Source organism: Clostridioides sp. ZZV15-6597 (genome assembly GCF_020657815.1).
Taxonomy (GTDB): Bacteria; Bacillota; Clostridia; order Peptostreptococcales; family Peptostreptococcaceae; genus Clostridioides.
Genome location: NZ_JAGWCT010000018.1, coordinates 1 through 54,630, shown reverse-complemented (window position 1 = coordinate 54,630; position 54,630 = coordinate 1). Strand labels below are relative to the sequence as shown.

Here is a 54,630-nt window from a genome sequence, read left to right as displayed (position 1 = left end):
AGATTTGTATAAGAGACAGGAATATATCTCAATACTTTAATATAATTAAGTGTATGCTATTAAAAAATATACAGGAAAAAGAAGAAAGAAGGGGTACTTTTGTCAAAATTAAAGAAATTTGTTATACTACTGGCTTTTTTGGTAGTAATATTCCCTATAAGCGTCTATGGATATTTTTATTATAAATTATCTACCATTCATGACTCGAGCATAAATAGTGATTTATTAAATAATAATGACCATAAAAATGAAAATGGAATAACTAACATACTACTTATGGGAACAGATGCTAGACCAGATGAAGATTCTTCAAGGTCAGATGCTATGATGATATTAACTATTGATAACAAACATAATGATATCAAACTTACATCATTAGCTCGTGATAGCTATGTAGACATCCCTGGTCATGGTAAACAAAAACTTACTCATGCCTATGCTTATGGACAAGCTGATTTGTTAATACAAACAATTGAAGAGAACTTTAATGTTGATATTCAAAATTATGCTTGTGTTAATTTCGAATCATTTATGTATATAATTGATGCTATTGGTGGCGTTGAAGTTACAATTGAAAAAGGAGAAATAAGTGAATTAAATAAATTTATTCCTGAAACTTATGGTTGGAATAAAAGTGATGATAAAGGTAGCATACAATATATTAGGAAATCTGGAGTACAAACTTTAAATGGATATCAAGCATTATCTTTTGCACGTATCAGACATAATGATACTGCCTTTGCAAGAGATGGAAGACAAAGAGAGATTATACAAGCTATAATCAAGAAAACAGAAACTTTACCTGTTACTAAATATCCAAGTTTATTAGATGCTGTTCTTCCATATGTTAAAACTAATATGAAGCCTAATGCAATACTTTCTCTAGGAGCTCAAGTTTTAAAAATGGGCGACTTAAATATTAAACAATTTGAATTCCCTATTGATGATGAAATTCATAGTACAGGTGGTATATATGGAAAAGCTGGTTGGGTTCTTAGATTTGACCCAGATACTTTAGATATATTACATGATTTTATATTTAATGATATAGAATTTAAACAATAATAACACTAAAAAACATTTAACGCAAATATTGTTATAAAATATAAGATTAAATATATAAAAAGAACTATATTACATAATTATTTTCAAGTTATTATACATACTTGATTATAAAATGTATATAGTTCTTTTTTTACTTTCTACTTTAATTTAATACTTTTTAATTTAACATTTTCCAATTTGATACTTTTATTTTAATTTGCCTTTATAGCATTTATAATATAGTATCTTTATTAAATTCTTACTATTGAACTAGGTTTAATAAACTGTTTAATGCAGTTTGATTTATTCCATCTCCAGCTTCATATACTAGGCTTGTCTTTTTAGGCTCTAGAGCAGTTTTCTGAGCAGATGTTACACTATTTCCAAGCATAACTACTGGTGATTTTAATTTTGCTGCTAAAGGTCCTGATGTTAATGCATCTACTAACTGATTACTCTTACTTACAAATATTGATGAATATTCAGCATTTGGATAGAATTTCTGTATTACTTTTCCATTTGTTTCTTCTCTATTTTCTCCAGCTATTCTATTTTTAGATACATCATTTGTAATAACTTTATCTAATTTATTTATTACTGAATCAGATATACTTAAATTACCACCTATAAAGTATGCATCTTTTACATTTAAGTCTGATACCCAATTATAGATTTCATCACTTACATTATCTTTTGATACTAATACGATTGGCTGTTTTTCTTCTCCTGCTTTTGAAGCTATAGAAAGAGAATCTGCTTCACCTGTACCACTTGTTATATATAGTTTGTCTACTGGATTAGTCTTTGCTAATTCTTTTGCTATTAAAAGAGATGTGCTATATCTATCTGAGCCACCCACTCTGTTTATTGATACATTTGATAATGTATCTTTTATCTCACTTTCAACTTTATCTCCAATAGAATTATTTCCTCCTATTAAGATAACTTTACTTGGATTAAGTCTTTTTATTTCATTTTTAGTAGATGTTGGTATATCACCCTTATTTACTAATAATATAGGTGCATCATTTGCAGTAGCAAGTGGAGTTGATGTTATACCATCGACTATAGAATATCCATTTACTAATACTACTGTATCTGAATTTGTAGCCCATCCTTTTTTACTTATTGCAACTGCTGTATCATATCTTTCAGCACCTCTTAATTTTTCCACCTTGACATTAGATGGTGGAGTCACTGGCTGTTCATTACTGTCAGAGTACAAGCTCTTTAAATCATTTTGTATAGATGTACTATTTGCTATATCTTTAGCTGAAAAATACATACTACCCTTTATTTCACTATATTTTCTATTTAATGTTACTTGCTTCACTATTTCTTTTGCTATGTTTTGCCCATTATAACTTGATTGCCCTTGTTTATATATACCTTGTCCTATGTATAAGTCTACATTTGTTCCTTTTACTTCATTTGCCCACCATGAAACTAATTTAGAGTAGTCTGCGGCTTTAAGACCAATTGGCCAGTAAAGTTGTGGAACTACATAATCAACTAATCCTTGTTTTATCCATGCTCTTGTATCTGCATATGTACCTACATAACTTTCATTACCTGATGTATCTGAACCTGTTGGGTCACTACTCTTGTTTCTCCATATTCCAGCTGGACTCACACCAAATACAACTTCAGGCTTTATACTCTTTATAGATGCCTTTACATCTCTAAGTAGAGTATTTACATTTTCTCTTCTCCAATTGTCTTTGTTTTGTCCTTGTCCATATTTTTGATATGTAGCAGTATCGTTAAAACTTACTCCTGGATAGAAATAATCATCAAAATGAACACCATCTATATCATAATTTTGAACTACCTCTGCTATACTATCAACTATGTACTTTCTAACTTCTGGTAAACCTGGGTCATAGTAATACTTATTTCCATGTTTAACTACCCAACTTGGATTTTTCTTTGCTGGATGGTTTGCTGGCAATTTATCTATGCTCTCATCTGCCATAGTTATTCTGTATGGATTAAACCATGCATGGAATTCCATTCCTCTTTTATGTGCTTCTTCTATTAAAAATGGTAATGGGTCATATCCAGGGTCTTTACCTTGAGTACCTGTAAGATATTCAGACCATGTGTTTATCTTTGATTTATATAAAGCATCTGATTTTGGTCTTACTTGAACCACTGCTGTGTTTATTCCTGCACTTTTTAATTTGTCTAATAAGTCTGTGTATTCCTTTTTTTGCTTGGCTTCATTATTTTTAGTCTTAGGCCAATCTAAGTTATAAACTGTAGATATCCAAGCAGCTCTCATTTCCTTATCATTTGACGAATCAGCAAATGAACTTACACTACACATTGTAAGTGTCATTACCAACGATAATAGTAATATACTTATCTTTTTCATTTCATCCCCCTTAATTTCTTAAATTTATTTTTTTCTACAATATACTCCTTACTAAGTATATCTAAAGTTCATATTATCTGTCAAATATTGAATAATATAGTTAATATTTATATTTAATATTTGATTATAATATGAAATAATTTATTATAAAAAAAACAGCAAAGAAATTTATATTCTTTGCTGTTTTTATAACGTTCATCACTATTTTAATATTAATTAATACTTCACTTTCTATGTAAAACATTAAACATAACTATATTTAATGTTAATATTCAATCCTATGTAAATTAAATCTATTATTATTGTAAAACACGTGTAGCAGTTATAAGTCTTCTAGCATAATTAGTTCCTGGAGCCATACTAGTAACTTTTACTACATCTCCTGTTTGTGGTGAATGTATAAATTTAGAATCTCCTATATACAACCCAACATGATTTATTGAACCACCTGAACCAAAGAAAACTAAATCTCCTGCTTTTAATTCTGCTCTAGATACTTTCTTTCCTACTGTTGCTTGTGATCTTGATACTCTTGGTAAATTAACTCCTGCTCCATTTTTGTAAACATACGAAGTGAACCCAGAACAATCAAAAGAGTTTGGTCCAGTTGCTCCCCATCTATATGGTTTACCTTGTTGCTTAAATGCTAAGTTTAAAACATTTTGTACCTTTGCGTCTACATTTCCACCTTCAATAGTTAAATAATCTCCATTTACCCATCCTGTAACATTGTCAACTGTTCTTATTTTTATCCATCCATTTGAATGTAGTTCTAAAACTTCAACTTTGTCACCTGTGTTTATCTTTCCTACTATTGCATCATTTGCACTAGCTCCACTTCTCATGTTTAAGAAATCACATTGATCTACTGTCGCAGTCATAGGTGAATTAGATAACTCTGCTGCACTAGCTGTTATTGCTCCTGCCTCTACTGTAACAACTCCTGCTATTAACACCATCGCTATAAATTTTTTCAATATATGTTTTTTATTTTTAATATTCATCATAATCTCAAATACCTAATCCTTTCGAAAATTTAACATTTTGTTCCTTCGTTTCCAATTCCTAATTAACATTCTAACTTACATCAAAATAAATTGCAACCTTTTTTGTAATCTTTTTGTAATCTTTTTGTAATCTTTTGTTTCTTTTTAGTATATATTTGTTTCTTTTTGCTCCCCCTGGTTACAAATTAGAAATATATTCTACTTCTCTCGAGTTGTTGCAATTTCTTTGATATTAGCATCTTCTGGTTTAATGTAAGTTGGTACTAATTTTCTCATGACACCATCTATTTTTTCAGTCTCTTCATTGTTTGTAATTTCTTTTAAAAGTTTTAAGTATTTTGTTATTTTTTCTCTATCAACATCTATTGGCCTACCAATAAAAATCTTTTTATGCTCTGTATCTAACAGACCTTCTTCTGACATAAGAAGTTCTTCATACAATTTTTCTCCTGGTCTAAGACCAGAAAATTCAATTTTTATATCAACATCTGGTTCAAGCCCACTAAATTTTATTAAATTTTTTGCTAAATCCAATATTTTTACAGGCTCTCCCATATCAAGTACAAATACTTCTCCACCTTTAGCCATAGCTCCAGCCTGTATAACAAGCCCTACAGCCTCTGGTATTGTCATAAAATATCTAATAATATCTGGATGTGTAACAGTTACTGGTCCACCATCTTCAATTTGCTTCTTAAAAAGGGGAATTACACTTCCATTACTTCCAAGTACATTTCCAAATCTAACTGCAACAAACTCAGTCTGACTTTCATCATTCATTGTCTGTATAATCATCTCGGCAGCTCTTTTAGTAGCTCCCATTATATTTGTCGGATTTACAGCTTTGTCTGTAGATATAAGGACAAACTTCTTAGCTCTATATTTTGAAGATAAACCTGCTATATTTAAAGTTCCAAATATATTATTCTTTATAGCTTCACCTGGGCTTGACTCCATAAGAGGAACATGTTTATGAGCTGCTGCATGGAATACCACTTCTGGCTTATATTTATTAAATATTTCATCCATTCTTTTTTCTTCTCTTATTGAAGCTATTATTGCTTTTAAATCCAACTTGTTTTTATATTTTCTAAGCAATTCTTGTTGTATTGCATAAGCATTATTTTCATAATTATCAACTATAATAAGCTCTTTAGGATTAAACCCTGCAATCTGCCTGCAAAGCTCTGAACCAATTGAGCCTCCTCCTCCAGTTACAAGGATTACTTTTCCTTCAATATAGTTACTTATCTCTTTTAAATTTGTTCTTATAGGCTCTCTACCCAATAAGTCTTCTATTTCTACCTCTCTAATCTGTTTTATATCAACTTTTCCATCTATAATTTCATAAATTCCTGGTATTGTCTTTATTTTACAATTAGTATTCTTACACATATCAATAATTTCTTTTTTTCTGTGTTTTTCTATGTTGGCAATAGAAAAAATTATTTCATCTACTTTATATTCTTCAACTATATCATTTATCTTTGAAGTTGTTCCTACAATCTTTACATTATGAATTATTCTTCCGATTTTATTTTTATCATCATCGATTATAGCTACTGCTACTTTTTTAAGTTCTGGATTTCGCTTTAATTCTTGTATAACCATCTCTCCAGCATCTCCTGCTCCAATTATAAGAATGTTAGAAACCTTCCCTCTAGAGTATGTCTTATTCATGACTATTCTTATAGCCCTGTAGCCTATTCTCACTCCACTTGTAAACATTATAATAAATATCGTATTTAATACATAAAGCATTATAGGATAATCGAGTCCCAATATTCTATTTATCACATAAGCTGGAATTAGATAAGCTAAAGTTGCAATAAAAATCGAAATAATTTCTTCTTCTCCTGCATATCTCCATAATGTATTGTAACACTTAAACAATCTAAATGACACTATATGGAGTCCAATATATATACAAACTGAAATTATTACATTATTAACATTGAATACATCTAAATTGCCTGTCAAACTCAAAGACATTCGAAATGCTACTAGCACGCTACAAATATCTAGAATTAATAATGATAGTTGTCTAAATTTATATTTTTTTAAAAGCTTATTAAAAAAGCTTTCTTTCTCTAAATCTATACTTTCTCGCATAACTAGAAGCCCTCCATTAAACAGCAAAAGCTACGCACCTAAGCATAGCCAACAACATCTATCTTTTGCTGTATTTTTCAATTCTTATTTTTTATATTTATCTAATATAGAGTCGTATATTTTTTCTATATCATTAAAATTTAAATTAACTTCATAATTTTCTCTAACAAACTTACGCCCTTTTTTACCCATATTAAGTCTAAGCTCATCATTTTCCATTAGTTTTATTATAGCATTTTTTATTTCTTCTGGTTGCTTTGGCTCTACAATTAGCCCCGTTTCATTTTCCAATACAGATTCTGGATGCCCACCTACATTTGTAACAATGACAGGAACTTCACAAGACTCTGATTCTATTGCAGCTACACCAAAACCCTCTCTCAAAGAAGGAAATACAGTTACATCAAAAGAATTAAAAGTCTTACTGACATCCTCTGGAGATATTCTACCTAAAAATTGAACATCATCTTCCACGCCTAATTCCTTAGTCAGATTCACTAAGTTATCCATTTGACTTCCAGAACCACCTATTTTTAAAATTATTTTCTTTTCTTTATATTCATCTTTCAACATCTTAAATGCTTGTACTAAATATTCAATTCCATATTTTTTTTCCAAACTCTTTATAATTCCTATTACAAAAGCATCTTCTTTTTCTACTTCCATAGGTTTAAATCTATCCATATCTACTCCGAAAAAGGTTACATCTACATGCTTGGCTGTATATTTATTAGCTTCTTTAGCCATGTCTCTACTATTTGAAAATATATAATCTGCTTTTCTAAAGTTATGTTTTATAATTTGTTTTTGTATAAAACCATTGTTTGGGAAATCATAAATATCAGTACCCCAAACAGAAATAATATATGGATGATACCCAAGTAAACTACCTATAAATCCATAACTACTTGCATATTGTGCATGAAGTATATCTGGCTTTATTTCATTTACTAGTTTATTTATTTGTTTTATTGAACCTAAGTATCCTGTTTTTTTAGAAATATTTTCATTTTTCAGTTCTTCTACATTAGAACCAAAGTCATAAATTTTAATTCCCTCCATGTGACCTCCATTTAAAGAGATAACATGAATGTCGTATCCTTTATTTTTAAAAAAACTACACCATTTCAAAGTATGAGGATTTGACCCATCAGCCAAATAACAAACAGTCTTCATAATATTTACCTTCCTATCGAATAATACTCAATACCTAGTTCTTTCATATCTTCAAGCTTGTAACAATTTCTTCCATCTAGAACTAAAGGATTTTTCATCTTTTCCTTATACTTATGTATATCATAATTTAAGACATCTTTCCACTCTGTCATTATAAAACATATCTCTGCATCTTCTATTGTATCATCTATAGATTTAGCATAAAGTATAGAATCCCCAAATATTTTCTTAGTATTTTCAACTCCTATTGGGTCAAATGCAGTAACTTTTGCTCCTCTTTCAAGTAAATATTTTATATTTGGAATAGATGGGGCTTCTCTTATATCATCAGTATCTGGCTTAAATGTTAATCCTAAAACAGCAACTTTCATATCTTGAAAGCTCTCTACTAGTTTAGATGCCTTTCTAACTAATTTAAGTTTTTGACTTTCATTCACTTCTATAGCAGCCTTTACTGTTTTTAATTCATAACCGTTGTGCTCAGACAGCCAATGAAGGGCTTTTGTATCTTTTGGGAAACAAGAACCTCCATAACCTATACCTGCTTTTAAGAATTTACTTCCTATTCTATCATCATAACTCATTCCTAAAGCGACATCTTCCACATTAGCACCTGCTATCTCACAAAGATTTGCAATATCATTCATAAAAGATATCTTAAGTGCTAAAAAGTTATTTGATGCATATTTTATCATTTCAGCACTATTTCTATTAGTTACTATTATAGGTTGATTAAAAGGTTTATAAATTTCTTCCAGTATTCCTCTTGCCCACTCACTTTCCACTCCTATAACAATTCTTGAAGCATGTAAAGTATCTCTTACTGCACTACCTTGTGATAAAAACTCTGGATTAGATGCAAGTTCAACTTTTACATCATTTTTTAAGTTTTTATTTATATAATCTTCTATTTCTTCATTTGTTCCAATTGGTACTGTAGATTTTATTACTACTAAAGTATCTTTTGTTACAGTTTCAGCTATTTGCTTTGCAACTGCCTTTATATAATCTAAATTAGCTGAACCATCACTTCTTTCTGGAGTTCCTACAGCTATTAGTATTATATCTACATCTTCATAAGCTTTTTTATAATCTGTAGTATAATCTATTCTTCCTTTTTCATAATTTCTAACCATAAGTTCTTCTAGGCCTTCTTCATATATAGGTGCTATCCCAAGTTGCATTGATTTAACTTTATGTTCATCTATATCAACACAAATTACATTTTCATTGCCTACCTCTGCTAGACAAACACCTGTTACTAGCCCTACATATCCAGTCCCAGCTATAGCTATTTTCATTTTTTTACCTCCAAGTATATAAAACTTATACTCTTTTTTTAATGGCATTAAAAACATAGAAACAAAATACATATAGGCTTTTTGGTAAACTTAAATTTTCAACATTTCTATAGGTATTCCAAGTTCGTTTTAATGCTTTTATCTTATTGCTTGATATAGAATTTCCAACTAGCCTATAATTCACTAAATCTTCTTGAATTCCATATGCATATTTTTCCTTTTTAAGTAATTGTAACCAAGTTGCAGTATCTTGTCCTCTTCTTACTAAAGGCATACTAAATTCACCTATGACATCCCTATCGATGACTACAGTAGAACACCCTATAATAGTATTTCTAAGTAATCCTTCATAGTCAATCTTTTTAGGTGCTCTTGCAACTTTACTCGTTTTTGTTCCATCTTGTCTCATATATCTATAAGATGTAAAAGAAAACCCGATATTTTCTTTTAACATATATCCTATCTGAATTTCTAACTTTTTACTATCCCATAAATCATCACTATCTACAAATGCAATAAATCGCCCTTCCGCATTTTCAATACCAACATTCCTAGATACTGCAGCTCCAGAATTTTTTTCAAGCTTTATATATTTTATTCTAGCATCTTCTTTTTGAAAACTTTTTATAATTTCACTTGAATTGTCCTTAGAACAATCATCCACTAATAAAAGCTGCCAATTTTTATAAGTTTGATTTTGGATTGACTTTATTGTCTCTGATAAAAACTCTTCTGAATTATATACAGGAGTAATTATCGATACTAAAGGCTCATTCATATTTTTACTCTCCTTATATAGCAACTAGCAGTACTATACCAACAAGTTTACTTAGATACTAACTTTCTTTGTCCAATATATTTGTAATATCCTAATGGGAACAACACTAAATACAATAATTTATCAGATATTTTTTTGATTTCGCCAAAATAATGACTGTCAGATAACAATGAGTATCTAGCTAAATTTATGTAATTCTTTATCCACATATATGGATATCTACCTAAAGGATATGTATTTTGATTTATTAAATATAAAAACTCTAATGCTCTACCTTTTAATGCATTTTTATTTAATATATTCTTAGTCAAACCATCATCCAAATAATCTCTTATTATCATAGGTTTGTTTACACATTTAACTTTATAGTATTTAGACATTTCATTCCATACTACACTTTCTGGTAAAAATCTCACTTCTTTTCTTTCTGGAAAAGGAAATTTTATAAGCTCATCAGTTACAAATACAATGCTTTTATCTCCCTTAACACCATATTTAAAATATAGGTCTGCAAAGTGACATATTTTTTTATCCTCAGGCATTTCTGTGCCTATTAAATCTCCGCTTGGGTATACACAAAGTCCAACAACCCCACTAAATCCTTCTTTATTTTCTACAGAATTCCATTCATCATTAGCAATTTCAAGAGAATCTTTAATTAAACCATCATCACTATCTACAATGAAAAATAGTTCTCCATCTGCATTTTTCACACCTAAATTTATTGCAGTATGTTTTCCTCCATTTTCTTTGTATATATATCTTATATTTAATTTATCTTCTGATATAAATTTTTCAACTAATTCTTTAGTACCGTCGCTACTTCCATCATCGACAATCAACCATTCAAAGTCGTTGAAATCATATGTTTGAGCTTTTAAATCATTGTACAAATTTTCAAGTAAATGAGCTCTATTGTATGTTGGAGTAAATACAGTAAATTTATATTTATACATTAATTAAATCTTCCTCTCTATCTAACTTTTTTTAATTCCATTTATTCCATAATTAATAAAGTAGTATATAGCTTTGTATAGAGGTATTTTTTCTATATTTCTATATATATTCCAAGTCCACATAGCAGCCTTTATCTTATTACCACTAAGGGAGTTACTAGATTTTCTATATAATGCTAAAACTTCATTTATTCCATGAGCGATATGTCCTCTTTTCAATATAGATAACCACAAGACATAATCTTCATGTCTTACACCACTCATCTTAATTTCAAAATCCAGTTTAGACTTATCAATTACAACAGTAAGACATCCCAAAATATTTCCCTTTAATAACCTTCTGTAATCCACATTAGGTGGCACTTTTATTACTTTATTTAACTTTTTATCATTTTCGTCCATCAGTTCATATGAAGTAAATGAGATTACATAGTCATTTTCTAACATAAAGTTTACTTGTTTTTCTAACTTACTACTATTCCACTGGTCATCACTATCTAAAAAAGCTATAAATTGTCCTGTCGCATTACTTAATGCTAGATTTCTAGCATTAGAGACACCCTTATTAGTCTCAGTCTTTATGCATTTTATTCTACTATCCTGTTGCATATAAGATTTGACTATATTAGGACTATTATCTGTTGAGCAATCATCAATAATTAACATTTCCCATTCTTGATAAGTTTGGTTTAATACTGATTTTATGGTTGCTTCAATAAATTTTTCAGAATTATACATGGGAGTAATTATAGATACTAAATTCTTCTTCATATTACCTTCCTCATCATTTATAAAATATTTATTTAATTTTACTTAATACACAATCATATATCCTCTTGCAGTTCTTATTGTCATTATATCTGAAAAACTTATTTCTTTCATTTTTTTGGTTATCCATAACCTCAAAATTATTTTCAATAATATCAATAAGTTTATTCACAGCTTCATCATTATTATAAGCCAAAGACCCAAACATTTCGCTTTTTAAATCTATATACGAATCAACTTTTTCCATATATTCATCTAAATCAAATTGATAAAATAAAATAGGTCTGTTCATATATAGAAAGTCTATGGCAACACTTGAATAATCAGTTATGTTTACAGCTGATTTTCTTATTTCATTTGCTAGAGTTACCCCTTTATCTAAAAATACAATTCGTTTACCAGTTATGTTTTCTTTTATGTCATCTATAAACTCATGCATAAGATGATGCATATAAATTTTTACATTTATATCTTTCTCATCTAATATTTTATTTAATTTATCATCATTCAAGAAATTCATTATATTTTTAAAATAATCTGTATCTGTAAATTTTCCTGAACTAAATTTTATCCAGTCTCTCCATGTAGGAGTATATAATATATCTCGTGTTTGTGCAACTTCATTTGTTGGTAAATTGTCATATCTTGCATTTCCAATTATATAAACTGAGTCATCTAACATTCCCCAATCATTTACCATGACATTTCTTTCAAACTCAGAACTTGCTGTAACTATATTATAGCTTTTATATAGGTTATCTATAATATTTTTGAACTTTTTATTCATTGGTTTTCTCTTTTTAAAACTTATAGTTCCATGATTTAAGAACACTTTTATCGTCTTTTTATGAAAATAATTAAGAACAGGTACAGCAAAGTTATAAGGTGCTATATCTGCTGATGGCGCATGTGAAAATACTATAGCTTTTGAATTGTAATAATATAGATAGTTTTTTACACTTCCTCTTATTAATTTTTTGCCTGGAATTTTATCAAATACTTTACTGTCTTTATTTACTACCCAATAAGTTTCTACATCATTATGCTCTTTCAACATATACTCATAAAAGAACTTGGAATTATCATTGTATATATCTCCTGAATGTCCACCTATAAGCCAGATATTTCTACCATTAAACTTATGCTTACTAAATGGATACATAAAAAAAGCCAAAAGCATATTTATTAAAAATTTAACCTTGTCCATAAACACCATCCTCATTATAACTTATACTGTCTAAATCCATTAATTCTTCCTTTTATAGTGGCACTATGATAATCTCTGTTGGAACTCAATATAAGACCGCCTATATTTCTTACAAGTTTTGATGCCATAACCTTTACAAACTTATAATTCTTTCTATAGACTATTTCTTTTTTGCAAATGGCTCCAAAACCTCTTCCATAGTTATAATCTTTTTGATACTTTTCTTTAGATTTAGAATGTTTTTTTGCAGGATGGTAAATTATATCATTCCCAAAATATTTTCCTTTAAATCCTAAACTCAATAAGTTTAAAACATAATCTATCTCTTCACCAGCACCAAAATCTCCACCAACACCTAATTTTTCATCAAATCTTGTATATTCTTTCTCTCCATAATCAACAAAAAAAGTTATGGATGTTATAGTATTTAAAACGTTGGAACTTGTGATATCACAAGTTCCATCATACATTTTCTTAAATGCATCAATTTTATTTGCATCCATAGTTTTACAACTGTATATTTTATAATCTTTATTTTTATTAAAGAAATTTATAACTTTTTCTAATGTATCATTTTCGTAGACACAGTCATCATCAGGAAAACCTATAATTTGCCCTTTAGCATTGTCTATTCCTACATTTCTATTATAACTTAATCCCATCTTATCGCTTTTTATATACTTTATATCTAACTTATCAACGTATTTATCAACTATCTCCTTAACTTTGCTATTATCGTTTTGATCTACTACTATAAGTTCAAAGTTTTTGTAAGTTTGATTTTCTAGGCTGTCCATAAGTAAATATATATCATCATATCTATTTAATGTTGGCATTATTAATGATATTAACATTACTACCTCCTACTTTTCACTTTCCACAAATCTACCTCTCTTTTATCGTTTAATATTACTTCTTTTATTAGTAATACTATTGTAAAACTAAATGAAGCTTCCAATAATAAATTTTCGGCAAAAGAATATAGTAAAAATATGAATAAAGCTACTAAATACTCTTTTTTATCTTTTTCTATAAAACTTTCTATACCTTTATACATCAAATACATAAATAATATGCAAGCAACTACTCCTAGTACACTAATTATATATATATAAGAACTATCTAGTGGATTAGTTGCTTTTATAGCAGCGCTATATGAATTTCCAAAAGGTTTCATAAAATTTCCCTCTTGAGATAGGTATACATTCCAAAACTTAGGTCTACTCGCTAATAATCTATTTAGTACACTACTTTTAGAAAACATTATACCAATAAGTACACTAGATAAAGTGAGTATTATCGGTGATGTCTTTATAAGCATTGGTAGTCCTTTTACTTTTTTTAGGTCTATCAACCTTATTATTTCTACAAATATTAATCCTGCTAATATAGTAAAAAAACCAGTTCTACTATATGTAGTTTGATAAACAAAAAATGCAGATCCAAATAAAATTATTCTATCCCATTTATTATAGTTTTTATATCTTAAGAATATATATGCTGCATATATAGTAACCATATGATAAAATACCCCATTTGGATTACCAAGTCCAAAATCCATTCTTGTAACAAGCGTATCTAATTTTCCTATATATCTATAGTGGACTTCCTGATTAAATACTAATGAAGGAAATAAATTAAATAATAATATAGCTCCTATTAAAAAACATGCAGATATTATTAAATAACTTTTAACTATATATTTATCATCTATTTGTTTAGCTGATACAGCTAGCAAAACAATTAATAATATAGCCCCTTCTCTATTTAATATATAAAGTAATACACAGGCTCCAACTAGCACCATTTCTGTTATACTTTTTCTCTTATCAAATAAAAAAAGTAGCATTAGTATTCCTATTGAAGAATAAAATAACGCTGATTTAATCATCCCTATACTCATATCTGGGTCAATAAATGATATCATATACTTTCTAAGTAATATGATAAACAAAACAAATATATAAAGATATTTTTTAATCATAATATTTCTATCATCGTTTAAAGTCTTCATTTCACTTTCTCCCTTTTAGCTTCGTAAAGTATTACTTGCAAATATTTTACAACACTTCCATATCTTATTTACACCTGTTAAGTGCTTGCTTTCTAAGAAATAATTTCTTTTCTTAGCCCAACTTTTTCCCCACCAATGTATTCCATAAGTATTTTCTGTAATACATTCTGGTGTAAAGTCTTCTTTAAATCCAAAAGGATAAAAATATTCTTTATCATAGACACGGATACCTTCTTCATAGTTATTTTGGTCAATCTTTTTATAATTTTTTTCCATAAGATAAGTCATAACCTTTGGTATTGTAAACAATGAAGAAGTCAGGATTTCTTTTTCATAGTACTCTAATAAGTCTTTAAAAAAAGGATGTCCTTTTTCTACACCTACTATGGCTGCATTCATGTATTCTCCATCATCTTCATATCCACATATAAGCCTATTATTTTCTAAAAGAGGAGTTATATCCTTTAATATTTGCATATCTGTATCCATATAAACTCCACCTTGTTCATAGAGTACTCTTATTCTTGTATAATCTGATATGAATGCCCAAAGCTTTCTTTTATAACATTCTTCCAAAAACTTATTTCCTTTTATTTCTTTCTCTATATCAAAGTTTTTTTCATTCCACTCTACTATCTCATATTCTGGAAGTTTCTCTTTCCAGGAATTTATACATATATTTTCTATATTTCCTTTTGGTCCACCAAACCATACATAATGTATTTTTTTAGGAATCAAATTAACACCTCCTACATATATTCTTGTCTATCTTCTTCTTTTAATTGCTCTACTATCTTTTTGACATCTTGAGCTTTATCTTTTCTACAAACCATAACTGCATCATTTGTAGATACTACTATTAAATCACTAATACCTATTGTCGATATTAATTTGTCATCTGAATATATAATTGAGTTTTTAGTATCTATAGTAATATTTTCACCTCTTTTGATGTTACCTTCATCATCAGTTGGATATATTGCACCTAGAGAGTCCCAAGAACCAACGTCATTCCACCCAAAATCACCAGGAACTACTATAACATCATTACTTCTTTCCATAATACCATAATCTATAGAAATTGATTGTATTGTTGGATATATTTCTTTTATTTTTCCTATTTCATCTTCTGTTCCTAAGTAATTACTGATTTCCTCTAATTTTTCATATACTTTTGGTAAGTATCTCTTAAAATCTTCCAATATCTTAGATACTTTCCATACGAACATTCCACTATTCCATACATATTTTTTAGAGTTTACATATTCTTTAGCAATTTCATAGTTTGGCTTTTCTACGAACTCCACTACCTCATATGCAACATTTTCTATTGTGTTTTCTCTATTAAAATTTATGTATCCATATCCTGTTGATGGAAATGTAGGAGTTATCCCAATAGTTACTAGTTTATCATTATTTTCTGCTATATAGATAGCTTTTTCTAAAATAGATTTAAATTCTTTTTCATCTTTTATATAATGGTCAGCTGGATATACACACATAACACCATCACCATATTTTTTCATTATGTTAAAGGCTGCAAAACCTATAGCTGCTGCCGTATTTCTGGCACATGGTTCTGGCAAGATATTGCTATCTAAACATTTATCTTTTACTGTATCCTTTAAAGCTTCCAATTGCTTCTCATTAGTTACTATAAATAAATCCTCTTTTTTTGCTAGAGAATCTATTCTATTTATAGTTTCATTTATTAAAGCATCTTCTCCACTTAAATTTATAAGCTGTTTAGGTACTTCTTGTCTACTAAGTGGCCAGAAACGAGTCCCTCCTCCACCAGCCATTATGACATTGTATGCTTTCATTATTTATCTCCCCTTAGCTCTTTATATAGAATCCACCACATTTAATATATAAGATATTAAATTATTCAACTTAGATTCTACATCTTCTTGGTTGTCTGAATTTGCTCCAAAGTAAAATTTAATTTTAGGTTCTGTACCTGAAGGTCTTATAGCTATCCAAGAACCATCTTCAAGTAAAAATTTAAGTACATCTGATTTAGGTAAATCATCGACTCCATCTTTATAATCTAAAATGTTATCTACTTTTACATCAGCCACATTATCTATTTTAACACTTCTAAAGTAAAGCATCATCTCTTTTATTTTTTTTATTCCATCTATGCCTTTTAAAGTCACTGACTTTAAGTCCTCTTTGTAGTATCCAAATTTATTATATGTATCTATCAAAGCTTCATACAAATTCATACCTTTTGAAAAATAATATGCTGCCATTTCACATATCATAAGTGAAGATACAACACCATCTTTGTCTCTAGCATGAGTTCCAATTAAGTAACCATAGCTTTCCTCATATCCCATTATAAAGCTTCTATCATTACTTTCTTCAAACGCTTTTATTTTTTCTCCAATAAATTTGAATCCTGTTAAAGTATTTAAACAATCTACATTATAAGCCTTTGCTATTTTTGCACCTAATTCTGATGTAACTATAGTTTTTATTATTGTAGGATTGTTTTTAGGGAGTTTATTTTCTTCAACTAAACTCTCTAATATATATCTAACTAAAAGTGAGCCAACTTGATTTCCATTTAATACTACATACTCACCACTAGAATCTTTTACAACAACACCCACTCTGTCACAATCAGGGTCTGTTCCTATTATCAAATCAGTACCATTACTCTTTGCCATTTCAATAGCTATATTAAATACTGACTTTTCTTCAGGATTAGGATACTTAACTGTTGAAAAATTAGAATCTGGCAATTCTTGCTCCTTAACCACCATTACATTTTCAAAGCCACATTCATTTAAGACTCTTCTTACTGGTTTATTTCCAGTTCCATGAATAGGTGTATATATTATTTTTAATTTTTTTCCATATTCATCTATTGTATTTTGTCTTAAAACTTGCTTCTTAACAGCCTTTATAAACTCATCATCTACTTCATTATCTAATATAGTTATTAAATTTTTAGATAAAGCTTCTTCAAAATCTACACTTTTAATAATACTGTAATCATCAATCTTATTAACTTCTGCAATTATATCATTTGCCATATCTATACAGATTTGACCACCATCTGAGTCATATACCTTATATCCATTGTACTCTTTAGGATTATGACTTGCTGTTATTACTATTCCCATAGCACACTTTAAATATCTAACAGCAAAAGAAAGTTCTGGTGTAGGTTTTAATTCTTCAAAAATATAAGCCTTTACACCATATGCACTTAAAGTTTTAGCTACTTCTATACAAAACTCTCTTGACATGTATCTACTATCATGTGCTATAATAATTCCTTTTTGCTTTCCTTCTTCACCTTGTGTCTTCATAATATAATTTAAAATTCCAAGTGTTGCACGTCTAACAGTATAAATATTTATTCTATTAGTTCCCGCTCCTATTATACCCCTTAGACCACCTGTCCCAAATTCTAAATTTTTATAGAATCTATCTTGTATTTCTTTTTCATCATCCTTTATATTTAATAGCTCTTCTTTGGTTTGTTCATCAAAATAAGGAGAATTTAACCACATCTCATAATTGTTTTTATAATCCATATTTTCATCCTTTCTGACTCTATTTTAATTTTTTAAGGTAAATGTCTATCTTTTAAGTAGTTTTTGTTTTCCTTTTCTCAAAAACTCAAAAGCTAAATCCATCTCTTCTACCTTAAATAAAACTATCAATATTGTATATACAGAAGCTCCACCTAATACCCCAGCTCCAACTGATATAATTTCTTTAATTGTTCCTGCACCTATAAATGCATATAGATTGTTATATATCAATAAAGTGACTACTGCCATCACACCTGATGCTACCAAACTTTTAAGACCAGTCTTTATGATTTTATCTCCTCCAAAATATCCATTTTTCTTTTTAAGAGATATAAACAATAATATAACTGTAATTATATTAGATGTACTAGTTGATATAGCAATACCTGCATGACCAAGTGGTCTTATCAATATTAAATTAAGAACTATATTTATTATTAAGGCTATACTTCCATTTATCATTGGTGTCTTTGTATCTGAAAGAGAATAGAAGGCTCTATATAAGACATCTCTTACCCCACAAGCCAATAAGCCTAGCGAATATAATCTAAGAGCTATAGATGTAAGGTCTGTTGATAAGGCGTCAAACTTACCTCTTTGGAATAATATTCTAACAAGAGGTTCTGCCAATATAATAGCTCCTATAGATATCGGAAGCACCACCAATATAATACAATTTGATGATTTTACAATAGTGCTTATAAATCCTTCTTTATTATCTTTACCTGACATTTTTGCCAGCTTAGGATATATAACGGTTATTATAGATGTAACAAATAATGCCATAACAAACTCATTCAGTCTATTTGCATAGTTAAGAGCGGACAACTTCCCATCTCCTAAAGTAGTTGCCAATAACCTGTCAACAAATATATTTAACTGTCCAACAGCTACACCTATTAACATAGGCAAGACTAGATTCACTAGTTCTTTTATGGACTCATCCTTTAAATTTATATATGGTTTATACTTGTAGGATTTCTTAAATGCAAATGGAAGTTGAAACAATAGCTGACTTGCCATAGCAACCAGTGCTCCTGCTGGTAGTATCCATATATTTTTTCCTGCACTTAGTGCTATTGCTGCTATTATTATGATATTATATGGAATTCCTATAAGTCCAGGAATTACAAAACTGTCATTCACCTGTAAAAATGAACTAAATATTTTACTTCCACTCAAGAACAAAACTCCTGAAATCATTATTTTAGTAAATAATATTGCTGCTTGAAACTTAGCAGGGTCACTTCTAAATCCTGCTGCAAATACTGTAACAAATTGCTCTGTAAATAAAAGCCCAAAAATAGCTATTATTATAGCCATTATATAGCATATATTTAAAACATTATTAGTAAATTTTAAGGCACCTTCATCTCCGAGTCTTTTCTTCGTCTCAAAGTACATAGGTATATAAGTTGTAGCAATTGCAGAACCTATGACTGCTATGATTAAACCAGGTATATTTAGTGTTAATACAAATACATCTGCATACATACCTGTTCCATAGAAATTTGCAAGTACAAGTTCTCTAAGGAAACCTAATACTTTTGAAAACATAGTGGCGGCCATAATCCACAATGCTGCTTTAGCTGTTTTTGACATTTTATTTCTCCTTATCTAATTTAAACTCTAAAAGTAGAACTTTTAAAACTGCTTATAAACATTATTCTAATTAAGTAAATTTAACCTATGAAAAGCTTCCTTATAAATTAAATACTATATTGACTCATATCTAAGTGCCCTAAATGTAATCAATAGTAATAATAGTATTAATATTATACAAGATAAGAATGTTAGATTAAATATACTCTTAAGTAAACTATAATTACCTACTGTATACCCAACTTCAATTACATCACTTATGTTGTTATCTTTCAAGAATTTATCTTGTGCACGACTTAAATTATCACTACAAATCAGTATTGGCATATTTTCTTTAGCCGATACTACTCCCAAAGAAATATATTCGTTTACATCAGCTCTACTTCCAAAGTCTAATCTAGCAGTATAGATTTTATTTATATCTTTTACATCATAAAACTTCTTTATTAAATCGATATTTGTCGCTGACTTATTTATTTGCTTTATACCTTCTATATTCTTTAAGCTAGAATCAATATCTGCAATAAACTCTTTTGAATCACCTAAGGCATATATTTTTTCAAGGTTTTTACCTTTTAAGAAATCAATTTGTTCTTCAAAACCTTCATCTTGAGCCCATATTATTGGCATTCCACTTTTAGCTGCATAAGAATACACAGATATGGCATTTTCTAATCCTGTAGTTGAGCTAAGTAAAAATGCTTTATCGAATCCTACTGTTCTGTACATTTCTCTAGCTATCTTTAAAGATGTATCATATCTGTCTTTTCCTCTTATTCTTTCTACTTTCATTCCCATTTTTTCTATATTACGTTCAGCATCTTTAGATACTGCCTTTAAACCACCTATTATCGTAACCTTCTCTGGACCTAGTTCTTTTAGATAATTTCTTGTTACTCTACCAAGATTTTTACTCTTAGTTACAACTATTGGAGCATTTTTTGCATATGCTAAAGGTGTTGCACTTATACTGTCTACAATTGACTCTTCATTTACAAGAATTACTTCTTTAGAATTCTTAAATGCTCTTTTATTTAATTCTGTTGAAATCTCTGGTATACTACCTTCTATCAACTCTTTTTTAGGATTTGCATCTGCAAATACTCCTATCGTACTAGAAATAGAGATTAGCAAAACTAACGATAATATAGTAGAAAATTTTTTAATCATAAGTTCTCATTCCTTTTCTTTTTTGTATTTTTTGACAATAAAAAAGCTCTTTTTAAAGAGCTTTTTCATTGATTAGTAATCTAATATTTTAAAATTATCTAGCTCCGTCTCCTGTCAATACTACTTTAACAGTTTTAAAGAGTATCTTAAAGTCAAGTAATATACTCCTATTTTTTATATAGTAAATATCTTCTTTAAGTTTTTCTTCAGGAGTGATTTCGTATCCACCATTTACTTGTGCCCAACCTGTAAGTCCAGGTTTTATAGCAAGCCTGTTGATAAATCCAGGTATTTCCTCATTAAATTGAACAGTAAAGTTTGGTCTCTCTGGTCTAGGGCCTATTAAACCCATGTCCCCCTTTAATATATTAAACAGCTGTGGAATCTCATCAATTCTAGTTTTCCTAATAAACTTTCCAACCTTAGTTATTCTAGGATCATCTTTTTCAGCCCATTGTGCGCCAAATTTTTCTGCGTCTGTTCTCATAGATCTCAATTTATATATATAGAATCTTCTCCCGCATTTTCCTAGTCTTTCTTGCTTATAAGTTATTGGTCCTTTGTCCTCTATTTTAATAAGAATTCCAAATATTGCTATTAAAGGTAAACCTACTACAAGCCCTAATATCGATAAAACTAAATCCATAACTCTTTGGTACAAGTCAAATAAAACTGTCCCTTTTACTATGCTATAGTCAATCTCACTTGCAATTTCTTTATCTGCCCCTGGATAGCTTGTAACTTTAGGTATTTCACATTCATCATTAGTATATCCAGACATAGCTACCTCCATATTGGAATAAAAAATTTTTAAATTCTTAATTTCAACGTATTTCTATCTTATTTTTGACTTATTTCTATATTATACTCAATAATGAGCAGTTTATCAATACAATAAACGTCATTGTAAATAATTTGATTCTTTGCAAAAATATATCATCTCTTGCTATATTTTATATTATAACAGGAGATGATATATTTTGCTTTAATATTTTTTATTTTATTTTACTGTATCTTCTATTCCTATTCCAATTTGAGTTCCCATTGTTTTTACTTTTTCTGCTGTATTTAATTTATCCATATCGCTCTTATTGTCTATAAATGCACACTCTACAAGTATTGCAGGATATTTATTGTTTCTTAATACATATAGGTAATCATTTCCATTTGCAAGTGTTCTTGTCTTGATTCCTCTATTTTTCATATTAAATTTCTCTAATATTCTTTTTAAGATATTTGATGCAGCAGTCTTAGTTGTTCCACCATTTTTATCTTTTACTTTGTAAAAAATTTCCACACCATTACCTGCTCCATTAGATGCATTGTAATGTATACTTGTAAATAAATCTGGCTTTATAGTATTTGATAATGTTGTTCTTTCTCCTAAAGCCATCGTTTTATCTGTATCTCTTGTCATAACAACATTTATACCTTTTGAACGTAAGTATTCAGTAGTTGCTAAAGCTGTATTAAGAGTATATTTCTTTTCTTGAGCTCCACCATTTAGTCCACTAGTTGCACCTGAATCAGAACCCCCATGACCTGGGTCTATCACTACAGTCTTTCCTGCTGCTGAACCAGAATTATCTGGTTCTGTTGGTGCATTGTGTTTTGATAAACTAGATGCTATAGAGCTTATAACACTCTCTTTCATTCCATCACCAATTTGATATACTGTTCCTGCTGTTTTTTCTGATAAGTTTGTACTATGATATGCAGAAACGTAAGTTTTTGGAGTTATAAGTATTGGAGATTTCAACTTAGCTGCTAAAGGTCCTGCTGTTATTGAGTCAACTATTATGTCAGATTTTGCAACTAACATTGCACTCAACTCTTTATCTGGATAGAAAGTCTTAATTACCTTTGCATTAGTTTCATGTCTATCAGCTCCAGACACTCTGTTTTTTGAAGTTGCATTTTTTGCTATCTTAGATATTTGGTCTATAATTTTTGATGATAAACTTTGGTCTCCACCTATGTAGTAAGCTTCTTCTAAACCTTGTGAAGATAACCAATTATATGTACTTTCTGGTACAGAATCTTTATTAGCTAATATTATAGGTTGTTGGTCTTCACCTGCTTTTGATGAAATATTAAGAGCATCATACTCACCAGCATATCCATTTGCTATATATATCTTATTAACATCATGATACTTATCGATTTCTTTTGCTATAAGTAAAGATGTTTCATGTCTATCAACTCCACCAATACGAGTTACATTTACATCTACAGCAGATTTAATTTGAGATACTGCCTTCTGTGAAACTGAACCATCATCACCTATGATTATTACATCACTTGGATTTAGACGTTTTAATTCTGCCTTTGTGCTTTCTGGTATATCATCTTTGTTTGCAAGTAATATTGGTGCATCATATGTAGAAGCAAGTGGAGTAGCTGTTATTCCATCTGCTGCTAGTTCTCCATTAACTATTACAACCTTACTAGCTCCATCTTTCCATCCTTGTTTACTTATCTCAACAGCTGTCTCAAATCTAGTAGCTCCTGCAAGTTTTTTTACTGGTGCAGAAGTTTTTCTCATATATTCATTTACTGCTTTTGTCGAGTTAGCATCACTTATTATAAATTCTTGTGTAACATCATAATCTTTAAGATTTAATCCCATAGATTCTAAGTCTTCTTTGTTTAAAACTTTCTGTTCATCTTTACCATTTACTTTTATGCTTTGAAGTTCCCATACATTTAAATATTCTGGGTCTTTATTGTAATTTATTACACCTTCATATGCATCTGTCTTTTCATTGTAATTTAAAGTAGCTTCAAGTGGCATATCATAACACATAAAATTTAATGTTATTGAATCAGCGTTTAATTTTTCCTTAAATTTTACACTTGCATTCGATTTACTTCCTAACACTACACTTTTTCTTTGTAAATTTATATTAATATCTGAATTAGATTCTGTATTTGCAGTAGTATTTTCTGCTGCTAAAGCCACGTTTGGTGCCACCATTGCTATAGACAACATTCCTGTTGCTAATAATTTTGTTCTTTTTCTCATTGTATCCCCCCTAGATTTTTAGATCTTTAAATCTTATTTAATTCTTCTTGAACTTGTTTTATATTACATAAATTCAATATTATGTAAATCTTTTTTCATTATAGCACAAAAGATTACAAATTGTAATCTTTTTGTAATCTTTTATGGCATGTTTTTTTAATTTTCGCTAGGGAAAAACCGGATTATTCCTGAGAATTTCTGCATATTTGAACAAATTAAAGAAATATTTTTTTAAACAAAATACTACATTAAATTTTAATAAATATTTTCTTTTTATACATAAACGACATTATTATAACCCAAAACAATACATACAAGAGAGAAAATACAAGAGAATCCCACGTTGTACCTGCCCAAGGTGTTATAAGTTCATATGTAGTCCATTCCACCAAGGTAGTGGGATAATCTACTTTATCAGTAAGTTTTGGTAAATTCCAAAACACATGACTCAATATCTCAAGACACATATATGTAAAAATAGGGCTACTTCCAAGTGCTATTATTGGAGTAAATATTTTGCTTTTATTTTTGATGTCACATATAAAGTAAAATATTGCCAATAAAATACCATAACTTCCAGCCATTAAAAGTACAAATGAGCTTGACCATAATCTCTTATTAAATGGAAAATATTGATTAAAAGCAAAAGCACATATAAGTAAAATGATACTCATAATTAATATTTTAAAGAATTTTTTATACTCTCCTATATTTTCTTTTAGAAGTACACATCCCATAGTACAGCCCAACATTCCTGAGGAAATAGCTACTATACTTGTTAAAAATCCGTCTGGTTCAAACTCTGGCTTGTACAAATGTCCTTTAAAAAAATGGAAATCCACTAATTGTGCAAGAGAACCTTCTAATTCAAATCCATAAGGTTTTGCAACTATGTAATACCCCACTATAATAAATGCAGATATACACAAGAAAGTAATTATAGTTGCAGTGCTTCCTACATTTAGCTTTTTTAGTAGTAAATACACTAAACTAGTTACAAGATACACTAGCCCCATACGTTGAAGCACTCCAAGTATTCTCACAGTACTTAAGTCATGATTTCCTAGGTAATTTAAGAAAAATCCAAACAACATTAGTAAAATACTTCTCTTAAATATACTTAGTATTATTCGTATTGTAGACTTATTATTCTTTAGTTTACTGTTTATTGATATTGGAATTGTAACACCTAAAGATATAACAAAGAAAGGGAATGCAAAATCTGCAAGTGTTACACCATGCCATATAGCATGTCTTAGTTGTGGATACATTCTCATCCAAGTCCCAGGATTATTGCAAACTATCATGAGGGCTATTGATAGCCCTCTTATTATATCTATTGATTTAACTCTACTTTTTATAGTTTTTGTATTTAATTTACCTTCAAATCCACTCTCCATATTACCTCCCCCAAGATTTAACTTTATATTTAGCTTTAGCTATGATTCTATCTAACTATATATCTTCATACATAAGTCTAAAATATAGTTCTCTTAAATATACATCTTTTTAGTTAAGAAATTTCTTTAGAAATCCAAGTTTATCTAGTATGTCTTGTATTTTATTGACTTTCTGGCTTATAGAATCTATAGCTTTTTCAATAGAATCAACCTTAGCCTCTAAATCCTCAACCTGATTTACTTTTTTGTCTATAGTACCATGATTAGTTATATCACTATTAGATGAATTATCTATAAGTTTTCCTATATATCCATCATTAATCAATTTTGTATCATTAGCAGATGCTAATATCATCAACGTATCTATATCTGAACTTCTAGTATTTTCTATAACTCTACCATTTTTGTCGCGAACTGACAATATAGATATTGTATCATGATTATTAAATCCACCTTCACCAATATTTCTCACTATAACATTTACTAAAGTAGCATAGTTATTTACCTCACCATTAGGCATATCAACAGTGATAGTCTTTGAACAATCCCCTTTTATATTCACAGTTATTGGTTTATTTGTTACCATTCTAAAAGCTTCATTTACAGTATCCTCTTTTGGATTAAAGTTAATAATGTCATTAGGACTTGCAATATTTATCATATTAGTTAATTCTTCAACAGTTTTAGCTTCAAAGATAGTCTTATCTTGTAAAGTCTTAATCTCATTAAAAGCTTCTTCATTTCCATTTCCACCAACTTGTGTTACAGTACTTAATTTTTTAGTACTAAGTACATCCCTTTGCTTTGTATTTAGTTTATCACCGACCAAAACAACAGGTGATTCATTTTTTGCTGCCAATACTCCAACTGCCAATGAATCAATAAGTTGATTTTCATTTTTACTTCCATCTTTGGTTACATATAGATTATTTAAATCTACATCAGAATAAAACTTTTCTATAACCTTGGCATTAGTTTCATTTCTATCCTTTCCACTCAATCTTTCTGCATTTGGAAGGCTCTTTTCTACAGCTCTTGAAACAGAATTTGTACCTCCAACTACATATGCCTTTATAACTTTCTCATCTTTTATAAATTTTTCAAATGGTTCTACTCCATTCTTTGGACTAGATAAAACTACAGGCATATTATTTTGAGCAGATGGTGCTCCAACACTTACAGCATCACTTAGCCCTTTTTCCCCATTCACAACAGCTATCTCCTTAACATCTTTAATATCTTTTAGTTTATTTGCTAAAAGTAATGAAGTCTCATATCTATCATTACCACTAATTCTTTCCACATTTAATCCATCATTTTTTAATTGATTCTCTATATCCTTATTTAACACAGCAGTCCCACCAATTAAATAAATATCCTTAGCTCCCAAACGCTTTAGCTCTGTTTTAGTTCTATCATCCAGTTTATTACTTTCTGTTAAGAGTATTGGAGCTCCTTTAGCTTTTGCAAATGGTGTAGCTGAAAGAGCATCAGCTAAAGAGCTATCATTGACTAATACAGCATTGTTACTAGAACTATATGCTTTTTGACTTATCTTTACAGCAGTTTCATATCTCCCTTCACCTATTAATTTTTCTTCTGTAAGTGCATATGATGAAGTTATAGAAATCCCACTTAAAGTAAGCGCTATTGTCAATATTGTTAAAATAGTTTTTGGTGCTTTCATTTTATTACCCCCTTATTTCGTTTAAAATCTTACTATCTTATATTATAGAGTATCTTTACACTATTTTACAGTTTAAAATTATTACATTTTTCTCTATAGAAAATTTCTCAAGAAATAAGCCCCAACCATATTAACGGTTAGGGCTTATTTCTTTTATATATCTTTAAAGCTATATTAAATATTTTTTAAATTACAAAATATCTAACATTATTATTTTCCTAAAAGAGTATTTAATTCATTAAAAGCACTTTCATTTCCATTTCCACCAACTCTAATTGGAGTTTCAATCTTCTTAGATTTAAGTACAGTCTTTTGACTTTCATCTAATTTATTTCCAACCAAAACAACTGGAGAATCTGTCTTAGCACCCAATGCTCCTACTGCTAGTCCATCTATTAAGTCACCTTGACTTTTTGAACCATCTTTAACAACAAAAGCATATTTTAAATCTGAATTAGTATAGAACTTATCTATTATCTTAGCATTAGTTTCATTTCTATTACTTCCTGCAAGTCTTGTTGGATTTGAAAGCTTACTTTCTAAGTTTGATGATAAAGTAGCTGTACCACCAATTATATAAGTCTTACTTATTTTTGATGAATTTAAAAACTCATCAGCACCTTGTAACTCACTCTTTTCATTAGTAAGTATTATTGGCATATTGTTGTCAGCTGCTGCTGCACCAACACTTATTGCATCCGCAAGTCCATTGACACCATTTGCCACTGCAACTTGTGAAACTGATTTTATACTATTTAGCTTTTGAGCTAGTGATATACTAGTCTTGTATCTATCACTACCACTAATTCTCTCTATTGATATACCCATATTGCTAAGTTGAGTTTGTATATTCTTGCTTAAAGAGTTTTCTCCACCTATTAGATAAACTTTTTTAGTTCCTAATCTTTGTAATTCAGCTTTAGTTTTTGAATCTAAGTTATCTTTTCCTGTTAAAAGAATTGGAGAATCAATTGCTGCCGTAAATGGTGTAGCTGTTAAAGCATCCACTATAGCATTTCCATTTACTAGTACTGCATTTTGTGAAGAAGTCCATCCTTTTTGACTAACTTTAACTGCTGTTTCATATCTATCTGCTCCAGTTAAAGATTCTCCTGAAGTAGCTTGTCCAGAAGATGTTTTTGTTATAGCTTTTATAACAAAGTTACAAGGAGAGAACTCACTGTATGTATTTATATCTTCAAATTTGTTGTTTTGAAGTATGTAACTTTCACCTAAGTTTGCTTTAGCTTCATATAGATAGTATCCATCTATGTTAGTTTCATATGCTAAAGTTGATTTTTCTTTATTAGGATTTGCTGTGTTGTCTATAACTACTACTATAGCTCCTTTACCTTTTGGAAGGCTATAAGAGTTAGTAGGTACATTTATGTATCCAGAATACGATACTGTTCCATTTGCAAGTTTTGTCATTGAGTTATTTTGAGGAACTCCATTTACTACTGGTGCATAGTATACTTCATATTTTGCTCCTACAGAGTCTGTTTCAAACATAACTGAGTCAAGTTTTTCAGAATCTCTACTAAAATCAAATACATTTGCTGCTGTTATCTTATTTGACATTATTTTACTAAGACCAGCGTATTCAAGTTGGTACATTTTTTTGTCACTATCTGGTTTTGATACTGATTTCATTGCATAGTTATCTGTATCTGTAAGTAAAGTTTTATCTTCATAGGAAATCCAGAAAAATCCTTTCATAGAATTGAATTCTCCCCAGCTACTTTTTACTAACCATGCTCCATTTGATTCTGGTCTAGCACTTGGCTTGAACTTATCTTTTGAATAATTATCATCCCATCCTACAATTGAAACAGAATGATTTAAAGGTTCACTTCTATCATTACAATTATATGAATTTTCATCATCACTTAAGTAAGCTGAATAGTGTGCATATCCTGATGTCACTGCACCATATTGCATTATTGCATTTTTAACAGAAGTTTTATCTTTACTAACTCTTACGACATCTGTTACATTAAATTGTGTAGGTGCAGTATCCATATTTTGAGGTTTAGTTGCTCCTTCATCTTCTGATTTAAAATTATATGGAATATCTTTTTCTAACTTAGGACCTGACCAGGCTGTAAGATATCCAATTGCTGTTACATTCGAACTACCTGTCATATCAGTTAAGTCCCATCCATGTATTCCTCCAGTTGACCACCATCTAAAATGCTCTTCTGAAAGATCATAGGTTCCATAACCTTTTAATTTCAAGTATGCTTCTAGTGTTGACATTCCAGAAAAAGCCCAACATGTATTAAGTTTGCCTTGGTCTTTTGCTGGTGTAGTTAAATCTAATTTTCTTGGATCATATGATACACTTGATTTATATGATGCTGGAAGACTGCTTCTTCCTTTAGTCTGAAGTGTTGTTCCTTCCATTTCATAAGGAGTTGGTATTACTCCATTATATTTTGCTGTATCTCCATTTTTTACATCTTCTAAATATCGAAGATAGCTTTCAGAATACTCTGCAGTTTCTACTCCATTTAGAGTTTTATTGTTTTCTGCTGAGACAGGTATTGTTGACACTATTAAAAAGCAAACTGTAAACAATGCCAGCAGCTTTGACAATTTTTTTGATTTGTACTTTCTCATATTTACCCCCTTATATGTATTTAATTTTTATTATATCAGATTTCTAAATCTAGGTCATATTTTATTTTGATAAAATATGAATTATAATTATATATATTATAAAATACTATTTTATGCTGCACATTGATTGATTAATATATGGTATACTAATTAGATAAATAATATATATTAAGTAATGGAGGAAATCTTTTTGATATTAAAAAGACATATAGGAACAATATTATATCTTTTTTTTGGTGCTTTAACAGTTTTGATAAATATTATTACTTATCTATTTTTTACAAGAATTATTAATTTTACTTTTTTAGTATCAAACTCTCTAGCTTGGTCTATAGCAGTTTTGTTTTCGTACATAACAAATAAATTTTTTGTATTTAAAAGCGAAAAAACTGAGATTTTTTTTCTATTAAAAGAATTTATATCCTTTTTATCTTGTCGTTTATTTTCTGGCTTTATAGAAATATTACTTATGTATTTAATGATTGATTTACTCTCTTTAAATGATATATTAGTAAAAGTAATCACTAATACCATTGTTATAATTTTAAACTTTGTCTTCAGCAAGATAGTAGTTTTCAATCATAAAAACTAACCTTATCATATTTATCTTTATACAGAATAAGGAATTGTCTAAAAAAGACAACTCCTTATTAATTTTAAGAAATAATTTCTATTTTATCTGTAACTCCCCATCTTTCAACTTTATTATTTTCTCCTGATGCTAATTCTACATAAAATCCATTTACCTTGTTTCCTTCTAAAATTATATCACTATTAGAACTACTTTTCCAACTGGAGTCTATTTCATCTCCTACATTCATAGCCTCTGGTTTTGTAGTCTTTATTCTATAGTAAACTTTATTACCATTGTATCCAGTTACACTAATAGTTACTTTAGAATCTTCATCAATAGAAATACTTGACTTTATTCCACTTGCTACCACTTTAAAGCCATCATCTGTTGTCCCAGCTCTCCCCCATCTTGAAACTTTTTTTCTTGAATAATCAATTTCAATAACTTCTATATAGGATCCATTTTTAGCATTTACTTTAAACGGATCAGTATTTTCAACCAAATCCCAATCATTTATATTAATCCTATCACCGACCCTCATAGCTGATGGTTTATATGACAATACTCTATAATAAATTTTATAATTTGAATTTTTAGGTTTTTGAGGTACATTTAACATAATTTGATTATTTTCAATAGGAAAACATTCAGTTATACTTGGAGATAATCCTGCTGCTGTATCACTATCATCATCTTTATCTGTATTATTAGTGTTAGGCTTATTGCCACTTATTCCTGGTTCTTTATTTCCACTAACAGTATCAATTTTTCCTGAATTTCTTATATTAGTACTTGAAGAATCATTATCTACCTTCGTTATAGTTCCATCATTTCTTATATTTACATCTTTTGCAGAACTAAATATTGTCACAAGCCATATTTGTCCATCATTTTCATTTTCAATCTTACAACCATTATCATCAGAAATATCCATTTGGTTTATATAACCTGAGTTAGTTAAAGTTCCATCTTTTATATCTTTAAGTATCAATGTTTTACTTATATCACCTGTATTATTCAATTCTCCGTTTGGCATATTTATAGTTATCGATTGACTATATTCTCCAGAAAAATCAACCTTTATAGCTTTTTCAGTCTCTAATTTAAAAGATTCACTTATCTTTTTTTCAGGTCTAAACTTTATAATATCATTAGCATCAACTTTCTTTAAAGCAGAATTCAATTCTTCAATTGTTTCAACTGTATATTTAGTTTCTTCTTGCATATCCAATATATCTTTGTAAGCATTTTCATTTCCTATCCCACCAACTTGAGTAACTGTGCTAAATATCTTAGTATTTAGTACATCTTTCTGAACAGAATCAATTTTATTACCTACTAATACCACTGGAGAATTGTTTTTTGCTGCTAACACTCCAACTGATAGTGAATCTATTAAATCACTCTGTTTCTTCATTCCATCCTTAGTTATATATGCATTTCTTAAATCTGTTTCTTTATAAAATTCCTTTATAACATTTGCATTTGTTTCATTTCTATTATTACCTGATATTCTTTTAGCATTGGGTAAGCTTTTTTCTATTTCACTAGAAATAGAATTTAATCCTCCAATGATATAAGAATTTTTTATATTTTGAGACTTTATAAATTTATTAGCTACCTCAACTCCACTATTTGAATTTGAAAGTATAATTGGCATATAGTTTTGAGCTGCTATTGAACCAACACTTACAGCATCTGCCAGACCTTTTTCTCCATTTACTACAATTACATCAGAAATATCTTTTTCTTTATCCAATTTCTCAGCGAGTTTTACAGATGTTTCATATCTATCATTTCCAGAAATTCTTTCAACTGTTATTTTCTCTGATTTCAATTGATTTTCAATATTTGTACCTAATGCATTTGAACCACCCACTAAAAATACATTTTTTACTCCAAGCCTTTTCAATTCTGACTTTGTTCTTTCATCTAATTCTTTATTTCCAGAAAGTAAAATAGGTGCATCTTTCAATTTAGCAAATGGAGTTGCAGATAATGCATCAGCTATTGAATTATCATTTACTAGTATAGCATTGTCAGTCCTTGACCATCCATTTTGACTTATTTTTATTGCTGTCTCCCATCTCCCTGAACCTATTAAATTCTCTTTATTAGATGCATTTACAATATTGCTAGATAAAGCTATTGATAAAAATGATACTGTTAACAAAGGTATTATTTTTTTTGATATTTTCATTAATTATTTCCTCCTAATTTAAATATAATTTTATGGAGCATGAACATACTGTATTTTATTTAATTCTAAGTCATCAAAATGAGATTTTACAGAATGATATCCTATAGCATAATGATTATTTTCAGGATTCCATTTTTTATATGCATTCATTGCACTTAATAACTTCTCTTCTTGACTAGGTAATACCTCCCATACCTCTACATTTGGATTAACTTTTTTGAAATCATTATAATCATATGGCTCTACATAAAATCTTAAATCTTTTATTTTACCTTCTTTGTATAGTTCTAAAGCTGCTTCACCTAATGCTCTATGGTCTTCATGTATTCCACTAGCTTTAAATGGAGTAACAGTCTTTACTTTCGCATCTGGATATTCTTTTAAGTACTTAAGAATTATTTCCCTTGCTTTTTCCTTATTTAATTCTCCATCATGAGCTCTATTATCTTCTATATGTATATTACTTTCTTTTACACCCATTGCTTCGCAACTATCCTTAAACTCTTCATCTCTATCTTTTGAAAATTCACTTTCTGATAAAGAATACTTATGCACATCTTTAATATGATAAGAACATGACCCTCCATCATCTAAGACTTTTCTTATTATTGATTTACTACCATCTGTACACAATATTACATGTGTATCACTTTTTTCAACATGCTCAATTATAGCACTACCCATACTTAAAGTTTCATCATCTTGATGTGGTGTAAAAAATAAAGTTGCATCTACCACTACTATATCCTCCTATTTCATAAAATGTTATAATTTACAATAAATAGCATAACTATAGAAAAAGATTCCTCTGTTTATTAAGGAATCTTCTCCACAGTATAAGTTATTACCAACCTAGTATCTTAGCTATCTTTTGTATTACTGTCAATTCAACTCCATTACCTATTTGAGTTACTTCTGCACCAAGATTTAATTTTTTACCAATGGCATTCTTTTGTGAGTCTGTTATATCAGTTTTAGCTAGAAGTATTGGACCTTTACCTGCTGCTAGAGGTCCTGCTGCCAATGCATCTACTAGCATACCATTATTTCCATATCCATCTTTTGCTATATATAGTTTATCTAATTTATCATAATATGTTTCTATGACTTTAGCATTAGTATCATGTCTTGTTTCTCCTTCAACTCTTTGAACTTTTCTATCTTTATCAATATCAACAAGTTGATTTTCAATTTGGCTAGATACATTATTAGAACCACCAACTATGCCAATCTCTTTTCCATCCATCAACTTGATGGCTTCTGCTGAGAGATCATTCCAACCATTTACTATTATAGGAGCCTTAAGTTCAGCAGCTTTAGCAGCTATACTCATAGCATCAGCTTCTCCTTTTGCACCTACTACAAATGCATCTTTAAAAGAACCCATAGCTTTTGCTACTGCTACTGAAGTTGTATGTCTATCATCTCCAGCTAGTCTTTCAATATTCTTAGTTATTGATTCTAATTGCTTTTTAGCTGTATTTGATACTGCTGACTCTCCACCTACTATATATATCTTAGCAGATGGGCTTTTCTTAATTATATCTTTTATATAATCTAAAGTTACTTTTGGTATTTCACTATCAGATGACAACAATATAGGTGCTTTTTTAGATTGAGCTAGTGGTGTAGCTGCTAACCCATCAACTAATTTATTTGAATTAACTATAACTACATTATCAGTATATTTTGTTTGTTTTGCTATAGCTACTGCAGTTGCATATCTATCGTCTCCAGCTATTAATTTAACTTTTGAATTTCCTTCCAATGCTGATTTAGCATCTTTTAACTCTTTTTCGTTAGTACTTTCTACAGTAAGTTCTATCGCATTTCCAGATGCATCAGTATATTTAACAGTAAATTTATACTTTCCTGTTTCTGAATCTTTTGCTGAAATATCACTAAGTGATTTTGATGTACCATTTACTACCATATTACCTTGGACAGTTAATCTATATCCATCATATAAATCTTGTGGTGAAACTGTGTTTAAATCACTATTTTTTATAGTTATTTCGGCTAATTGAATATCATCAATATTTTTAGCTCCTGCTACACCTAATTTATTGATTTTTTCTACTTTAAAACCTTCTGCAGAAGGATCTAAATTTGTCCCAGTTGAATCAACTGGATTTACTGTTAAATCAACCTTTTCATCACCAACACCCACTGTTATAGTTTTAGAAGTTACTGTTTCTGCTTTATCACTTAGTGTTATAACTAACTTATCTTTGGCACTATCATATGAAGCTTTTACATCTGCAACTTTATAAATTCCATTAGTTTCAGTTTTAGCTTTTTCTGTTATAGAATTAGCTTCAGCTGAAAGGTCTGCTGAGTTTTCATATTTTTCAATTGCTTCAGCAACTACTTCATTTGCACTATTTGTTATATGTCCTTTGTCTGTTATAGTTACAAGAAGTTCTTTATTTTCTCCCAAAGCATTTACTAATTTTTCTAATTCATCTATATTAGTTATTATTTTTAATTGTGATGAAGTTTCACCAACCTTTATTTCATATATTGGTTGTCCAACTTGAGAACCTCCAGTATATTTTTGAGACATTAGGTCTCTAACTTTTGAAACTAATTCTGTAGCTTCTTTTTTAGTTATTGTTTGCTTTTTTACCTGTGTAGTTTCCGCAGCAAAAACTGGAGCTACTGATGTACTTATCATTGCAGCTGCCATAACTACTGAAAGATTTTTTCTATTCATGGTTTTTTCCCCCTAAAAATTTCAGTTTTTTATCAATTTTTCCTTATTTACCAATTATAATATATATCTCACATTATTTCAATAAATAGGATTTATTGTAGTAATTAACCATTTACTATAAAATTAATTTTAGTGCTTTATTTTATAATTATTTATGTATACAAAAAAGTAACAAAATTGTAATTTTTTTTTATAATCCAGTTTATAACTAATAGACTTTTCATCTTCTTTATAGTATAATATTAAATGGAAGAAAGAAATTTCAAGCATCTCTTTTTTCCGTATTTCTCACACAGAAAAAGAAGCTGATTTTCAGCTTCTTTTTCATTTATATGGATTTAATAATTTAATTGTAATTTCAATATATAAAATTAAAAATACTTATTAATATTTATATTTAATAACAACCACGTAAGTAATTCTTTTTAATTAAATTTATACAAGTATTGTATAGTAGTCTCTCTTATATTTTTATTTAACAATTCAAACATATCATATCCTTCCATTGCATATTCTTTAAATGGATCTTTTTGTGCATATGATTTAAATCCTATATATTGTTTTAACTGGTCCATGGCATCTATATGTTCTACCCAATATTGATCAACAACTTTTAAAAGAACAACCTTTTCCATTTCTGTTATTTTATCAAGTCCAACTACCATCTTTTTTAAATCATAAACTCTTTTTGATATCTCATAAGTACTACTGATTATTTCTTCAATATTTTTATTATCTAAATCAGGTATTAGCAAAGTATTGGCTGGCATAAATGTATTATAAAGATATTTAAAATATCCATAGTAGTCTCTTTTTCTTTTCACTAAATATTTATCAGCTGACTCTTGTATTATCTCTTTAACCATTTTTTGAATGTCTTCATGTATATCTTCATCACTTAGAACTTTATTTCTCTCATTATATATTACTTTTCTTTGCTCATTTACAGTATCATCATACTTAAGGACGTTTTTTCTTATTTCAAAATTTTTACCTTCTACTCCTTTTTGAGCTCTTTCTATTGCTTTTGTAAGAGATTTGCTCTCAATAGAACTATTTTCATTTGGACTTGTTCGTTTCATAAGTTTTTCTATAGTTTTTCCACCATACAGTTTGATTACATCATCTTCAAGACTAACAAAGAATCTTGAGGTTCCAGGATCACCTTGACGTCCAGAACGACCTCTAAGCTGATTATCAATTCTTCTCGATTCATGTCTTTCAGTCCCTATTACATAAAGACCTCCTAATTCTTTCACTCTATTTTCTTCTTCTTTGTCACCTGCTCCTAAAGAAATATCTGTTCCTCTACCTGCCATATTAGTTGCAATAGTTACTGAACCCAATTTACCAGCTTTTGATACTATTAGTGCTTCCTTATCATTTTCCTTGGCATTTAGAACTTGATGTTTTATTCCCTCTTTCTTAAGCATACCAGACAACATCTCTGATTTTTCAACAGAAACAGTACCTATAAGAATTGGTTGTTTTGTTCTATGTATCCTTGTTACCTCTTCTACAACAGCTTGATACTTTTCTTTCTCTGTTCTAAACACTTTATCATGAAGATCTGCTCTTATAACTGGTTTGTTAGTAGGAATTTGTACAACATTTAATTTATAAATTGATTCAAATTCTCCCTCTTCAGTTTTGGCAGTTCCTGTCATTCCAGAAAGTTTGCTATATAATCTAAAGAAGTTCTGAAATGTAACTGTAGCCATAGTTTTAGATTCATCTTTTATTTCTACCCCTTCTTTTGCTTCTATAGCTTGATGTAGACCATCTGTATATCTTCTTCCATCCATTACTCTACCTGTAAATTCATCAACTATCATTACTTCTTGATTAACTACAACATAATCAACATCTTTTTCCATAAGTTTATGACCTCTAAGAGACTGATTTATATGATGATATAATTCTATATTTTCTATATCTGTAAGATTTTTAATCCCAAAAAATGATTCAGCCTTATCAATACCACTTTCTTTTAGAGATACTGTCTTATCTTTTCTATCTAATTCATAATCTTCTTCTTTTATTGTTTTTATAAATGAATTTGCTAATTCATAAAGCTTTGAATCTTCATCACCCTCTCCAGCAATTATAAGTGGAGTTCTAGCCTCATCTATAAGTATTGAATCCACCTCATCAACTATAGCAAAATTCAACTCTCTTTGTACTTTATCAAACTTTTTAGTTACCATATTATCTTTCAAATAATCAAATCCAAATTCATTATTTGTACCATAAGTAATATCGCAATTGTATTGAACTTTTCTAACTTCAGGTGTAAGATCTGCAATAATCACTCCTACAGACATACCTAAAAACTCATATACTGGTTGCATTAGTTCTTTATCACGTTGGGCTAAATAGTCATTTACTGTAACAACATGCACACCTTTACCTGTTAAAGCATTTAGATAAACAGGTGCAACCTCTACCAAAGTTTTACCTTCACCAGTTTTCATTTCTGCTATTTTCCCTTGATGAATTACAATACCTCCAATTAATTGAACTCTATATTGACGCATTCCTAATACTCTTTTTGAAGCTTCCCTTGCTACTGCAAATGCTTCTGGGAGTAAACTATCTAAAGTTTCTCCTTTTTCTAATCTATCTCTAAATAGGCCTGTCATTTTTTTTAATTCATCATCAGACATATTTTCCATATCTTTTTCTAAAGATTCTATTTTATCAACTATTACATTAAGCCTTTTTATTTCCTGCTCATCTGCTTTATCCAATATTGTATCTAAAACTGACATATTTAATTTACCTCCTTTTTTATCATACAATTACTATTATACCTTAAAATTATAGAATAGTAGACAATTATTTTTATTTATAGTATAATAATCATACTTAAATAAATTACATCTTTAATTATTTAGGTATTTCTCACAAAAAAAGGAACTATTTTTAGTTCCTTTTTTAATTTCTTTTTATAAAAAAGAGAACTTCTTCAAAGAAGTTCCCTCTTATTTATATTTTAACTTTATCTTATAATTCTAATAAATCTTTTATTCTCTTAATAACTGAATCAGCTATTCCTTTACCAACTTGAGTTAATTTCTTAGAATCATCAGAATTTGTAACTTTACTTATTGCTACTGATTGGTCAGAAGATAAACTATCAGTTGCTAAAACTATTGGAGCTTGATAGTGACCTGCTACTGCTGCTATTGCTAAAGCATCTACTAATTGATCTTCTTTTGTAGAACCATCTTTAGCAACATAGAAGTTTTTAACACCTGTTTTAATTACACTATCATCATTATCTTTTTCAAAATAAGTTTTTATAACTTCTGCATTAGTATCTTGTCTATCATCTCCACTAACTCTTTCTGGGCTCTTACCAGTAGCATCATCTATAGCATCTTCCATATCTTCAGAAACACTAGACTTTCCACCTATTATATCTACATAAGCACTTCCTATAAAGTCTTTTGCATCAGATGATAAATCTTTTCCTTTTCCATCAACTACTACTATTGGCATTTCTTTATTAGAAGCAACTGATGCTATACTCATTGCATCTGCTAATCCAGTACCACCAACTACAAATACTTTATTATGGTTTAGACCTATTTCATCAGCTATTTCTAAAGATGTAGCATATCTGTCATCACCAGATAATCTTTCAACTTTTAATCCCATATCTTTTAACTCATTTACTACTTCTTTAGATACAGAATTTTCTCCACCAGCTATATAAACAGTCTTTTTAGATGTTATTCCAGTTTTATCATCTAATCCCATTACTCTCTTTATCTCAGATTTTACTGATGAATCTAATTTATCTTTTGAAGTTAATAATAATGGAGCTTCTTTAGCAGCAGCTAAAGGTGATGCTACTAGACCATCCACTATTGATTGTGATCCTACTAATACCACATTTTCTGCTTCTTTGTAATTAGACCCAATTCCTCCATCTGCATTATAAGAATCTTTACTTATTTCAATTGCAGTTTCTATTCTATCATCACCAGCTAATACAGAATTATTTGAATAAGAATTGTTTGAAGTTCTTAATTCATCTAAAGCTGATTTTAAGTTATTCTTATTAGTAGATCTTAATGTTATTATAGCAGGAGTATCTACTCTATCACTTTCAGGTAACTCTGGCTTATAGTTAGATGATGCATATGTTGAAGCTGTATTTAATCTTTTTCCTGTAGGATAAAGAACTACTTCATAATAATCATTGTCAGTTTTTTCAAAATCACTTGCTGTTACTGTCTTATATGCATTTTCTAATTCAGTATCTTTAAATACATATTTTTTAGCTAAAGCTTGCGCTTTTTCTTTTGCATCTCCAGATATAGTAACTGTTTCGTCTGATGCTGCTATAACTGTTACATTTGATACAACTGCTCCAACTTTTTCTCCAGTTTTTTCAAAACTTAATTTTGATGTACCATCAGTAGTGTTAACTGTTATAACTGGTTTACTAAAATCATATATTTCTTTAGTACCATCAATAGATGCTACTTCTGTATCTAAAGTAGGTGCTACTTCTGTTTTTGTATCATATTTTAATTTAACTGCACCTGCTACTGCATCAGCATATGCTGCTGTAATAGTTAATGTTCCTGTAGCACTATTACCAGTCTTAGCAGCAAATTCAGATTTTGTAACTGCTGCCTTTGTAGCTGCTAAAACATCAGCACTAGTAGCTCCATCTACATAAGCTGATGTATTTGTATCATATTTTTGTAGCTTTAATTTAGCATCATTTTCTATTGAAGCTCCATTTTGATCTACAATTTTAACTGCTGTTGCAGTAGCAACTTTATCAACTACCTTATTATCACCAAGTGCTGTTAATAATGTATCATCATATTTTTTTGCTGTTCCATCTGCAACTTTTACAGATATCTTTGCATATTCTCCAGCTTTTAAATCTTTAATTTCATCTTTAACATAACTTATTTGACTTTCTACTAAGTTTGATATAGATACACCTTTTGAGTTACCTTTTTTATCAAAAAAGTTAACTGTTATATTTTGTACCCCATCTGCAACATATTTTTTAAGTATTCTTTCTATATCACTATACTTACTATTAGATACAGTGGTATTTCCATTTGGAAAACTATCCTCTGCTGCAGCAAAAACTGGTGCTGCTGACCCGATTACTGTAACGGCAGACATTACAACTGCCAAACTTTTCTTATTCATTCCTTAAATTCCTCCCAACATTATATTAATTACATCTCTTTAATTATGTACATTAAAATTTCATGTTCATATAAACCAAATATTTCTCACACTCTTATGATAGACTATATAAAATAGAATTTCAATAATTTATGCAAAATTAACAGAAGTTTTTTCCAACAAATTAACTTTTTTTTCAACATTTTAGTTTTATTTAAATTTTATTATTAATTTTAATTTTATTATTAATTTTATACGATTAATTGCCTATACATTTTCTACCATAAATACTAATATAAAGTCTAACTATTTAGAAATTCCATTGTAGCATTAACTTCACCTTGAGTAGAAACATACATTCCAAATCCAAAACTATAAAACTCTTCTTTTAACATATTCTCATTATACTTAGAAGACTTCTTCCACAAATCAAAAATAGACTTAGCTATATCTTTTGCATCTTTAGATGTATAAACAGACTTAACATTCATAGGTAAATATGCAATATTCTCATCACTTCTCATTCCAAAACCAGAAAAAATTTCAGCTGCATTTTTCCCATCAATTTCATGAGCAAATATCTTCTTTTCATCCATATACTTGGACCATGAATTTGCCATTCCAGCTAAAGAATCTAATTTTCTTAAACTCTTCTTACCTTTTTCTTTTCTATATGAGTTCACTAAATTATACATTTCATTAGAAACCATAGCCTTAAACTCATAACTATTAGGATCTTTTGTACTTGTATTTACAATTACCTTAACATTTACACTAATCTCACACTTCTGACCAAAATTATCAAAAGTACTTATTTTTAAAACATATGTACCTGCCTTACTGGTATCTACATTTCCTTCAACATTAGCCTTTAAATCATTTCCATAATAATCAGTAGCAACTATATTCAACATACTATTATCAAACTTATCCCCTACAGAAAGCTCTACATCATTAGCAGTTATTGTAGGCAAAGTATTTTTATCAGACGCAATACTCACACATTGTTCAACAACCTTCTTATCCATTCCGCCTAAAGAAGTAACTTCATCAGCTCCTCTAAGCACACTCTTATCACTTCCATCATTAACAAGTACTATAGGCTTCTCCTTAGCTAATGGAGAACCTGCCACAGCATCAACTAACTTATACCCTTGAGAAACATAAAACTTCTTTGTTCCCTTATAAAAACGTTGTATAACCTTCCTATTAGTCTCAAATCTATCCTTACCAGCAATCCTAACAGAATTAGTCTTACTTACAAGTTCATTACTCATTATCTCTTCTGACCCAAGAGAATAACATTGAACATCATCAACCTTAAACGGTATGCTCTTTCCATCAGTAAGTATTACAGGTACTCCATCTCTAGCTGCAACAGAAGATACACTCATTGCATCAGCTTCACCTGTATATCCATTTACAAGGAATACTTTATCACCTTTATTTACTGGCTTAATAGTAGAAATCTCCTTAGCTATAAGATAGCTAGTCTTTATTCTATCTTCTCCACCAATTCTTTTAACCTCAATACCCTTATTCTTAAGTTGATTTTCTACAGATTTACCTATAGTATCCTCTGTACCTATAACATAAGCATTCTTAACATCCTTTAATCTTTTTTCAACATCAGCTGGTATCTTATCTTTTTGTACCAACATTATAGGCGCTTTTGCAACTCCTGATAATCCACTTGCACTTAATCCATCTACTATAGAATTATCAGTATTTACTAATATGACTGTGTCATATATTTGTTTATCTGCTATCAATGCAGATGTCTCATATCTATCTTTCCCTTGTATCTTTTCTATACTTGAAAGTGCATTGATATTTATTGACCCTGCCATTATTAATGATACTGTCAATCCTATTGATAATATTCTCTTATCTACCTTCATAAAACTCCTCCTACCAATCTTTTAATAATTCAACTCATTATAAATTACATCCTCAGTAGTTATTCCCTTAAAATTTATAAATTCTAAAATAAAAAACATCTAAAATACCATAACCTGTAAAGTAAATAACAAAACAGATTACAAAAAGTACTTTAGATGTGATTTTAAATTTTATGATATCAGTAAATTAACAAAAAAACAAGATTTATGGTATTTTTTACAAGCTACCTTCATTACCATTTAAAAATTCTTGAGTAGCATGTACCTGACCATCAGATAATATATAAAGTCCAAATCCAGTACTATAAAAATCATCACTAAGCATATTTGCGTTGTACTCAGGAGACTTCTTCCACACTTCAAATATAGTCTTTGCCATATCTTTAGCATCTTGAGTCGTTTGAACACTCTTAGAATTAATATAAATATATGCTATATTCTCTTCACTTCTCATTCCAAATTCAGAAAATACTTGTGGAGCATTTTTCCCATCTATATAATGCGCAAAAACTTTTTTATCCATCATATACTTAGACCATGCATTTGCCATTCCTTCTAGCCTACTAGATACTACTAAAGAATCTTTCCCTTTTTCTTTTCTATAAGAATTAATTAGGTTATACATTTCAGTAGACACCATCTTTTTAAACTCTGGGCTATTGTAGTCATGAGTTTTATCGTCTAGCACTTTTATTTCTACCCTTTTTTCTGTGCTTTTCCCCCATTCATCTGTAGCCTTTAATGTTAATATATATGTACCTACTCTATTTGTATCTATAAATCCATCAATTTCTATTGGTAAAACCTTCCCAGTATTATCTTTAGCTACTATATTCAACTTACTACTATCAAACTTTTCCCCTTTATATAGCTCTGTATTTCCTATTGTGATTGTTGGAGATTGCCCATTTGACTTTGATGCGCTTACACATTGTTCTATCACCTTATCACTTAACTCACCTATAGAAGTTATATGCTTAGCTCCTTCTAACACAACTTTACTACTACCATCATTAACTAATACCATTGGAAAATCTTTAGTTAATGGTGCAGCTGCTATAGCATCTACTAATTGATAGCCATCTGATACATAGAACCTATCTACATTTTTATAAAAATAGTCAATTACCTTCTCATTGGTTTCAAATCGGTCAGTTCCTTCTATTCTTACTGAGTTTGTATTCTTAACTATAGCACTACTCATTATTTCTTCTGAGCCTATACAATACGATTGTATACTTTTAACATCAAAAGGCACACTCTTACCATCTGTAAGTATGATTGGAGCTCCATCTCTAGTAGCTACTGATGATACACTCATAGCATCTGCTTCTCCACTGTAGGCATTAGTTAATAGTACCTTATCCACTTTTTTTATAGTTGCTATTTCTTTAGCTATTAAATAGCTTGTTTTTAGTCTATCTTCTCCACCAATTCTCTCGACTTCTATATTTTTAGAATTTAATTCTTTTTCTACTGATTTACTTATAGTATCTTCTGTACCTATTATGTATACTTTTTTCACATTTTTTAAACATCTATTTGTATCTGTTGGTATCTTGTTTTTTTGTGTAAATAATATTGGTGCTTTTGTTGCACCTGACAATCCACTTGCACTTAATCCATCTGCAAGCGATTTTTCTGTATTCACTAAAATTACTGTTTCATAAGTTTGTCTATCAGCTATCTTTGCTGCTGTTTTATATCTATCTTTACCATATATTTTTTCTACTGTTGATGATGCATTTACATTTTTAAAGCTCACCAATATTAATGATACTGCTAGACCTAATGATAATATTTTTTTGTTCATTTTCATATCCCCCTGATGATTTTTATATTTTATATTTATAAAAGAAGTACTGTTTCTTTATTTTTCCTTTATTTTCTATGCATTATAAAGTATATCCTATATAAATATCTTTCGTCTAGATATTAATGTCCTATTTCGTCAAAATTTAGATAAATTATTTTTAGGTATATTTTTAATATCTTAAAACACAATCTATGTATAAAAACTATTTTATATCATATATATGTAGTTAATATTATATTATTCTTTTAACTACATTTTTACTAAAACAGCTTAAATAAAAAATAAGAATGTACTTTAGGTATATAAATTTATATATCTAAATACATTCTTATTCTAGTTCTTACTAATCTTAGTATAGTTATTTTGATTCAATTAAGCTCTTAATCTTATCTACTACAGATGAAGCTATTCCTCCACCCACTTCAAACAACTTAGATGAATTTTTATTTTTTAATGATGTTTCTTGTGATTTATCTAACGTATTTGTAGCAAGTACAACTGGTGAATTATTCTTAGCTGCCAGTGGACCAACTGCTAAAGCATCTATAAGCTTATCTTGGTTAGCAACTACAACTCCATCCAATTTAGACTGAGAATAGAATTTATCTATTACTTTAGCATTTGTCTCTTGTCTGTTTTGACCTGCTATTCTATTTTTTGATACATCTTTATTTGCTATTTTTCCGACTTGTTCAATAGCCTTGTTAGATATTTTCTCTACTCCACCAATAAAGTATACATTTGACACCTTGTTTGATTTAATAAATTGTTCTGCTTCATTATCTACACCATCTTTTTGTGTAAGTACTATTGGAGTTTTTTCCTTACCAGCTAATGATGCTATTGATAATGAATCTGCTTCTCCATTTCCTGCCCCTATATATAACTTGCTTACATTATTTGTCTTATCAATTTCTTTTGCTATATTAATAGAAGTTTGATATCTTGTATCTCCACCTATTCTTTGCACTGATATTTTTGAATTTACGCTTTTAATAGCTTCAACAACTGAATTTGGCATTGAGTTATTTCCACCTATTACAATTACTTTTGATGGATTTAATCTTTTTAGTTCCTCTACAGTTTTTTGAGGAAGTTTATCATTTGAAGATAAAAGAATTGGTGAATTTTTTACACTGGCAAGTGGTGTAGCTGTAAGCCCATCCACCATACTTCTGTCTTCTCCATTTACTATTACAACTGTATCTGATTTTGTCCAACCACTTTGAGATATTTTAACAGCAGTCTCAAATCTATCAGCACCTTTTAATTTTTTTACTGTGACATTAGATGTAGAATCACTTGAACTTCCTCCGCCAGAGTTTCCACCACTAGATGAACCACCTGAATTGCTTCCTCCACCATTATTGCCACCACTATTATCTGGTGGTAATTCGTCTGGTTTAGATAATTCATTTTCAACTATATACTCTAAGCTTTTTGGAAGTGTAACCTCTACATATTTATTTACTGTAGCTGTTCTTCCTTTACTTGTTTTTTGTGATAATCCAAGTTTTAGTATTATATTTGAGCCACTTTCTTCTGTTTCTTTGCTAACAACAGAATATTTTACTCTAATATTGTTTAGCAGATACTCAAGTGCTTCACTTTTCTCAACCTTATACTTTTCAGGGTCGTTTTTACTAGCTCCAGTTCCTCCTATTGGTTTTACTTCATTCTCATTGATAAGAGTAAATATTAAACCTTCACCAGAATCTATACTTTCATAATCAATTGTTTTATTGTTGTAAGTTACAATTTTTAAAGCTGGCTTATCACCTGTTCCATTCCCCAAAACTTTATAGCCAGCATTTGAATTACTGCCAGATTTTTTTACAGATATTCTTCCTATGTTTAAGCTACTTTCATTTAGCAAATCTTCATTTGATGTAACATATATATCTAATGTTGTTATATTATTTGCTTTATCATATGTTGAAACACAATTAGCATTTGCATTTCCACTTTTTATCTGAGCTTCTATATTATCAGACCACTTAATCTTTTGTCCTTGCTCATTATCTGCCACTTCTACTTCACCTTGTACTTTTATACTAGCTTGAAATGAATATACTATATTCTCTACTGAATCCACAGATATATCTATAGTATTTACTTTTTCATATGTTTTTGTGCCTTGTAATACTGGAGCTGCATATGCACATGTAGCACTACCAGTTATAGCTACTGCCATAGTCGACACTGCCAAAGTTCTTATAAGAGATTTTCCTTTACTCATAACACCCTTCCTTATCTACCACTAGCTAGGTGGATACAATCAAATATCCACCCAACCTTATTTATTTGATTTATAGACTATCTTAATTTTATATCTACATCCATGTGCTATATTTACTTCATATTTTATATTTAATTTTTTATTCTTTAAAATTTTTAATAGCTATTAACATTAACTATTAAATACCATAAGTATCATTTTATTATATTTAAATTTCTATTAACTATTTGTCTCTAACAATATTACCTTTTACTTTATTATTTATAGATATAATCTTCTTGTTACTTACATCAATAACATTTCTTGTAGCTTTTCTCGCTTTACTATTACTATCAGTAAGACTTATAGTCTTTAACTCATCATAATTTTTAGCTTCCACAGGTACATACATTGTATCACTTACAAATCTTTGACCTATTGGAGTATCTCCTTGAAGTTCATTATATCTATATAATTCAGCCTTAACCTTATCACTTAAAGAATCAAAGCTTTCTTTTGGCATATAGTAAACCCATGTACCTTTACTTATTTCACCTAATTCACCTTTCTCTGGTATCTCTGCAAATAAGAGTGCTTCTCCAGATATAGTTTTATTGTTTTTATCTATAAGTAATGGTAAATTAAACGCTGGATTTCCACTGTATTCTCCTGTAATTACTATTGAACCAGCTGGAATCTTAGCTTCTTCATTTTCACTTGTATTAGGGTCATCACTTTGATATATATAATCTTCTGCTAGTTTTCCAATTCCATTAGTACGAGTTTGGTCTACACTATTTACTGTTCCAATCTCTATATTGTCACCTGGAGGCCCAACTATATCCAACTCTGCAACTTCTATATTAGACTTATTGTTTGATATTAGTTTTACATATCTAGCTTGGTATGTCCAAAGTTTACCATCTTTATTAAATGTAACTCTAGCTTCATTATCTTGGTCTTTTCCTCCACCAACTAAGTCTTGTCCATATTCAAAAGTTCCTTGGCTAACATCTTCCCAATTCTTTTTATCATTACTTACTTGTATCTTGTAATTAGTTAAAGGGTTGTATGTTGTACTAGTATCTTTTCTAAGGTTGAATAATCCTTTTAGTGATAACTTTCTGGCTTCATTTTTTGGTTTTGTATATTTTAACCCTACTATAGGCAATGTCTCTTTCATGTCTACTATTATATATGGATTTTCTTCTACATTTATATCTGGGTCTTTTTGAGGGTCTTTGTTCCACTCAGCTTTACTTATTCTCTTTCCTTTATATGTTGTACTTGCATCATTATCCTTTATATTATCAATTTCTGGATTTTGTAATGGTCCATGTGAGTCATCTTCAGTCCTAATATCACCATCAGAAACAGTGTTTGTTATAAATGACCATGCTGACTTGTTTATTTTTCCTTCATCTGATAATTTTACAGTACCAACTTCAAACTCATCTGTTGGATTTAGATGATAATCGTACGCAACTACTTTATATGTGAATGCTCTATTGTTAAGAGGAGATATATTATCAGTAAATTTAGCTTGACTATTTCCTTTTGCATCTACAAATCCTACTGTTCTGTATTTTACTTGAGTTCCACTCTCACCATCTAAATAGTTTCCATCACTTCTTATTATCTCATATCCTAATATCTTATCTTTGTCTTTATCAACATCTAGGTCTATAGATATTTTATTAGATTTAACTAGAGAACCACTTTGTACTCCATCAGCAAAGCCAGCACTTACTTTAGTATCTTCTGCCATACTTACTATATTTTCATTTAAAATCTTTCTTCTAGCTTCATCATTTATATATTGTATCTTTCTAGTCTCTTTTTCGTACTTTTTACTATCCATTATACTGTTTAGCTCTGGTGTAATTTCTACTCCCCATGCCTTAAAGTAATCTCTTAAATCTTTTTCAACAACACTTGATGCCATTGCCACTAACATTTGGTCTTTTGGTAAGTTGTTTATTGGGTCACCACTTGAAAGTGCTCTGTATTTTCTTGAAATTTTAGCATAGAATGTGTCATTGCTTAAATCAGCATCTGAGTTATTCTTTAACATTGAACCAGTAAAGTCATTGTCATAAGCTAAATGTAATTGCCACAACATTCCAAGTCTCTCAAATACATTGCTCGGTATACCTAAACTGTTTGAAGTTACATGTTCATATATCTTGTCCATTGTTGAACCTTCAAGTCTTGAATGTGTCTTATCGTCAAATGTTTGAGCAAGTAAAGCAAGTACATTATTACTAGTTTCGCTATATGTCATCTTACCAATATCTGTAACATGTCCTATCTCATGACCTATTCCCCATCCAAATAAACTTCCTCCTGTAGCTTTTCCACTAGCATCTATTTGGAAAGGTACTCCATTCATAAGCCCTGGAACTGAACCATACTCTACTCCTACATGTAAACCAGAAGCATACATAAATGCTCCAATAAACATTCTTTGATATTTTATATTCATACGAGATTTAGGAGCCATATCATTTTTGGTTATGTCAAATTCATTATCATCTACAGTTCCATTACCATCTAAGTCTTGTGTCTTAAATACTCCTCTTTCAGAATATATTAAGTCCATTATTTGTTCCCATGCAAGCATACTATTGTACAATCTATCTACTTGTGTATTTAAATCAGAATTTCCTTTTGATATTCCTTGATATACAGCTGTTGCAGGAACATTTAATGTAACTTTATCACTTTCAATATCTGTAGTGTTTAATACACCAGTTGTTTCTGAATATCCATATGAATTGCCAATATTAGTTCCTGGATAATATGGTTCTCCCTTTATATCATTCTTATATTTAGCTAATTCTTCTATATAGGTTCTTATCTTTTTCTTAGATTCAGAAACTCCTTCAGGACTCTTATCATTTATCATTCCATTTAAGTTAAGATGTGGTATCTTAGTAGCCCCTGCTACACGTACCTTTATATCTCCACCACTTGGAGTATCATAAGGGTATCTTATGTACAAGCTTCCTCCACACTCTACATCTAAACTATGAAGCTTACTTAACTGAATTACGTTTTTACCAGTGTTAAGATTTATTTCTCCACTCTTATATGCACCAGACTCTCCATAGTATTGTGTGTATATTAGTTTAGGAGTTCTACCACTTTTACTTCCAACATATATCGTGATTTCATCTCCAGCTCTAGCAGCTACACCCAATGCTTGCCAGTCATTTCCCATACCTAGGTTATTAGACTTAACAGTATAGTTTCCACTCTTGTCTTTATATTTTCCTGAAACATTTATATCTTGATTTACAGTTGTTACATCAGCAAGTGTGGCTCTATCATTATATAGGTCTTGTGCTAATTTTAATTCTCTATCAATAATTGTCCTATATGGATGATATTCGCCACTCACTTTATCAGGAGTGCTAATTCTATCTTTTAATTCTGTTATTTTTTCTTGAGTTACATCTTCTTTTAATTCAACTTGTAAGTCATCTACAAATAGATTTCTTACATCTTTTTCTATACTGTCATACTCATAGAATTTAAGTTCTGATATATTAGCTTTATATGAATAAGAAGAACAAACATTTACTTGTATTTTAGTAGCATTTATTGGTTCCTTTAATCTTACCATTACATATCTATTATTATTTACAGGGTCTGTTTTTGTTTCAAAAGGTACATCCCCTAAATTATGTACTTGACCATTTTCATCCCAGTATTGTATTTCAAAGTCATTAATTGTCTTATCAGAAACATCAAAACGAGGTGTAGCCATAAAAGTATCCATAGTATAAGCTTTATCAAAAGTTATTATTGGACCTCTATTCGTTCCCTCAGCTGCATTATAGCTTGGGAATGTCCAATGTGTTGTAAAATCTCCATCAACCACATTAAATTTATTAAATGGATTTTTATCACTATATTCACTTTTGTCATATCCAGCTGGATAAGTAACATCTACTATATGATTTGTTGGTATTCCAAAGCCTGCATCTAACTTAGGAGTATTAATTAGTCTATAGTTAGGTGTTGTTGGAGCATCCACACTTTCAGTTGTTCCTATATATGTTTTAGACATTCTACTAGTTCCTAAATGATTGGTAGCTGTCATTCTAACTTCATATGTTGTATTATCCTTAAGCCCTTCTATTTTTAAACTTGTTCTACGAATAAGTTTGTCATTATATTTTGTCCAAGAACCATTAGAATTTTTTTCTCTATAATATAAATCAAAGTCTTTAGCTTGTTTATGATTTTTCCAACTTACATCAAGAGCCTTAAATCTACCTTTGACATTTATACCTTCTGGTGGTTCTGGTTTTGTATCTGGAACAACTTGAAATTCTATTATACTATCAGGACTAAATTGTATAGGCTTATAGTTTGAGTCTACATTTTCTGGAACTCCATCCAAGTTTTCTGCTGTTGCATCTTTATATCCACTACTCCAATCTCCATTTAAAGACTGTATGCTAACTCTATATAATCCATATGCTTGTATATCTCTAACATCTATAGTATTTTTACTAGTTTGTAATTTTTTAGTTGATAATACCTTTCCGCTACTGTCAATCGTATCTAATATAAGCTCATATGCTGATACATTTACTTCATTATTCCAATAAAAAGATACCTTTTCATTTCCAACAGCAGTACTAGTTGATATTTTATTGATTTTAGGTATATTCATATCTGGTTTTGGTATTTCTTTATATACATTATTTAAAAATTCAACTTTAGATATTTCTGCAAGATTTCTATCATTTGCTGTTGTAGCTGTTATTTTTATTGTTATCTTTTTTACTGCTACTTGTTTACCAAGATTTATTACTATATCGCTATCTTGAACTTCTGCATATGTTTCTACTGCTGACCTACCGTATGTAGATGTTGTAGAACTATCATATTTGCTGATATTGTCTTCTTGTTTTGATGTATCTTTGTCTGAATCAGACTTATCTGTTGATGAATTTTCTTTATCATTATTTTCTTTATCGTCATTTTCTTTATCAGTTGTATTTGAAGTTGAATCTTCTTTATCATTTTTTTCTTCTTGATTATTGTCTAAATTGTTATTATCAGACTGCTCTATATTTTCATCTTTATTATTTGTTTCTTCTTGTTCATTGTTTACTTCTTCTTGCTTCTGTTCCTCTTTCAAAGTTTCCACATATTCTTTATTTTCATAAGGAACCTGTTGAACATTACCATGTTTATCTGTAACTTCAACTATTCCTTTTGCTGGAGCATTCCCTTCAGGTGCTTTTATATTTATGACTTCCATATCAAGTGCTTCTGATAAAGCTATATCCATTACTGCTGGTTTTTCTTCTGATATCTTATCACCTGCATTTGCTGGAGATATTTTAACTCCACTATTCTCTCCACTGAATAAATCCTCTACAGTACCCTGAATATTTGTATCACTGTTTTTTTCTAATGTTACTTTACTTGTATCTACTATAGGATTGGTAGATACTATACTCTCTAGGCTTTTTGCATCTTCACTTTGACCTAAATTTTTCTGAATATAATCTAGGTCAGCAATATCTACCTTTCCATCTCTATTTAAATCATATTCACTTTTATTTGAATCTATATTTTTTAATACATCCTCATAATCACTCTTATCCACTTTTCCATCATTATTTACATCCCCCATCAAGAATAGTTCATAGTTTAAAGGTTGATTTTTATCATCTACACTTGCTCTATTGCTTAATAAAACTCTTTGTGAATAACTTGATATATCAATATTTTTAATTTCTTTACTCTTAAATCCACTTCCAGAGACTTCTACATTGTATTTTCCAACAGGTAAATTATTAAATACAATATTATAATATGATATATTTTCATCTTTATTTTTTATTTCACTTCTACTTGCAGATAGTTTTTTTATAGTATATTCTATGTTATCTGCTCCAATATTTAATGTTCCTGAATCTTTTTCTCCAAGCTTTATTATTCCGCTATTATTACTATCATCTTTTAATTCCAATTGTGTATTAGTTATACTTTCTGATTCATTATTTTTTATTGGAAGTGAAAAATTTAAATCTACTTCAAGATTCCCCTTTAACTTCTCTGTAACTGATTTTTCAACTGCCCTTAACTTCCCCTCTAATATAGGTTCTGCAAAAACGTTTAGTGGTGCACTACACATTGATACTGCTAGCACACAAGATATTGCTTTTTTCATGAAACAACAATCCTCCCTCAATAAATTTCTAATCTCTCATGAATTTAAATACTATAGTTTCAGACAATAAAAAAAGACACTCAAAGAGAATCTTAATTATAAAATAAAAAGACTTTACTCTTTTTAGCAACTGGCTGATATGGCTTTAAAAGCTTTAATCCCTATAGTTTTGCGTCATTAGGTTTCCCTAATTTTGCCATTTAATTTTCACTACTTTCTTACCCATTTTATACCATATTTAAACTTTTTGATACAATTTTTTTCTGCTAAATTATAAAAAAATAACATTTATATTATTATATTAATATAAATGTTATTTTCCATTATAATTTTATTATTTATATATTATTTTCTCACAACTATCATTTTGTATATATTTTTATTATTCTTTATATCTTCCATAAAACTCATGTGTTGCATATATATTCTTATCTCCTGTTATGGCTATTCCAAATCCCATTATTTCATATCCTTTATGTAGCATATTGGTACCTTCTTCAGGATTTGTCTTCCACTCATTAAAAATAAAATTTCCTATATCATCTGCATCTCTATTTGTGTAAACAGGTTTATCTGGAATTTTATATTTAATTATATTTTCACCCTGAACTGCAACATATCCAGGCTTAATCGCGCTCCAGTCTAAGTACTTTAAAAAAGTAGAATATGAATTTTTCCCATTTATTGTATGAGATAAAGTCTTCTTATTTGCCATTAAATTAGACCAGTCATTTGCTAGTCCCTCTAATCTACTTGCTACAGATAACTCTTTTACTCCATTTTCTTTTCTGTATTGTTTTGTAAGAGCATATACTTTTCCCTTTATTCTGTCCTTAAACGCTCTATCATTTGGATTATAGTATAATCCTTGTTGATTTGGAGAAGCTTGATTTATACATTGTTTGATTATATTCTGATTTATTCCTCCAAGTACTGTAAGTTTGTCTGCTCCACTTAAAATACTTTTATTGCTACCATTTTCCACTAAGACTACAGGAGCATTTTTTGCTATTGTAGAAGCGGCTAATGCATCTGTTAATTGTAGACCCTTGCTTAAGTAAAACTCTTTACTGTTTTTATAAAACGCTTGTATAACTCTCTTATTGGTGTCAAATCTATCTGTTCCACCTAACCTAACAGAATTTGTACTTTTGACCAATTCATCACTTATTATTTCACTAGTACCAAGTGCATAACTCTTTAATCCTGTAGTATCAAATCCTACACTATTTCCATCTGTAAGTATTATAGGAACTCCATCTCTTGCCGCTACTGATGATGCACTTATCGCATCTGCTTCTCCTGTAATTCCATTAGCTATAATTACTTTATCAATAGGCTTGATTTCTTTGATTTTCTCAGCTATTTTTACGCTCGTATCAAATCTATTCTCACCAAATATTCTTTGTACAACCTTCTTTTTTGAAAGTAATTGATTTTCAATATTTTTACTTATTGTCGATTCTGAACCTATTATATATACAGTGTTTGCTTTGTTCAGTCTTTCCATAGTAGTACTTGGAATTTGATTTTGTTTTGTCATTAAAATAGGCGCATTTAAGGCTCCAGCTAAACCACTTGCACTAAGACCATCTGCCAAGCTATTATCTGAATTAATTAGTATTGCTGTATTATAGCTTTGTTTATCCGCTATTTTTGCCGCTGTTTCATACCTATCATTACCTTTTATTTGTTCAACTGATGTCAACGCATTTACTATAGGAGTATTTACCATTACTAAAGATAGTGTAAGTCCTATAGCTAATATCTTTCTACTATTCTTCATATTATTATTTACCCCCAATATATTTTTCATATTTTTTTATCAATACTTTTATCTATTCTCAATAAAAAGTTACAGTTTTGTTACCATATTTTATATATAATACCATAGTTATCCATATAACTCAAACACTATAATTAAAGTCCCGAACCCACCAAAACGAGGCCGAACTCCGTAGCCCGCCTCTTCCTTGAAAAAAAAAAAACAAAGAAAACAAAAAATAACCAAATCAACAAGTAACAATCAAAAACAACATCTCA

At 29.5% G+C, this 54,630-nt stretch carries 33 protein-coding genes and 1 riboswitch; of the genes, 2 read left to right on the top strand and 31 right to left on the bottom strand.

Annotation, left to right across the window (positions count from 1 at the left end; all coding sequences use genetic code 11):
- Positions 1 to 99 precede the first annotated feature (99 nt).
- Positions 100 to 1,065, top strand: a complete 966-nt coding sequence (locus tag KGF52_RS06510) for an LCP family protein (protein WP_227827538.1) — start codon at positions 100 to 102, stop codon at positions 1,063 to 1,065.
- Positions 1,066 to 1,306: 241 nt separating this feature from the next.
- Here KGF52_RS06510 and KGF52_RS06505 read toward each other — a convergent pair whose 3' ends face one another.
- The 21 genes from KGF52_RS06505 to KGF52_RS06405 all read right to left on the bottom strand — a co-directional run bounded on the left by KGF52_RS06505 (position 1,307) and on the right by KGF52_RS06405 (position 29,797).
- On the bottom strand, positions 1,307 to 3,421 hold the full coding sequence (locus KGF52_RS06505) for a cell wall-binding glycosyl-hydrolase Cwp19 (RefSeq protein WP_227839532.1): 2,115 nt from the start codon (positions 3,419 to 3,421) through the stop codon (positions 1,307 to 1,309).
- Between the two features lie 299 nt (positions 3,422 to 3,720).
- Entirely contained in the window at positions 3,721 to 4,425 is a 705-nt protein-coding gene (locus tag KGF52_RS06500; RefSeq protein ID WP_227839531.1) for an SH3 domain-containing C40 family peptidase, read from the bottom strand.
- A gap of 201 nt (positions 4,426 to 4,626) precedes the next feature.
- Positions 4,627 to 6,540, bottom strand: coding sequence for a nucleoside-diphosphate sugar epimerase/dehydratase (locus KGF52_RS06495; protein WP_227839530.1), 1,914 nt, complete (start codon positions 6,538 to 6,540; stop codon positions 4,627 to 4,629).
- A gap of 84 nt (positions 6,541 to 6,624) precedes the next feature.
- Positions 6,625 to 7,716, bottom strand: coding sequence for a glycosyltransferase family 4 protein (locus tag KGF52_RS06490; protein ID WP_227839529.1), 1,092 nt, complete (start codon positions 7,714 to 7,716; stop codon positions 6,625 to 6,627).
- Positions 7,717 to 7,721: 5 nt separating this feature from the next.
- Positions 7,722 to 9,089: a UDP-glucose dehydrogenase family protein gene (locus tag KGF52_RS06485; RefSeq protein WP_413894728.1), complete on the bottom strand. Its 1,368-nt coding sequence runs from the start codon at positions 9,087 to 9,089 to the stop codon at positions 7,722 to 7,724.
- Entirely contained in the window at positions 9,043 to 9,795 is a 753-nt protein-coding gene (locus KGF52_RS06480; RefSeq protein ID WP_227839528.1) for a glycosyltransferase family 2 protein, read from the bottom strand. Before KGF52_RS06480 ends, KGF52_RS06485 begins: the two co-directional genes overlap by 47 nt.
- 47 nt (positions 9,796 to 9,842) lie before the next feature.
- On the bottom strand, positions 9,843 to 10,751 hold the full coding sequence (locus tag KGF52_RS06475; RefSeq protein ID WP_227827544.1) for a glycosyltransferase family A protein: 909 nt from the start codon (positions 10,749 to 10,751) through the stop codon (positions 9,843 to 9,845).
- Positions 10,752 to 10,772: 21 nt separating this feature from the next.
- Positions 10,773 to 11,522: a glycosyltransferase family 2 protein gene (locus KGF52_RS06470; protein WP_227827545.1), complete on the bottom strand. Its 750-nt coding sequence runs from the start codon at positions 11,520 to 11,522 to the stop codon at positions 10,773 to 10,775.
- Between the two features lie 28 nt (positions 11,523 to 11,550).
- The gene (locus KGF52_RS06465) at positions 11,551 to 12,726 is read right to left on the bottom strand and encodes a CDP-glycerol glycerophosphotransferase family protein (protein WP_227839527.1); all 1,176 of its coding nucleotides are present in this window, start codon (positions 12,724 to 12,726) and stop codon (positions 11,551 to 11,553) included.
- 14 nt (positions 12,727 to 12,740) lie between these two features.
- On the bottom strand, positions 12,741 to 13,580 hold the full coding sequence (locus KGF52_RS06460; protein ID WP_227839526.1) for a glycosyltransferase family 2 protein: 840 nt from the start codon (positions 13,578 to 13,580) through the stop codon (positions 12,741 to 12,743).
- A gap of 2 nt (positions 13,581 to 13,582) precedes the next feature.
- Entirely contained in the window at positions 13,583 to 14,740 is a 1,158-nt protein-coding gene (locus tag KGF52_RS06455; RefSeq protein ID WP_227839525.1) for a polysaccharide polymerase, read from the bottom strand.
- A gap of 15 nt (positions 14,741 to 14,755) precedes the next feature.
- Positions 14,756 to 15,478 carry a glycosyltransferase gene (locus KGF52_RS06450; protein WP_227839524.1) on the bottom strand — a complete coding sequence of 241 codons (723 nt, stop codon included), beginning with the start codon at positions 15,476 to 15,478 and terminating at the stop codon, positions 14,756 to 14,758.
- Between the two features lie 11 nt (positions 15,479 to 15,489).
- On the bottom strand, positions 15,490 to 16,563 hold the full coding sequence (locus tag KGF52_RS06445) for a mannose-1-phosphate guanylyltransferase (protein ID WP_227839523.1): 1,074 nt from the start codon (positions 16,561 to 16,563) through the stop codon (positions 15,490 to 15,492).
- 21 nt (positions 16,564 to 16,584) lie between these two features.
- The gene (locus KGF52_RS06440) at positions 16,585 to 18,291 is read right to left on the bottom strand and encodes a phospho-sugar mutase (protein ID WP_227827551.1); all 1,707 of its coding nucleotides are present in this window, start codon (positions 18,289 to 18,291) and stop codon (positions 16,585 to 16,587) included.
- A gap of 45 nt (positions 18,292 to 18,336) precedes the next feature.
- Positions 18,337 to 19,893, bottom strand: coding sequence for a murein biosynthesis integral membrane protein MurJ (gene murJ / locus KGF52_RS06435; protein ID WP_227827552.1), 1,557 nt, complete (start codon positions 19,891 to 19,893; stop codon positions 18,337 to 18,339).
- Between the two features lie 114 nt (positions 19,894 to 20,007).
- Positions 20,008 to 21,063, bottom strand: coding sequence for a cell wall-binding protein Cwp7 (locus KGF52_RS06430; protein ID WP_227827553.1), 1,056 nt, complete (start codon positions 21,061 to 21,063; stop codon positions 20,008 to 20,010).
- 94 nt (positions 21,064 to 21,157) lie between these two features.
- A complete protein-coding gene (locus tag KGF52_RS06425) occupies positions 21,158 to 21,844 on the bottom strand; it encodes a sugar transferase (RefSeq protein ID WP_227827554.1) in 687 nt (228 codons plus the stop codon).
- 219 nt (positions 21,845 to 22,063) lie between these two features.
- Positions 22,064 to 24,088, bottom strand: coding sequence for an N-acetylmuramoyl-L-alanine amidase (locus KGF52_RS06420; RefSeq protein WP_227839522.1), 2,025 nt, complete (start codon positions 24,086 to 24,088; stop codon positions 22,064 to 22,066).
- Between the two features lie 248 nt (positions 24,089 to 24,336).
- Positions 24,337 to 25,488 (bottom strand): DUF5009 domain-containing protein, encoded by a 1,152-nt coding sequence (locus KGF52_RS06415; RefSeq protein ID WP_227839521.1) that lies wholly within the window; start codon positions 25,486 to 25,488, stop codon positions 24,337 to 24,339.
- 109 nt (positions 25,489 to 25,597) lie between these two features.
- The gene (locus KGF52_RS06410; protein ID WP_227827557.1) at positions 25,598 to 27,175 is read right to left on the bottom strand and encodes a cell wall-binding repeat-containing protein; all 1,578 of its coding nucleotides are present in this window, start codon (positions 27,173 to 27,175) and stop codon (positions 25,598 to 25,600) included.
- A gap of 210 nt (positions 27,176 to 27,385) precedes the next feature.
- Positions 27,386 to 29,797, bottom strand: a complete 2,412-nt coding sequence (locus tag KGF52_RS06405; protein WP_227839520.1) for a cell wall-binding repeat-containing protein — start codon at positions 29,795 to 29,797, stop codon at positions 27,386 to 27,388.
- 175 nt (positions 29,798 to 29,972) lie between these two features.
- Between KGF52_RS06405 and KGF52_RS06400 the strand changes: the two genes are divergently transcribed.
- Positions 29,973 to 30,389 (top strand): GtrA family protein, encoded by a 417-nt coding sequence (locus KGF52_RS06400; RefSeq protein WP_227839519.1) that lies wholly within the window; start codon positions 29,973 to 29,975, stop codon positions 30,387 to 30,389.
- A gap of 64 nt (positions 30,390 to 30,453) precedes the next feature.
- Here the strand turns inward: KGF52_RS06400 and KGF52_RS06395 are convergent, their stop codons facing one another.
- The 10 genes from KGF52_RS06395 to KGF52_RS06350 all read right to left on the bottom strand — a co-directional run bounded on the left by KGF52_RS06395 (position 30,454) and on the right by KGF52_RS06350 (position 54,373).
- Entirely contained in the window at positions 30,454 to 32,571 is a 2,118-nt protein-coding gene (locus KGF52_RS06395; RefSeq protein WP_285894675.1) for a cell wall-binding repeat-containing protein, read from the bottom strand.
- A 30-nt stretch (positions 32,572 to 32,601) separates the two neighbouring features.
- Positions 32,602 to 33,309, bottom strand: a complete 708-nt coding sequence (locus KGF52_RS06390) for a PIG-L family deacetylase (protein WP_227839518.1) — start codon at positions 33,307 to 33,309, stop codon at positions 32,602 to 32,604.
- A gap of 106 nt (positions 33,310 to 33,415) precedes the next feature.
- Positions 33,416 to 35,287, bottom strand: coding sequence for a cell wall-binding protein Cwp2 (locus KGF52_RS06385; protein WP_227839517.1), 1,872 nt, complete (start codon positions 35,285 to 35,287; stop codon positions 33,416 to 33,418).
- 425 nt (positions 35,288 to 35,712) lie between these two features.
- Positions 35,713 to 38,058, bottom strand: coding sequence for a preprotein translocase subunit SecA (gene secA / locus KGF52_RS06380; protein WP_227839516.1), 2,346 nt, complete (start codon positions 38,056 to 38,058; stop codon positions 35,713 to 35,715).
- A 235-nt stretch (positions 38,059 to 38,293) separates the two neighbouring features.
- Positions 38,294 to 40,474 carry an S-layer protein SlpA gene (slpA, locus tag KGF52_RS06375; RefSeq protein WP_227839515.1) on the bottom strand — a complete coding sequence of 727 codons (2,181 nt, stop codon included), beginning with the start codon at positions 40,472 to 40,474 and terminating at the stop codon, positions 38,294 to 38,296.
- A 281-nt stretch (positions 40,475 to 40,755) separates the two neighbouring features.
- Positions 40,756 to 42,354: a cell wall-binding repeat-containing protein gene (locus KGF52_RS06370; RefSeq protein ID WP_227839514.1), complete on the bottom strand. Its 1,599-nt coding sequence runs from the start codon at positions 42,352 to 42,354 to the stop codon at positions 40,756 to 40,758.
- 217 nt (positions 42,355 to 42,571) lie between these two features.
- Positions 42,572 to 44,173 (bottom strand): cell wall-binding repeat-containing protein, encoded by a 1,602-nt coding sequence (locus KGF52_RS06365; protein ID WP_227839513.1) that lies wholly within the window; start codon positions 44,171 to 44,173, stop codon positions 42,572 to 42,574.
- Positions 44,174 to 44,528: 355 nt separating this feature from the next.
- The gene (locus KGF52_RS06360) at positions 44,529 to 46,409 is read right to left on the bottom strand and encodes a cell wall-binding repeat-containing protein (RefSeq protein ID WP_227839512.1); all 1,881 of its coding nucleotides are present in this window, start codon (positions 46,407 to 46,409) and stop codon (positions 44,529 to 44,531) included.
- A 223-nt stretch (positions 46,410 to 46,632) separates the two neighbouring features.
- Positions 46,633 to 52,587, bottom strand: a complete 5,955-nt coding sequence (locus KGF52_RS06355) for a M60 family metallopeptidase (protein ID WP_227839511.1) — start codon at positions 52,585 to 52,587, stop codon at positions 46,633 to 46,635.
- A 122-nt stretch (positions 52,588 to 52,709) separates the two neighbouring features.
- A riboswitch (cyclic di-GMP riboswitch) is annotated at positions 52,710 to 52,795 on the bottom strand.
- Positions 52,796 to 52,969: 174 nt separating this feature from the next.
- Complete coding sequence (locus KGF52_RS06350; RefSeq protein ID WP_227839510.1) at positions 52,970 to 54,373, bottom strand: cell wall-binding protein Cwp9; 1,404 nt, start codon at positions 54,371 to 54,373, stop codon at positions 52,970 to 52,972.
- Positions 54,374 to 54,630: the final 257 nt, after the last annotated feature.

Bases quoted from the DNA above. Each gene is read 5' to 3' on its own strand.
- KGF52_RS06385 (WP_227839517.1), bottom strand. From the start codon at position 35,287: ATGAATAGAAAAAATCTTTCAGTAGTTATGGCAGCTGCAATGATAAGT.
- KGF52_RS06425 (WP_227827554.1), bottom strand. From the start codon at position 21,844: ATGTCTGGATATACTAATGATGAATGTGAAATACCTAAAGTTACAAGC.
- KGF52_RS06465 (WP_227839527.1), bottom strand. From the start codon at position 12,726: ATGGACAAGGTTAAATTTTTAATAAATATGCTTTTGGCTTTTTTTATG.
- KGF52_RS06455 (WP_227839525.1), bottom strand. From the start codon at position 14,740: ATGAAGACTTTAAACGATGATAGAAATATTATGATTAAAAAATATCTT.
- KGF52_RS06355 (WP_227839511.1), bottom strand. From the start codon at position 52,587: ATGAAAAAAGCAATATCTTGTGTGCTAGCAGTATCAATGTGTAGTGCA.
- KGF52_RS06445 (WP_227839523.1), bottom strand. From the start codon at position 16,563: ATGAAAGCATACAATGTCATAATGGCTGGTGGAGGAGGGACTCGTTTC.
- KGF52_RS06490 (WP_227839529.1), bottom strand. From the start codon at position 7,716: ATGAAGACTGTTTGTTATTTGGCTGATGGGTCAAATCCTCATACTTTG.
- KGF52_RS06495 (WP_227839530.1), bottom strand. From the start codon at position 6,540: ATGCGAGAAAGTATAGATTTAGAGAAAGAAAGCTTTTTTAATAAGCTT.
- KGF52_RS06505 (WP_227839532.1), bottom strand. From the start codon at position 3,421: ATGAAAAAGATAAGTATATTACTATTATCGTTGGTAATGACACTTACA.
- slpA (WP_227839515.1), bottom strand. From the start codon at position 40,474: ATGAATAAGAAAAGTTTGGCAGTTGTAATGTCTGCCGTTACAGTAATC.
- KGF52_RS06500 (WP_227839531.1), bottom strand. From the start codon at position 4,425: ATGAATATTAAAAATAAAAAACATATATTGAAAAAATTTATAGCGATG.
- murJ (WP_227827552.1), bottom strand. From the start codon at position 19,893: ATGTCAAAAACAGCTAAAGCAGCATTGTGGATTATGGCCGCCACTATG.
- KGF52_RS06430 (WP_227827553.1), bottom strand. From the start codon at position 21,063: ATGATTAAAAAATTTTCTACTATATTATCGTTAGTTTTGCTAATCTCT.
- KGF52_RS06480 (WP_227839528.1), bottom strand. From the start codon at position 9,795: ATGAATGAGCCTTTAGTATCGATAATTACTCCTGTATATAATTCAGAA.
- KGF52_RS06470 (WP_227827545.1), bottom strand. From the start codon at position 11,522: ATGAAGAAGAATTTAGTATCTATAATTACTCCCATGTATAATTCTGAA.
- KGF52_RS06485 (WP_413894728.1), bottom strand. From the start codon at position 9,089: ATGTATTTTGTTTCTATGTTTTTAATGCCATTAAAAAAAGAGTATAAG.
- KGF52_RS06400 (WP_227839519.1), top strand. From the start codon at position 29,973: ATGGAGGAAATCTTTTTGATATTAAAAAGACATATAGGAACAATATTA.
- KGF52_RS06410 (WP_227827557.1), bottom strand. From the start codon at position 27,175: ATGAAAGCACCAAAAACTATTTTAACAATATTGACAATAGCGCTTACT.
- secA (WP_227839516.1), bottom strand. From the start codon at position 38,058: ATGTCAGTTTTAGATACAATATTGGATAAAGCAGATGAGCAGGAAATA.
- KGF52_RS06460 (WP_227839526.1), bottom strand. From the start codon at position 13,580: ATGTTAATATCATTAATAATGCCAACATTAAATAGATATGATGATATA.
- KGF52_RS06420 (WP_227839522.1), bottom strand. From the start codon at position 24,088: ATGAGAAAAAGAACAAAATTATTAGCAACAGGAATGTTGTCTATAGCA.
- KGF52_RS06350 (WP_227839510.1), bottom strand. From the start codon at position 54,373: ATGAAGAATAGTAGAAAGATATTAGCTATAGGACTTACACTATCTTTA.
- KGF52_RS06370 (WP_227839514.1), bottom strand. From the start codon at position 42,354: ATGAAGGTAGATAAGAGAATATTATCAATAGGATTGACAGTATCATTA.
- KGF52_RS06360 (WP_227839512.1), bottom strand. From the start codon at position 46,409: ATGAGTAAAGGAAAATCTCTTATAAGAACTTTGGCAGTGTCGACTATG.
- KGF52_RS06415 (WP_227839521.1), bottom strand. From the start codon at position 25,488: ATGGAGAGTGGATTTGAAGGTAAATTAAATACAAAAACTATAAAAAGT.
- KGF52_RS06475 (WP_227827544.1), bottom strand. From the start codon at position 10,751: ATGTATAAATATAAATTTACTGTATTTACTCCAACATACAATAGAGCT.
- KGF52_RS06395 (WP_285894675.1), bottom strand. From the start codon at position 32,571: ATGAAAATATCAAAAAAAATAATACCTTTGTTAACAGTATCATTTTTA.
- KGF52_RS06365 (WP_227839513.1), bottom strand. From the start codon at position 44,173: ATGAAAATGAACAAAAAAATATTATCATTAGGTCTAGCAGTATCATTA.
- KGF52_RS06405 (WP_227839520.1), bottom strand. From the start codon at position 29,797: ATGAGAAAGTACAAATCAAAAAAATTGTCAAAGCTGCTGGCATTGTTT.
- KGF52_RS06440 (WP_227827551.1), bottom strand. From the start codon at position 18,291: ATGGATTATAAAAACAATTATGAGATGTGGTTAAATTCTCCTTATTTT.